A 57,671-nucleotide genomic window follows, 5' to 3' on the forward strand; every position below is an offset into this window, starting at 1 on the left:
CCATTAATTGCAGCATCTTTTCAAAAAGCTGTTGTAAATGCTCTAACAAAAAATGTTGAAAAAGCATTGCATAATTTCAATGTAAATTCAATTTCTCTTGTTGGCGGTGTAGCGGCAAATAAATTATTAAGAAATGAATTAGAAAAACTTTCTATTCGTTACAATAAAAAAATTGTAATACCATCACTTGAATTTTGCGGCGACAACGCTGCTATGATTGCATATCGTGGAATGAAACTTTATGAATATGCACAAAACACAAAAGAAAATTTATTCTATTTTTCTAATCATAATGCTTATCCTGACCTCACAGGCAATACATTTATTAGAGATTATCATTGAAATCATTAAATAATTAATCAGGATGGATATTGATTACTGTTATTGAAGACAATGTAAAAAAAATTTTTAGCCGCAATGAAATTTATTTGCTAATTGCTTTTTTTGTATTTGTGCTTTCAATTTTGATATTTACTTTTTATTCACCAAATTATTATGATATGCCTTCGCCAGTTCAAATTGATATTCCAAAAGGGATGACACTCAATCAAATAATTGATTCACTTTATGCTAAAAAAATTATTCCAAGTAAAACAAATATGAAAATTGCAGCTGTAATTTATGGTGCAGAAAGAAAAATTAAAGCAGGAAGATATGTTATACCTAATGGATTAAACTATCTTCAACTTATTGAAGAATTAATAAATCCAACAAAATCATTACAAGTCCTTGTAACAATTCCAGAAGGAATCTGGCAAAATGAATTAGCAAAATTACTCAAAGAAAATTTGGGAATAGATTCTGCTAAAGTGATGGAATTGAGCAGAAGTAAATCATTTATTAATTCTCTTGAACTAAATGTTGATAATCTTGAGGGTTATCTTTTGCCGGAATCATATTATTTTTATTCAAATGCAACTGCAGAAGAAGTTCTCAGAAGATTAAAGAAAGAAATGGATAAATTTTTTGATGACCCAGATATTCAGAAGAGAATGAAAGAGTTGAAGATGAACAAAAATCAAGTTTTAACATTGGCTTCAATTATTGATGCTGAATCAAATTATATTCCTGAATTTAAAAGAATTTCAGGTGTCTATCACAATCGATTAAAAAGAGGAATGCTTTTACAGGCAGACCCGACTGTTCAATATTTAATAAGGGAAAGAGAAAATAAAAGGGTTTACTACAAAGATTTGAACATTGATTCAAGATTTAATACTTATAAATATGCAGGACTTCCACCAGCACCGATTAACAATCCTGGCAAAGATGCTATAATTGCAGCATTATTTCCAGAAAAACACAATTATCTTTTTTTTGTAGCAAATGGAATGGGACAACATAATTTCTCATCAAATCAATTTGAACATCAGGAGAACATAGCACGATACAGGAAATGGTTAAGAAGTCAAAATCAATATTAATATTATGTGCAATTTTTATATGGAGTTGTGCAAATCAAATTCCACCTGGTGGCGGACCAGTTGATGTTGTTCCTCCACAAATAATTGAGGTTTTTCCTCCAAATGGGGCGACAAATTACAATAAAAATTATTTTGAAATTAAATTCAGTGAATATGTTGATAAAAGAACTGTGCGTGATGCAATTTTTATTTCTCCGCCGATGAAATATCCTCTCGAGTTTGATTGGAGTGGAAGAACTTTAAGAATAAATTTTCAGGATACCTTAAAGAAAAATACAACTTACACAATTACAATCGGGGCAGGAATAGAAGACTTAAATAATCACAACAAAATGATTGAACCCTTTTCATTTGCATTTTCAACAGGAGAAAAAATTGATTCAGGAAAAATCTCTGGAAAGATTTATGATAAAAATCCTTCGGGAGTGATGGTATTTGCCTATAAAAAAAATGATAAAAAGATTAATCCATCAGAACAAAAACCAGATTTTGTTTCTGAAGTTGGTAATAATGGGAAATATTATCTGGTCGGATTAGGTGAAGGAGAATATTTTGTTTTTGCCATCCGAGATAAACGGAGAGATTTTTTATATCAAAATAATGAAGATGAATATGGTGTTCAGTTCAAAGAAATTGTTTTATCGAAAGAGATTAATGAAATAAATAATGTTGATTTCTTTTTGTCGAAAGAAGATACAATTGCCCCCAAAATATTAAGTGCATCAATGAAAGATATGAATCATATTCAAATTGAATTTAATGAAAGAATTGACAGCACAAGAATTTCAGTTGATAATTTTTATCTGCTTGATTCAACAACAAATGAAAAAATTATTCCAAAATATTTCTTTAAGGAGAGAGACAAACGAAATAAATATAATTTGTGCATTGCAAATACATTATCGAATAATAATAAAATATTTTTGACAGCAAAAAATATTTATGATGTTTATGGAAATAAAAATCAGGAAGAAGAAATTCTGTTGACTGTTGAAACAAAAAAAGATACTACTCCGCCAAAGATTATAAATGTAGAAAGTCAATACCCGGACAACAAAACAGATTTTGACAATCCGATACTTACAATAAAATTTGATGATGGAATACAAGAAGACAGCTTAAAAGAAGCAGTAAGTGTTTTAGATGCAAAAGAAAACAAATTCCCGGTGGAAATTAAAAAAATTGATGATGCATCATTTGACATAATTGTAAAATCAAAATTAAAGCAGAGAAGTGAATATCAGCTTAATATTAATCTAAGTAATTTATCAGATGCTGCAGGAAATAAAGTGGATTCTGTTTATAAGCATAAATTCATCATAGCAAGTGAACTTGATTTTTCTGGTATATCCGGTAAAGTCTTAATTGAAAGTGATACAAGTGATGTATTTGTTATCCTGCAAAGTTCTGACGAAAGTAAAAATATTTATAAACAAAAAGTCGATAAACAAAAAAATTTCTATATCAATAAAGTTCTGCCCGGCAAATATTTATTATGGGGATTTATTGATAAAGATAAAAATGGTAATTATACTTTTGGGAAAATTAATCCATTTAAGTATGCAGAAGAATTTAAATTTTATCCCGATACATTAAACCTAAGAGCTCGCTGGCCTGTAGGGGATGTGATTTTGAAATAAGTGGGATTAATAGTTGAAGATTTTATTTAAAGTTAACAGTTACCAGTGAATAGTAAACAGTGAATAGAGAATTGTGGACAGTTAATGGATAGAAGAACTATAGATTTATTTATACAAATAATATTTTGATGACAATTTTTTGAACCATTTGATATCTTTATTCAAAAATTCTTTTATATCATCGAACCTGTATCTTTTAGAAAATTGGATACGAATTTTGTCTGTTCCAAGAACTCTATCGAACATTTTTATTCTTGTGGAGTCTGCAATGCTAAAAATTTTTTTATCAGGATAAAGTTTATTAAGGACTTCAAAAAAATAAAATTGAATTTGCATCAAATTAACCTTATCAAAATCGTAAATGTGAATTTGAACGCCATTCAAAATTTTATTCTGCCATTTACCATATAATGGTTTGTAACTAATTGGTCTAAAAATTACACCATTAAGTTTTAGTGAATTCATGTAAACTGCAAGTGTATCAGGATTAATCCACTCGGCAGCAAAAGTTTGAAATGGCAGTGTATAACTAATTCCAATAGAAATTTCATTTAATTCACCAAGAATTCCAGTTGCTACAAGATAAAAAGGAATTTTGCTGTCAGGAACATTTGCCGATGTTGGTACCCAGATTAATTTGGTATCATCGAATTTCATCCAACGATGCCAGCCCTTCATTTTAACTACTTTTAATTTACACTTCAAACCATTTGTAAGCATTTTTTCATTGTTAAGCATTAGAGCTAATTCACCGCATGTTAAACCATATACATAAGGAATTTTATATTTACTTACGAAAGAAGTAAAATTATCTTCAACTACATTACCTTCAATGCGCAGACCGCCGAGTGGATTTGGTCTATCAAGAACAACAAAATCAATATTATTTTCAGCTGCTGCTTCCATTGCAAGTCCAAGTGTAGAAATATATGTGTAAGAACGACATCCAATATCCTGAATATCATAGACCAATACATCAATATCTTTCAGCATTTCTGATGTGGGTTTTTGAGTTTTGCCATATAAAGAATAGTATTTAATTCCTGTTGTGCTGTCAAAAAAATCTTCTACAAATTCACCTGAACCTGCAACACCTTTAATACCATGTTCTGGACTGAAAACAGCAATTAGTTTAAAATTTTTTGCTTTTTTGAATAAATCAACAGTGGACTTTAAATTACTATTTACGCTTGTATGATTTGCAATCAATCCAACACGTTTACCATCGAGCAAAGAAAAATTATCTTTTTCGAGAATATCAATACCGAGTAAAACTTTAGGATTCTGAGAAAATACACTCAGGTTACAGATAAAAAAGTATAATGAAAATGCGAGAATAATTTTTAATGAATTTTTCATTATGATTTTAATAAACTCGTAATAATATTCAAATATAAATCGGTTGTTTTTTGAACTTCATCAAAAATCACCTGAACACTTTTATAAAATTCCGAAGCAATAGTTTGATTGTTTAACGATTTGCAATTTATTAATACATTCAAATATGCTGATTGAGCAGAAGATTTAATTAATGATACTGCAACACCGGCATCCGAAATTGAGTTTTTATTTCCTTTATCAATAATAATTTTTAATAAAGGCAAAATTGAACTGCAGTATTTAATAACTTCAGATGGAATTTCAGCTGCATGTAATGTAGCTTCTTCAATTTTTTTAGAACGAATCTCAATTTGTTCTTCATTTTCTTTTGGAAGTTTCATTGCTTCCATAACTTTGTTGAAAGCTTCGTTGTCTTTTTGAGCCAGCTCAAGAAATTTTTTTTGGTAATCTTCGAGTTTTTCTTTAAGTGAGATTATTTCACTTTCTACATCGGCATATTTTTTCTTTCCTATTGTCAGATTACAAACCATAATGCCAAGACTTGAAGCTAAAGCTCCACAAAATGCAGCAACATTTCCACCGCCTGGAGTAGGAGAACTTGAGGATAATTCTGCTAAGTATTCTAAAATAGTTTTTGATGCATTCATAAAATTTACCTTTATTTAGTTAATCATGTATTCAATAATTTTTTCTTCGGGTTTAAATTTATTCAAAGAATTTAATCCAAGATTTTCAATTGCCGCTTCAATTAATTTTGTTTCATCGGATTCTTTATTATTTGTATAAAATCTACCTGCTTCTAAGATTGCTTTTAATGGAACCAATCCTACAATTTCACTTCCGCAAACTTCTACACCAAGTTTGGCAGCTTCTTTTTTTACTTCTTCGTAAGCTGTATAAATTGGGGTAACAAGATAGTTTGTTAAATTCATTGAAACCTGAGTTATATTATATTTTTCAAGAAAAACTCCCATAGCTTTTACTTCTTTTAATCTTCCAGGAACTCTTACTGTTTTGCCATTAATTTTGATTATGTTCCCAAATTCATCACGCTTGGGATAACCGCTTTCACGCAGCAGTTCACTAATTTCTTTAGCAAATCTTATGTCGTTTGATTTAATATTAACATTATAAGCAATTAAAAAGAATCTTGCACCTGTTACAATTGCACCAAGTTTTGGATTAAAAATTGGTTCACCATAATCTGGTATCCATTCTGGATTTTTTAATTTTTCTTCAAGTCCCTCATATTCTCCCTGTCTGATATTAGAAAGACTTTTTCTTTCAGGTTTGCGAGCCGAATATTCATATAAATAAACTGGAACATTCAACTCACGAGAAATTATTTCAGCAAATTGTTCTGATATTTTTACACACTCTTCCATTGTAACATTTGAAACTGGAACAAATGGTACAACATCAATGGCTCCTATTCGTGGATGTTCTCCTTTATGGTAACGCATGTCTATGTTTTTTGCAGCTGCTTTGCAGACATTTATTGCACCATTAAGAATTCCGTTTTCGTTTCCTGCCATTGTTACAACAACTCGATTATAATCTGCATCAGGTTCAAGATTTAGTAATTTAACATCTGGAGTATCAGCAATTGCATTTCGAATTTCATTAAAAGTATTTTCATTTCTACCTTCGCTGAAATTTGGAACGCACTCAATGATTTTCATTTTGTCCTCAGGTTTTTTGATAAATTATTTCTCCTTTCTTAATAGTCATTAAAGTTAAATTTTGTCCAATATTATAAATAATATCTTTATAATCTTTAACATCAAAAATAGCAAAATCAGCTAGCTTATTAATTTCGATGCTACCTGTAATTTGGTCCATGCTGAGTGCTTTTGCAGCATTAATGGTTACAGAAGAAATAATTTCTTCTGCAGTCATTTTCATATAAATTGCTGCAAGACTCATAATCAAATGTAAATTTATGATATTTGAAGTTCCAGGATTATAATCAGTAGATAATGCTACAATTGCATTTTTATCAATTAAACTTCTTGCAGGGGCATAATTTGTGTTTGAGAAAAAAGATGCACCTGGCAATAAAACAGCAACAGTTTCACTTTCAGCTAAATCATTTATTTCATTTTCATTAATTACTTCAAGATGGTCTACAGATAATACTTTATGTTTAATTGCAAGTTGAATGCCTCCAATACTATTAAATTGATTTGTGTGAATTCTAATTTTGTAATTAAGCTTTTTTGCTTTTGAAATTATTAATTCAGTTTCTTTTAGATTGAAAGCCGAGCTTTCACAATAAATGTCAACAAATTCAGATAAATTATTTTTGATTATGTAGGGAAGTAACTCATCAGTTAACAAATTCAGGTAACCTTCGTGGTCGTTTTTATACTCTAAAGGAAATACATGAGCACCTAAAAATGTTGGGATAATATCAATCTTATAGAACTTTTTAAAATGATTAATTACCTGAAGTAATTTAATTTCATCATAATAACTTAATCCATAGCCGCTTTTAATTTCCAGAGTAGTAATACCTTGTGAAATAAAGTTATCAATTTTTGGCTGAAGCAAATTTATCAATTCATCATAAGATGAATTTCTAACTGACTGAACTGTAGAAATTATACCACCGCCATTTTGCAGAATTTCTTCATAGCTTGCACCTTTTAATCTTTGAAAAAATTCAATTGAACGAGAACCGGCAAATGCTGCATGTGTATGACATTCAACTAAACCTGGCAGAACAATTTTATCTTTTACATCAATTACTTCATCTGCAGAAATTTTATTAAGCGATGAGTTTGGAACTAAATCTTTAATAATTCCATTTTCAATTAGAATAGAATGGTTCGTTAAGACCGAGATGTTACTTAGTTCTTTTCCGCGCTTAAAATTTTTGCCATTTGTATCAACAGTTATAATTAGAGCAGGATTTTTTATTAATTTTCTCATAACATAATTTTTTCTTATTAGCATATTAAAAATAGACAATTCGAAACCTTAATTTCTAATCTTTTTGTTAAGACATTATTAATTTCGTATTTTTCGATACTAAAAATGCAAGGATTATCTAAAAATGCCATCAAAGTATAGAATTCTCTTTGCCACATCTGAAGTTGTTCCATTCATCAAAACTGGCGGTTTGGCGGATGTTTCTTCGGCACTACCTCAAAAATTACAGGAATTAGGTCATGATGTCAGACTTATTGTTCCTAAATATGGAGCAATTGATGAAAGAAAGTACAAAATTCATGAAGTAGTAAGATTAAAAGATATCAAGATTAATATTGGTGAAAAAGAAGTAATATTTTCTTTGAGGTCTTCATTTTTAATTGGTCCTAAAGTTAGAGTTCAGATTTATTTTCTTGATAATCCTGAATATTTTGGAAGTCGTCATAGTTTGTATTCAGACCCGCTTACAGGCGAAGATTATTCGGATAACGACGAAAGATTTATTTTATTTGCAAGAGCAGCTTTTGAACTTATTACAAAATTAGGCTGGACACCTGACATTATTCATTGTAACGACTGGCAATGTGGATTAATTCCTGCATATTTGAAAACAATGTACAAAAATGACCCGCAGTATGCTTCGGTTAAAACCCTATTCACAATTCATAACATGTCTTATCAAGGAATTTTTCCAAAAGAAGCTTTTGCAAAAACTTCCTTACCTGAAGAGCTTGCAAGTGAAAAGGGAGTATTTCATGAAGGGAAATTAAATTTTTTGAAAACGGGCTTGATGTTTGCAGATATGATAAATACGGTAAGTGAAACTTATGCAAAAGAATTATGCACAGAAAAAGAATTCAGTGCTGGATTACACGAAATTCTTGCTAAAAGAAAAAAAGATGTATACGGAATAATCAATGGAATTGATACTTCATTGTGGAATCCGCAGGTTGATAAAAAAATTCCCAAACAATATTCATTAAGAAATATTGACAGCAAAAAAGAAAATAAAAAAGCTTTGGCGGAGAATTTTAATTTTAAGTATGATGAAAATCTCCCAGTAATTGGCTTGATATCAAGATTAACAGAAGATAAGGGAATGGATTTACTTGAAGATGCTTTTACTCAATTAATGAATCTTGATATTCATCTCGTTTTGCTTGGAACTGGTGATAAAAAGTATAATAAATTTTTTATGAATATGGCTTCAAAATATTCTGATAAATTTTCATGTTTTATAGGATTTGATGAAGACCTTGCACATTTAATTGAAGCAGGCAGTGATATGTTTTTAATTCCTTCGAGATATGAACCATGCGGTTTGAATCAAATGTATAGTCTTGTTTATGGAACAGTTCCTATAGTTCATAAAACCGGAGGTCTTGCAGATACAATTCAACCATATAATGAAAAAAATGGTTCAGGTAATGGATTTGTCTTTGAAAAATATACTGCAGGTGCGATGATATCTGAAATTAAAAAAGCAATAAAAATATTTACCAATGATAAAGAAGCCTGGAAAACTTTGATGAAGAATGGAATGAAATCTGATTTTTCATGGTTAAATTCAGCTAAAAAATACATTGAACTTTACAAAAAACTCACCGAAAAAAACTAATGCTAAAGCCAGCTTTATTTTTAGATAGAGATGGAACAATAAATCACGATTCAGGATACATTAAAAATCCTGATGATGTTATATTGTTAAAGGGAGTAGCAGAGAATTTAAGGAAACTAAAAGAGCACTTTGGCTTTAAGATAATCGTAGTTTCAAATCAAGCCGGAGTATCAAAAGGATTAATGACAATTGAAGATGTTGAAGCTGTTAATAAGAAAATAAAAGAACTTCTTCAAAAAGAAGGTGTAACAATTGATGCAATTTATTATTGTCCATATCATCCAGAATATGATCCTCCAGAAAAAGCCAACTGCAGAAAACCATCCCCAGCTATGATTCTAAAAGCAGCCGAAGAACATGATATTGATTTAACTAAATCATTTATGATTGGCGACAGAGGTTCTGATGTCGAAGCAGGCATTAATGCAAATGTGAAAACAATTTTATTACGCACAACATTAAATGATGAAGAAATATCTAACTTGATTAATCAAGGTAAAAAGCCCAATTTTGTAGCCAACGATTTTTATGAAGTTAGCAATTATATATTTCAATCTTTTGCGGAGGAAAATTAATTGAAAAATTTTTTAGTAATATATAAACAAATTTCTCTTTTTATAATCCTGACAATATTATTAGCTGCCTGCAATAACGACCCTACCTCTGTTGGCTCTGAACTTTTACAGGATGTAAATAAAATCAAATTAAATGAATTCGATACACAAAAAGAAAATGTAAAATTAAGTTCAAATACATTTAGAAAAAAAATTACTCTTGGAGTTTCTGATATATTAATTCTTGGAAAAAACTCATATATAGAATCTTATATATTATTGAGTTTTCAAATTTATCTTGCTGATTCTCTTGTAACTAAAATCAAAGACAATAAACTTCAAATAGCAGAAACATGGATGGATATGAAAGTTAAATATTCTTTAGGAGAAAAAAATTTGCCATTTGATTTTACTGTCCATCAAGTAAGAAAACAGTGGGGCTCAGATGCATTTAATTATGACAGTTTGAAAATATTAGATTATGATGCTAATGATGTTTCTTACTCACGCAGCATTACTGATACACTGGTAAAATTTAATTTAGTCCCTAATGCTGTTTTTGAATGGCTTAAATATTCTGTTGACTCAACTATAGCTCCTAAAAATTATGGTTTACTTTTCAAACCAACATCCGCCACTCAAAGACTATTAGGATTTAAGGGTTATCAGCTTACAAATGATCCTGATGTGCCAACTTTATATATTGTTTTAGAACAGCCTTCTGTTTTCAAAGATACTATACTTGTTTCGCCATACATGGATATTCATGTTATAAATGGAACAGAAATTTATTCTCCTGATGATATTGTGCTCGAAGGAGGAATGGGGTATAAAGGTTATTTGTTTTTCGATTTATCAATGCTCCCTTCCAATATTGTAATTAGTAAAGCAACTTTAGAACTTAGTGTGGATTCATTAAAGAGTATTGATGGAAATCCCTCTTCAGATTCGATTGTTGTAAAGGTATTAAAAGACAGCGTAAGTAAAAGTTATACCTCAGATAGTTCTTATTATGCAATATTAAGTCGAAGCGGGAATGTATTTAGCGGCGATATTTCATGGATGGTTCAAAAATGGGTAAGCGGGAAGGAAGAAAATCATGGTCTGGAATTATCACTTGCAGATGAAAAATCTTCAGTAGCAAGAATCTGGATATCTGGTAGTAAACAATCAGAACTATTGCGTCCTAGATTAAAAATTTATTACTTAAAAAATAATTGAACACAATGAAAAAATTTAGAAAATATATTCTTCTAATTATCATCTTGCCTGATATAATTTTTGCTTCAGGTGGGTCAATTTATTCGAGATTTGGTCTTGGAGATTTTTATTATTCATATTCAGCTCGAAGAATGGGAATGGGAGAATTAGGGATAGCATCTATTGATTATGATTATCTTAACTTCCTGAACCCTGCAAGCTGGTCTAAATTAAGATTAACACGAGTAGAAACCGGAATAATTTATCACGGCAATAATATATCATCTAATTCCAATTCTGTTTTCTATTCACAAACAATTTTTACAGGTTTTTTGATTGGATTTCCAATAGACCATCAGTATGGAGTGAGCTTAACTGCAGGATTATTACCGTTCTCTAATGTTGATTATGATGTAACAACAGAAGAAAACAATGATTTGACAGGTTCATATAAACTTACTTACAGTGGGAAAGGTGGATTATCAAAAGCATTTATTGGTTTATCTTATAAACTTCCATTTGATTTTGCTTTAGGGGCTTCTTTCGATTATTATCTTGGAAAAATTACACATAAATCTTCGATTGAATTTAACAGTAGTTCAACTTATCGAGATGGTTCATTTTCTGATGAATATAGTTACAGTGGAATTGGTTTTACAGTTGGATTAATATCGAGCAACTTAGCACAATTAATTAAATTGAATGACACGAAGGATTTAAGAATCGGAATTACTTTCTCAAGCAAATCTACAATTGATGCTGATACAGTAAATAATTCAACAACAATTATTGGAACTCTGAGCAATTCCTCAGGAAAAATTACAACAAAACTGCCTTATAGATTTGGAGCTGGATTATCTTTGCAATTATCTGATTATCTTATCGTAGCTGATTATCTTTATCAACCATTTAATCAACTAACAAAAGACAATAAACATATAAATGAACTTAAGAATTTGCAGAAATTAAGTTTGGGTGTAGAATATCGCAAATCAGAACTCAGGTCACACTCATACTGGGAACAGGTAAAGTTAAGAGGAGGTTTAAGTTACGAAAAAACACAGTATCATATTAACAATAAGAGTATTGATATGATTGCTGTTTACACAGGTTTTTCATTACCACTTGGTTTAGAAAGCACAATTGATATCGCTTTTCAATTTGGAAAAAGAGGAACTACAGCAAATAATTTACTAAAAGAAAACATTTATAAATTTTCTATTACATTAAGTCTTGGCGAAATTTGGTTTATTAGACAAGAAAGATGAAAAAATATAGGAGATTCAAAATTGAAAAAAGTAAAATATTTAGCAGCACTTTTATTAATTAATGTTACTTCAATGTTTGCCCAGAATGATGTAATGGCAAACTTCTCATTATTTTATGAGTATCATAAAAATAAAGATTATGTTAGTGCAGAACCATATGGGTGGAAAGTAATTAATAGCGACCCAACAAATTTTATTAAGTTCAAGTTATTTCCAAAAATGGAAGAGACATTATGGTATCTGCATGACAGTGCAAAAGTATCTGATGAACAGAAAAAAAAGCTAAATGACACGATTCTTTATTTTTATGATAAGGCAATTCAATATGAACCTCAGCTTGAAGGTTATTATTTAGCTCGTAAAGCTTATGTAAAAGAAGTGTGGATAAATGATAAAGCAGAAAATATTATTCCATTATATGAGCAAGCAATTGAAAAAGACCCGAATCTCCCTGCATTTTATAAAGATAGATTAGGACTTTTATACTTAGCTAATGCTTCTGAGTCAAACGATTATAAGCTAAAAGCACTGGATTTATATTCAAAATTATCTGAGGCTGAACCTGATAATCCAATCTGGATTCAAAAGCTTGAATCAATTGCAGAAAATATTAATGAACTTGTAGAAATAACAAAGAAGTCATGGGACTTAGATAAAGATAATCTTGAAAAAGCCTGGAAATATGCAGCTACATGTATACGTGCACAGGAGTATGAAAAAGCAATAGAACCATTGGAATTTTTAACTACAAAGGCTCCTGATGTCATTAATTACTGGAAACAATTAGCAAGTGTGTATGATAAATTAGAACAAAATGATAAAGCAATAAAAGCTTACAGAAAATTAATTGACCTTCAGCCTGATGGAAAAGAAAATTATGTGAATCTTGCTCTTATTTACAAGAAAATGGATCAACTTTCTGTATCAAGATCATTCTTACAAAAAGCAATGAGTATTGACCCCAATTGGGATTATCCTGTATTAATCGAAGCTCAGTTATATGAACAGGCAGCTCGTGGTTGTGAATTTGATTTCATGGCCAAATGTGTTTATTTACTTGCAGTAAATACTTACAGAAAAGCTGCATCTATGAATGGACAATATTCAACTATAGCAGCTGAAAGAGTAAAAGCACTTCAAAATTCAATTCCTACAAAAGAAGATTATTTCTTCAGGAAATTAAAATCAGGTGACACAATAAAAATAGAAGGCGACTGCTATTCCTGGATAGGGAAAAGCGTACAGGTTCCATAATTATTCAAAGGAAATTTTATGTTACAATATTTGAATCAGGACCCACAAATACTTGAGATAGTAAAATTAGAAATTAATCGTCAAGCATATAATCTTGAATTAATAGCCTCTGAAAATTTTGTGAGTCTGGCAGTATTAAGTGCAGCTGGTTCCGTTCTAACAAATAAATATGCAGAAGGTTATCCAGGCAAAAGATATTACGGCGGATGCGAATTCGTTGACATGGCAGAAAACCTTGCTCGTGAGAGACTGAAAAAATTGTTCGGTGCTGAATATGTGAATGTTCAGCCTCATAGCGGTTCACAAGCAAATATGGCTGTTTATATGGCATTACTCAAACCTGGTGATAAAATTTTAGGCTTAAGTCTTGACCACGGTGGACACTTAACGCATGGTTCACTAGTTAATTTTTCAGGACAAATTTACCATTCAATTCCATACACCCTAAGCAAGGAAACCAAACTGCTAGATTATAATTTAATTGAAGATATAGCCAAAAAAGAAAAACCCAAATTAATTATAACCGGTGCAAGCGCATATTCAAGGGATTGGGATTATGCTAAGTTTAGAGAAATTGCTGATAAGGTTGGAGCATTTTTAATGTGCGATATGGCACACCCAGCTGGTTTAATCGCAAAAGGTTTATTAAATAATCCATTGCCATATTGTGACATTGTAACATCAACAACTCATAAAACATTACGCGGTCCTCGTGGTGGAGTAATTTTAATTGGAAAGGATAAAGAAAATCCTCTCGGTATAAAAACGCCAAAAGGTGACAGATTAAAAATGATGTCAGAAGTAATTGATGGAATTGTTATGCCCGGGATTCAGGGTGGACCTTTAATGCACATTATTATGGCAAAAGCTGTAGCATTTGGAGAAGCTCTGCAGGATTCTTTTACTGATTATGCAAAACAAATAATTAAAAATGCAAAAACACTTGCAGAAGAATTAACTAATCTTGGGTACAATGTGGTTTCTGGTGGAACAGATAATCATTTGATGTTAATTGACCTTTCAAACAAAGATATAAGCGGTAAGAAAGCAGAAACTGCATTGGGTCTCGCAGGAATTACAGTCAATAAAAATATGATTCCATTTGACACAAAGAGTCCTTTTGTTACAAGTGGAATTAGAATTGGCACTCCAGCTGTTACAACAAGAGGAATGAAAGAAAGTGAAATGAAATTAATTGCATCTTTTATTGATAGAGCAATTAAAAATGTTGATAACGAACAACAATTAAATTCTATTAAAAAAGAAGTAGCAGAATTGTGTTCAAAATTTCCATTGTATCCAGAGTTACAAATAAATTAAGTGTTGTGTGAGTAAAGAAGAAAAATTACTTACCGAAGAAAACCAATCTGAAGAAGTTGAAATGACTTTCCTCGAGCATCTCGAGGAATTAAGATGGAGAATTATTAATTCTTTAATTGGCATTGTTGTAGGAACTATTGTTGCTTGGATTTTCATTGATTTTTTTGTTGACAAAGTTTTACTTCTTCCTGCAAAAGAAGCAAATATTAAACTTCAGAATCTGAAACCTTTTGGACAAATTTTCCTTTATTTTGAAGTTGCAATTATTATAGGTTTAATCCTGAGCTTCCCAAATGTTGTTTATCAAATCTGGAAGTTTATTTCTCCTGCATTAAAAGAAAAAGAAAAAAAATATATTACTTCAATAGTAATATTTACAACATTCTGTTTTATCTGCGGTGTAATTTTTGCTTACTTTGTAATGCTTCCACTCGCATTAAAGTTTGCTGCACAATTTGGTTCACCATCAATCGAAAACAATTTTGCAATTAATGAATACTTCTCAATTGTGCTGAGTGTGATTTTAGGCGCAGGATTGGTCTTTGAATTACCAATGCTTTCATTTTTCTTAACAAAGATTGGAATTCTAAATCCAGGTTTTATGAAAAAATATCGACGTCATGCAATTGTAGCAATTATGATTCTTGCTGCAATATTAACACCAGGAACTGACCCGGTTTCTCAGGTAATACTTGCCATACCATTGGTTTTCTTATATGAAATAAGTATTTTAGTTTCAAAAATTTTCCAGAAAAAAAATTGAATCTAAATTCGCTTTCAAAAATTACACAAGTCATCGAACCTGAATTAGAAGAATTTAATAAGCTATTTCGAAATTCAATTAAATCAAAAATTGGAATTGTTGATTTAATTACCCGCTATTTGCTTAAACAAAAGGGGAAAAAGATAAGACCAATTCTTGTGCTTTTATCCAGTAAAATTTCAGGTGGTATAAATGAAAGAAGTTATAGAGGGGCAGGATTAGTTGAGCTTCTTCATACTGCAACTCTTGTTCATGATGATGTGGTGGATAATGCAGAAACAAGAAGATATTTCCCATCAATTAATGCAATTTGGAAAAATAAAATCGCAGTTTTGATGGGAGATTACTTACTGGCTAAAGGTTTGATGCTTGCAATTGATTCAAAAGATTTTGACTTTCTTGAAGTAATTACACAAACTGTGAGAAGAATGTCTGAAGGAGAACTTCTTCAAATAAGTAAAACAAGAAAACTTGACAACGATGAAGAAACATATTTTAAGATAATTTCAGACAAAACTGCTTCACTTATATCAACATGCTGTGAAATTGGGGCACGTGCAGCAACTGAAGATAAATTAAAAATTGAAGCACTAAAACAATTTGGTGAAAATCTTGGTATAGCATTTCAAATTCGTGATGATATTCTTGATTATGTTGGTAAGTCAAAATTAATTGGTAAACCTCTCGGCGGAGACATTCGAGAAAAAAAACTAACATTACCTTTGATTCATGCATTGAGTAAATCTAATAATTTTGAATCAGATAAAATTTTAAAGATAATAAAGAAAGGCGGAAAAAAATTAGATATACATGATGTTATCGAATTTGTTAAAAAATACGATGGAATCGATTATTCTGAAAAAGTTTCAAAAGAATATGCTCAGAAAGCAATTAACTCACTTGAAATATTTGAATCCTCCGAGGCAAAAGAATCTTTAATTAATCTTGTAGAGTTTGTAGTTAATAGAAAAAATTAGTTTTCATCCCTGTCGAAAAAAAATTTTTTATATTAATTGAACTTTGTGAGATAAAATATCATTTGTTATCTTTAGATACTTAAATTAGATAATTATACTGCGTATCCAATTAAATAATATGGTTAAATGAAAAGAGCAATTCTCGATTATACTCTAAAAATCAGGTTACCAATAACATTATTTATTATTGTACTAAGTTTCATTTTAACTTACTACATATCAAGACCAGAGCGAGATGGACTTGGATATTCACCTGAACAGCCAATTAAATTTTCTCATAAACTTCATGCAGGTGATATGGCAATTGACTGTGAATATTGTCACATCGGCGTTGAAAAATCACGCAATGCATTAATACCTTCTGTAAATGTGTGCATGAACTGTCATACAGTAGCAAGAAAAGATAGGCCAGAGATTATTAAGCTGACGAATTATTATAATAACGGTAAATTAATTCCCTGGAGAAGAATACATAAAGTTCCTGACTATGCATACTTTAACCATAGTGTTCATGTGAATAAAGGAATAAAATGCGAAAGCTGTCACGGTGATGTAAAAAATATGGAAGTAATTTCTCAGGTGAGACAATTTACAATGGCTGCATGTCTTGATTGTCATAGAAATCCTCACGATAATTTGCCTTATCTTAAAAACGTTCAAAAAGGTCCAGAAAATTGTTTTGCATGTCATAGATAATTTAGAGGAATTATGGCTAATAAATATTCAAGAAAAAAGTTTTTTATAATCACTGGTATAGCAACAATTGGAGTTATGTTAAGCCAGATTATTCCATTAAAAAACCATAATAAAAAAAACAATAAAAAACTTAGTATTAAAATTAATCCTCTCGCAATTAAAAGAAATAATAAGGTTTAATTATGGATGACCACTTATTGAATTTTAATAGCAACATGTCAAAAAATAATAATGAAAGGATGAAAGAAAAATTAGTTAGTGGTTCGGATGAATTTCCTGAAAGTGTAAAAGAAGATTTTGATTTATTTAAACTTTCTAAAGTATCTCGTAGAAAATTTTTAGCATTATTGTCTGCATCAACTGCTTTTGCAACTGCTGCCTGCTCTGATTATCGAGACAAAGGTGAAATAGTTCCATACAATAAACGTCCAGAAGAAATTTTACCAGGAATACCAAATTATTATGCTTCTACTTGTTCATATTGCTCTAATGCATGTGGAATATTAATTAAAACAAGAGAAGGAAGACCAATCAAAATTGATGGGAATCCAGATCATCCGATAAATAAAGGAAAAATTTGTGCAAAAGGCCAGGCAAGCATATTGAATTTATATGACCCGGAAAGATTGAGAGAGCCATTAAAGAAAAATAAAAAACTAAACTGGGAATCCATTGACAAAGAAATCATAGGTGTTCTAAAAAATTCTATCAGGAATAACAAAAAAGTTGCAATTATAACAAATACAATAATTTCACCAACTGCTAAAAAAGTTCTTGAAGAGTTTAAGAAAAAATACATCAACACAATAATAATTTCATATGATTTATTTAATGATAATCAAAGAAGAAACGCGTGGCTTAAAAGTTACGGCACACATGAATACCCCTCTATAAAATGGAATGAAGCTGAAGTAGTATTAAGTATAGACTCTGACTTTTTAGGCAATGAAGGAAATTTTATTGAAAACACAATTAAGTTTACTTCAAAACGCGATGTCATTAAAAGCCTTAATTACAATAGACTATATGCAGCTGAAAGCCGAATGACAATTACAGGTATGATGGCTGATTACAGATTGCGAATCTCACCTCATCGACAATTTGAATTTGTGATGAGCTTGATAAATGAATTAATTAAATATGGTTCAGCCATTAATTTAGATAAAACTGCTATAAAAAAATTTCAAAATTACTCGATTAATAATTTCAACATTCACCAAGAAAAATTAAACAATCTCATAAATGATTTGAATAATAATAGAGGTAAATCAATTGTTTATGCAGGAGAAACTTTACCAGAAGATGTTCATATTGCTGTTAATTTATTAAATGAAATTCTGGGTAATAATAAACTTTATGATTATTCCATATCATTTAAAAAACAATATGAAAATTCTACTCAGGAAGAAATTCTTCAGTTAATTGATTTAATGAATAGCGGTGAAGTTGATGTAGTAATTCATTTTGATTCAAATCCTGTATTTCATTTCCCAAAAGATTTTGGTTATGACGAATCAATAAAAAAAGTTAAAACAGTTATTTCGTTAACAGAAAGTCATAACGAAACTTCTTCTTTAAGTAATTACATTTTGCCAATAAATAATCAATTAGAAAGCTGGGGAGATGCAAATGCAAGAAACGGAATTTATAGTTTAATGCAGCCAGTTATTTCACCAATTTTTAATACAAGACAAAAAGAAGCTGTTCTTCTTAACTGGATTTATGAAAATGAAATTTACGATGATAAAATTTATCATAATTATTTAATGAAAAATTTTGAAGCTGAAATTTATAGTAAACTAAAAACATCAGTTGATTTTAAAACATTCTGGTATTCTGCTTTGCATGATGGTGTTGTATTAATTAGCGAAGAAAATAAAATACCTCAATTTAAAACAGAATCAATTAATTATATAAAGAATGAAGTTATAAAAAGTGATTATGTGGTTCATCTTACTCAAAATTATTTTATAGGCGATGGTAAATTTTCGAACAATGGCTGGCTTCAGGAATTACCTCACCCTGTCACAAAAGTAACATGGGATAATTACGCAGCCATATCTAAAAAGACAGCTAGTAAATTAAATCTTGAAATGAATGATTTAGTAGAAATAGAAGTTGAAAATAGAAAATTAGTTTTGCCTGTATTTATTCAGCCTGGAATGAACGACGATACAATTCATATTGAATTAGGATACGGAAGAAAAGTAGTTGGAGAAGTAGGTAAAGATGTTGGATTTAATGCAGTTAATTTAATGTCAAAAAACTTTACTGGTTCACCATTTATTTATACTAATGCTAAAATAAAAAAATCAAATGGTAAACATATCTTAGCAGCCACACAGGAACACCATTCTTTAGATGATAAATTTGTTAAAGATTTTCATAGAATTAGAAAAATAATTCAGGAAGGAACGATAGTTAAGTATCAAAAAGAACCTCATTTCTTACATAAAGAAAAACATGACTTATTCAGCATTACAAGGGAACACAAATTTTCTGGTGTTAAGTGGGCAATGGCTATTGATTTAAATAAATGTACTGCATGTAATGCATGTGTAGCTTCATGTAATGTTGAAAATAATATTCCAGTAGTTGGTAAAGATCAGGTTGAAAGAAGCAGAGAAATGCAATGGATTAGAATTGATCGGTATTATTCAGGAACAGAAGAAGAACCAATTGTAAGCAATCAACCGATGTTGTGTCAGCATTGTGACAATGCACCTTGTGAAAATGTTTGTCCAGTAAGTGCAACAAATCATAGTCCTGATGGATTAAATCAAATGGTCTATAATAGATGTGTCGGAACGAGGTATTGTTCAAATAACTGTCCATACAAAGTAAGAAGATTTAATTTCTATAATTTTAGAGACCATTTTCAAAACGCATATTACGAAAATGAATTAACATCACTTGTTAATAATCCAGAAGTTACAGTGCGTTCAAGAGGAGTGATGGAAAAATGTACTTTTTGTATTCAAAGAATTATGGAAGCTCGTTCTAATGCAATTAAAGAAGGAAGAGAAATTAAAGGGAATGATGTTGTTACAGCGTGTCAACAGGCATGTCCTTCTAATGCAATCATTTTTGGTGATATGAATGACCCTGATTCTGAAATATCTAAACTTCGAAATCATAATTTATCCTACTATGTACTGGAAGAATTAAATATCAAACCTAATGTTACTTACATAGCAAAATTAAGAAACATCCATTCGGAGGAAATTGAGTGAGTGCATTTGATTATACACAGGAATTATCAGTAATTGAAGGTAAACCAGCTTTGCGAGAGCTGGATGATTTAATATCAAAACCTCTTGAGACTAAACCTGACAGAAAATTTTATATTGCTCTCTCAATTACTTTATCAATGCTTGCTTTATTTGTTGTTGGATTGGGATTAACATTTTATTATGGTATTGGAACATGGGGAAACAATACACCTGTGGGCTGGGGATTTGGAATTGTAAATTTTGTTTTTTGGGTTGGTATTGGGCACGCAGGGACTTTAATATCTGCAATATTATTTTTATTTAGGCAGAAATGGAGAACTGGAATAGCACGATTTGCAGAAGGCATGACAATATTCGCAGTTATGACAGCTGCAATATTCCCACTAATTCATACAGGTCGTCCATGGTTGGCTGGATACTTGTTCCCATATCCTAATCAACATTCAATCTGGGTAAATTTTATGTCACCACTTTTGTGGGATGTTTTTGCGGTTTCAACCTATTTTACAGTTTCTTTAATTTTCTGGTATGTTGGATTGATACCGGATTTTGCGACACTTCGAGAAAGAACATCGAATAAAATTAAAAAAATTATTTACTCTATTTTTAGTTTGGGTTGGCGTTTTTCTAATAGACATTGGCAGCACTATGAAATGGTTTATTTGATTCTTGCTGGTTTTGCTACTCCGCTGGTTCTATCTGTTCATACAATTGTTAGTTTTGATTTTGCAGTTTCAATTATGCCAGGATGGCATACGACAATATTCCCTCCATACTTTGTTGCTGGAGCTGTATTTTCTGGTTTTGCAATGGTTCAAAATGTATTGATTTTTATAAGAAAAATATTCAACTATGAAAAAATTATAACTATTGATACACTTGAAAAAATGAATAAGATAATTCTTGTTACTGGTTCAATGGTTGGCTATGCTTATTCAATGGAATTTTTTATTGCTTGGTATAGTGGAATTCAAGCTGAACAATTTACTTTTATAAATAGAGCTTTCGGTCCTTATGCATGGGCTTACTGGATAATGGTAACATGCAATGTCTTATCACCACAATTATTCTGGTTCAAAAAAATTAGAAGGTCTATCCCTGTAATGTTTATTATTGCAGTTCTTGTTAATGTTGGAATGTGGTTTGAAAGATTCGTAATTGTTGTTACTTCACTATCACGTGATTATTTACAATCAAGCTGGGGACATTTTACTCCAACAATTGTCGATTTTATGATTTTAATTGGAAGCTTTGGATTTTTCTTTACATGGATACTTTTATTTACTAAAGCGTTGCCAGTTGTATCAATTGCAGAAGTCAAAGCAGTTGTAGAAGGTTCTCAACCATCTCATCATAATATTGAGTAATTAAGGATTTTATAAATGAAAGAGAAGATTTTATATGGATATGCAGGAATATTTAATACTGCTGATGATGTAATCATTGCAGCAAAAAAAGTAAAAGCAAATGGATATGAAAAATTTGATGTCCATACTCCATATCCAATCCATGGTATGCCTAAAGCAATGAATTTGAAGCCTTCAAAGCTTGGTTATTTTGCACTAATATTTGGTCTTACAGGAGCTTTATCAGCATTGTTGTTAACTTATTGGATATCAGCTTATGACTATCCGCTGATAATTGGTGGCAAACCATTTTTTTCATTTCCAGCTTATATTCCTGTAATATTTGAAGTTACAGTACTATCTGCATCAATTGCTACAGTTATTACAATGCTTTTTATTTTCTTTAAATTCCCTTATAATGCACATCCACTTAATGATACTAATTATATGAAAAAAGTTTCTTCGGATAAATATGGAATTGTAATCTTATCTGAAGATGAGAAATTTGAAGAAAATTCTGTAGAAAAATTTTTCAAAGAAGCCGGTGCTATTGAAATATTTCCTATCTATTTTGACATTGAAGAATTAAAAGCTAATCCTAAAATTCTTGAACCGAAATTTCTATTATTTCTTTTACTTTCAGGAATTATTACCTCAGGAGTAACATATTTTACATTGAATAAATTATTGTATATGGTTCCATTTAACTGGATGATGGAACAACATAAATTAAATCCACAGCAGAAGTCATCATTTTTTGGTGATGGATTTGGAATGCGAATGCCAGTTGAAGGAACTGTTGCAAGAAATTATTTACCATATGCTTATAAAAATCAACCGGAAGAAGCAGGAAAATATCTTGTTAATCCTTTGCCAGTTACTAAATCAATCTTAGAATTAGGGCAAAAAAAGTATGATACATTTTGCAGCCCGTGTCATGGTTATCATGGAGAGGGGGATAGCAGATTAAGAGGACAATTTCCAAATCCACCATCTTTACATTCTGAAAAAGTTCGAACATGGTCAGATGGAAGAATTTTTCATGTAATTACTGAAGGACAAAATATTATGCCGCCTTATTCATCTCAATTAACTGTTGATGAAAGGTGGGCAGTGATCCATTATATCAGAGTATTACAAAGGTCATTAAATGCTAAGGAGACAGATTTGCAATGAGTTCAAATACCGAATTGCAATATCAAAAAAAGAAATTACCATCTAAAGTTTTCAATATTGGAATATTCTTAATGGCTATTGGCTTATTGGGAATAATTTTGAGCTATTACGAAAATCCACTGAGAAGTTCTTATAATAATATTATCTTATTTCTATTTTTAGCAAGTATTGGAGTTGGTTCTTTATTTTTAATTAGCATAGAATATCTTTCGGGAGCTGTATGGAGTGTTCCATTTAGAAGAATACCAGAATTTCTTTCAAGCATATTAATCTTTTTGCCAATTATTGTATTGCCACTTCTATTTAATATGAATAATATTTTTCATTGGTTGCATCCAGAAGTTCTCAAAGTTGATGAATTATTAAAAAGTAAAGCTCCATATCTCAATGTTCAATTTTTTATTATCCGTGTAATTATTTTTTTGTTAATCTGGATTCTCTTTTATTTAATATTATTTAAAAATTCTATTAAGCAAGATTATACAAAAGAACAAATATTAACTAAAAATAATATAAAATTCTCTGCAGCTTTTATGCCTTTTTTTGCTATTACAATAACATTTACAGCTATTGATTGGTTAATGAGTCTAGAACCTCACTGGTATTCTACAATATTTGGAGTTTATTATTTTGCAGGAACTGTTCTTGCGGCACTTTCAGCAGGCACTATTGCTATAGTTTTATTAAATGAAAATGGATATTTGATTGAAGGATTAAAAGAAGACCATTATTATAGTTTAGGTGCATTGTTATTTGCATTTGTAAACTTCTGGGCATACATAGCATTTTCTCAATATTTACTAATCTGGTATGCAAATCTGCCCGAAGAAACAATCTGGTTTTTGAATAGATGGGAAGGCAACTGGAAATTTATTAGCATCGGGTTAATTTTTGTTCACTTTATTGTTCCATATTTTGGATTACTATCTCAACCGTCAAAAATGAATCCTAAGAGATTGTTGTTTATGGCAGGCTGGATTTTATTTGCTCATTATTATGATTTGTATTGGTTATCAATTCCAAATTATAGTAAAGTTAGTTTTGTATTTAGCTGGAATGAAATTGCATTTATATTATTTGCAATTGGAATTTTAATTACAGTAATCTATAAACTATCAAATAAATATAATTTAATACCAGTAGGTGACCCCAAACTTAAACGAGGAATAGATTTCAGATTATAGCTATGGAAAAAAAATATAAAATTGAAGAAGAAATAAATTTCAAAGAATTATTAAAATCACCAATTAGATTATTTGGTTGGATATTTCCAATTTATTTATTGTTGATATTAATCCTTGGGATTTATTTTGCTCTACATTTAAATAGAATCTCATTTAATGAAAAAACTATTGGCATAACTGATACAACTAACATCAAAAAGGATATAGTTGAAAAGAAGGGAATGATAATTACTCCTGTAGATTTTGAATCAATAAAAAATCCAACAAAAGAAATGTTATCAAAAGGGAAAGAATTGTATGATATAAATTGTAAATCGTGTCATGGTGAACAAGGAATGGGGGATGGACCTGCTGGATTATCAATGAATCCGAAACCCAGAAATTTACATTCAAAGGAAGGCTGGACAAATGGAAGAACTATTGATGCAATGTATAAAACACTTCACGAAGGTATTATAAAAAATGGTATGCCGGCATTTGAATATATAAATCCAAATGACAGATTTAATATTATTCTTTACATAAGAACTCTTGCTGATTTTCCAGAAATTACAAACAATCAACTTAATGAACTAAAATTAACTTATAAATTAGACCAGAACTTAATTTTACCTAATCAAATTCCTGTTGAGAAAGCTGAGATGTTAATTGCAAATGAAAATAAAATTTTCATTGATAAGTTAAGTAAAATGAAGGGATTGTTGATAACTTCGGATGAATTAGGAGCAAGGCTTATAAAAGATAACTCTTATGACATCGAAAAAGTTTTATATACCTTCATAACATTAAAAGAAAGAACTTTTGATTTATATATTAAAATAGTTACACAGGAACCACTTTTAATTGGGTACAAACCATCTATTGTGAGATTAGACAGGGAAAAATTACAGCTGATTTATGATTATTTAAATAAAATTAACTCTTAAATAGATATATGATAATAATTAGAAAAAAATATTTAATTGCTTTATTTGCAATAAGTTATTTAATCTGTTTAAATTATTCTATAGCGCAAAGAAATAAGGAAGTAGGAATTGATGAAAAATTAGGAAGAATATTGCCACCTAATTTGACTTTTGTAACCTCAGATAATGATACAGTTTCTATAGGAGAAATTATTGATAAGCCAGTATTACTTGCTCCCGTTTATTATGAATGCCCAGGAATATGTAATCCACTTCAAAACGAATTAGCATGGATAATTGATAAATTAGATTTAATTCCAGGTGAAGATTATAAAGTTATTTCATTGAGTTTTGATTATCGTGAAAGTCCTTCTCTTGCTGCAAAGTGGAAAAAGAATTTCTTGCTGTCAATGAAAAGAAAAATTAATGAAAATGACTGGATATTTTTGACAGGAGACAGCATTAATGTTTATTCATTTACAGATACAATTGGATTTTATTTCAAAAAAAATAGTGCTAATCAGCTTATTCATCCAAGTGTATTAATTGCAATTTCACCTGATAGAAAGATAACAAGATATATTTTAGGACCAACATTTAATCCTTTTGACATTAAAATGGCATTAATTGAAGCTAAAGCAAATAAAACGGCACCAACAGTTACAAAAGTACTCGAGTTTTGTTACAGTTATGATCCGGAGAGTAAGAAATATACTTTTAACATATTAAAAATAATTGGCTCAATAATGCTCTTTGGAATAGGAATTTTTATAATATTTTTATTGTTAAGAAGTAAACCGAAGAAAATGGAGTAATTCAAATGGCAAATGGAACAATTGCTCTGAATGAGAAAAATTTTTATGAAGTAAGCACAAATAAATATACTGGAATTTTGTCGTGGTTATTAACCACAGACCATAAAAGAATTGGGTTGATGTATCTTGTTTCGATAATGTTTTTCTTTTTAGTTGGTGTCATCCTTGGTGTTTTAATGCGACTTGAATTATTAACCCCAGGAAGAACAATCATGAGTGCGCAGGAATATAATTCATTATTTACACTTCACGGAGTAATAATGATTTTTTTATTTATTATCCCAGGTATTCCTGCAGCATTTGGGAATTTTTTTCTTCCCATTCAAATTGGAGCAAGAGATGTTGCATTCCCAAGACTAAATTTATTGTCATATTACTTTTATGTTGCTGGTGCAATTTTAGCTTTAATTTCACTTTTTCTTCCCGGTGGACCAATTGATACTGGATGGACATTTTATATTCCATACAGTGTAAGAACAACATCTAATGTTTCTTTAGCAATCTTTGCTGCATTTGTTCTTGGATTTTCATCAATATTAACAGGAATTAATTTTGTTACAACAGTTCATCGTCTAAGAGCTCCTGGGATGACATTTTTTAAGATGCCTTTGTTTGTCTGGGCAACTTATGCAACAGCCTGGATTCAAATTATTGCAACTCCTGTTGTGGGTATAACTATTTTACTGGTAATTATTGAAAGAGCATTTGGTGTTGGAATTTTTGACCCTGCACTTGGAGGAGATCCAATTTTATATCAACATCTTTTCTGGATTTATTCTCATCCTGCTGTTTACATTATGATATTGCCAGCTATGGGCGTTGTATCAGAAATTATTCCCACTTTTGCAAGAAGAACTATATTTGGCTACAAAGCTATTGCAATGTCAAGTCTTGCTATTGCATTTATTGGTTATCTTGTTTGGGCTCATCATATGTTTACAAGTGGAATGAGCGATACAGCAAGATGGATATTTTCTTTATTGACTTTTTTGGTCGCTATCCCCAGTGGTGTTAAAGTATTTAATTGGGTTGCTACTTTATACAAAGGTTCAATTGACCTGCAACCACCATTACTTTGGGTTATGACATTTATTTTTCTTTTTTCAATTGGTGGATTAACTGGATTAGTTTTGGGTTCTTTAGCTACGGATGTTCATCTACATGATACTTATTTTGTTGTAGCACATTTTCACTATGTAATGTTTGGTGGAACCGGAACAATTTTCTTTGCAGCAATTCACTATTGGTTCCCTAAAATGTTTGGGAGAATGTATAATAAAAAACTTTCAAAGATTACAATTATATTTTTCTTTGTCGGCTTTAATATGTTGTATTTTACAAAATTTATCATGGGTTATATGGGAATGCCAAGGAGATACTATGATTATCTTCCACAATTTGCAGGATTACAGGAAATATCAACTATTGGTTCATGGATTTTAGCAAGTTCTATATTCTTTATGTTTGGTTATTTGATTTATGCATTATTTAAAGGTCCAAAAGCTTCTGCTAATCCTTGGGGCGGTGTTACATTAGAATGGCAAATTCCTTCTCCACCTCCAGTTGAAAATTTTAAAGAGATTCCAGTAATTACTCATGAACCGTATGATTTCAGTCAATTGAAGGAGATTAATAATGAACCATGATGAAAATGCAATGGCAATTTCTCAACATCATGTGCATGTGGATAAAGTTGGTGCCAAAATGGGAATGTGGCTTTTTCTGTTTACTGAGGTTTTGCTTTTTGGTGGAATGTTTTTAGCTTATGCAGTTTATCGTTACCAATACTCTGAGCAATTTCATATTGCAGCGATGGAACTTAATACAACAATTGGAACAATTAATACAATTATTCTTCTTACAAGCAGCTTAACTATGGCTCTTTCAATTGCATTTATTGAAAGAAATCAAAAATCTTTATCAATAATTTTTCTTTCATTAACAATTTTTTTGGCATTAGTCTTTTTAGTTAATAAATATTTTGAGTGGTCTGCAAAATTTGAACACGGTATTTATCCACGTTCTGAAGAATTGCTAAATCGTCCAAGTGGACAGATATTATTTTTTGGTCTTTATTATGTTATGACTGGATTGCATGCGTTGCATGTTATTATTGGGATTATAGTTCTTTCTTTTATGCTAATATTTTTATTGAAAAATAAAATAACATCAGAAAATTATAACAAATTGGAAAACTCAGGTTTATATTGGCACCTGGTAGATTTAATATGGATTTTTCTTTTCCCATTATTTTATTTAATTCAGTGAGGTTTAATTCAAAATGGATAAACAGCATCATAAAATTGAAATAAGTACTTATATAATTGTATGGCTTTCATTACTTGCTTTTACATCAATAACTGTTACTATAGCAGGCATTAGTTTGGGTAAATATACTTTATTTATTGCTTTATTAATTGCTGCCATAAAATCTGCTCTTGTCATAAATATTTTTATGCATATCAAATTTGATGAACCAATATTCAAAGCATTCTTGGCACTTAGTAGTGCTACTTTAATTATAATATTTGTGTTGACATTTTTTGATATTATATATCGTTGAGGTAAAGATATGTCATCTGCACCAACAATACATACCGAAACTGTTGATTTTGTAATGTTATATATTGTAGGAATTGCAGTTGTTTTACTGTTGGGTGTCACAATTACAATGATTTATTTTGTGATAAAGTATAACAGAAAAAAAGGTCATAAGCCTGTTGATATTCATGGTAATTTATGGCTTGAAATTATATGGATTGTTATTCCTACAATTCTGGTTTTATCTATGTTTTATTTTGGTTACACAGGATTCATAGAAATTCGTAGAGTACCTAAAGATGCATTTGTGGTAAATGTTACTGCAAGAATGTGGCAATGGGAATTTAAATATGGAAATGGAAAAGTTACAGATACACTTTACGTTCCTGTGAATAAACCAATAAAACTTGAAATGGAATCAGCTGATGTAAATCATTCTTTTTATATACCCGCATTTCGCATTAAAGAAGATGCAATTGTTGGACGTAAGACTTATCTGTATTTTACTCCCCAAAAAATCGGGGATTATGATGTAGCTTGTGCAGAATATTGCGGCTTAGGTCATTCAATGATGTATACAAAAGTGAAAGTAATTTCAGAAGAACAATTTAATGAATGGTACAAAAAATAATTTATTATGTATAAATTTTTTGAAAATATTAAAATCATAATGGAATTAAGTAAGATAAGAATTACTTCATTTGTTGGACTCTCTACTTTTGTTGGGTATGTTCTTTACTCAAAAAGTTTATCGACAAAAATGATTTTACCAATAATTGGTGTTTTTATTTTGTCTTGTGGTTCTTCTGCTCTTAATCATTATCAGGAAAGATATACAGATTCTTTAATGGATAGAACAAAAGGCAGACCAATACCTTCAGGCAGAATAAGTGAAAAAAATGCATTTATAATTTCATTGCTGATGATAAGCATAGCATTACCTTTAATTTATTTTTCTTCAAATTTCATTTCATTATTATTAAGCATTCTTGCATTAATATGGTATAATTTTGTTTATACACCGTTAAAAAAGAAATTTGCAATGGCTGTTGTTCCTGGTTCTTTAATTGGGGCACTGCCACCTATGATAGGTTATACAGCTGCAGGAGGTTCTCCTTTTGATTATCAAATTTTATTGTTGTCAATGTTTTTCTTTATATGGCAAATTCCACATTTCTGGCTGCTGCTTTTAATATTTAATAATGATTATGAAAAAGCAAATTATCCAACACTTACAAAAATATTTTCTAACCAACAGTTGAGCAGAATTACATTTATATGGATTACTTCACTTTCACTTTGCTCATTTCTATTTTTTGGATTTGACAATTCTTACAATATTTATTCCATAATTGCCATTATAATTTTTTCACTCTGGCTAATTTTTGAATCAAGAAAAATAATTACAAAGTACATCGAAAAGAGTATTATTAGAAAAGCATTTATAGATGTTAATTTATATGTCCTTGCAATTATTATTATTATATCAATTGACAAATTATTTCTATCAGAAATTTAATTGGTAATAAATATGGAACTAATTGATAAAATTGTTTTACCTCAATCTGCTAACCATTTAATATTATTGAAGTATATTCTTGTGCTAACATTTTTAATTTTTATACCATATGCCAGTTTGTTATTTGGTGCTCTATCATTGTCAATATTTTTCAAAATTAAAGGCGAAAAACTTAATGATGATAATCATCAGAAATTTTCAAGTTACTTAATTGATTTAATAACTTTTAATAAAGGAATTGCTTTTTCGCTTGGCATAGTTCCATTATTAAGCTTTATTTTTTGCTATGCACAACTTCTGCATCTAAGTAATTTGAATGTTCCTTTGTATATATTTGCATCAACCATAATATTTATTATATCCCTCATTTTAATTTATACATATAAGCATTCAATTCACTTAAATCAAATTTTTCATCTAAAGTCTTTTGAACATGAAAATTATATAACATTGCAGGACTATAAATATAAAATTGAAAGGTTGGTAAATAAAAGTGCATACTTTGGTTTAATTTTTCTTACAATGTCATTATATCTTTTTATTGCATCTGTTGAGTTTACTCAAAATCCTGAGCGATGGGAAAATTACAATAATTTATGGGGGATATTATTTTCATTTAATGCATTGTTAAGTTTTATTCAATTTGGTGTTTTTGCTTTTGGTTTTACATCAGTTTTTATTTTAGTAAAGTTGAAAGAGTTACATTCACTTCAAATTGAACAGTCATACAATAACTTTGTCAAAAATTTTTCATTAAAACTTGCTTTAATATCTTCATTACTTCTTCCTTTTATTATTGTATTTTCTGTGTTAGCTAAATCAGTTTATTCATTATCATACAATGTTTTTAGTTTTGCTTTACTTTCATTACTTATTGTTCTGATTATATCAGTTCTCATATATGTAATGATAAAGCAGCAGGAAATAAAATATGGCTTTTTAACAATAAGTTTATTTATTATTACTATTGCATTCATTGTAATTAAAGACCAGTATGCTTTTGAAATGTCAAACAAAAAACATTTTGCTATTTTAGCAGCTAACTATGAAGAACATAAAAAAAAGTTACTTGAAGAATCAGGATTATTGAAAGAAACAATAAATGGAGCTGATATATTCAACAGCAAATGTATCGCCTGTCATCAATTTGATAGAAAAGTAGTTGGCCCACCTTACAATGATGTTCTACCTAAATATGAAAATAATCGTCAGGCACTGATAAACTTTATTCTGAATCCGACAAAAATAAATCCTGATTATCCACCAATGCCAAATCAAGGGTTAAAACCAAAAGAAGCTGAAGCTGTAGCAGAATTTTTAATGAATAATTATAAAAAATAATTTTTACTTCTTTTTCTATTTAATTAAAAATATTGATGATTCATTAAAAATTATTTATTGTTTTTTTATTTTTATTATGACTTTTAAGAACAAATTTTGCAATAATGCTTACTGTACTGGAATCATTAAAATTATCTGCTGAATACTTAGAGAAAAAAGGAATTGAATCACCAAGGTTGAATGCAGAATTATTATTAGCAGATGTTCTTAATTGTAAAAGGTTGGATTTATATCTAAAATATGACCAGCCACTAAGCGAAGATGAAATAAATAAATACAGGGAATATTTATCACGCCGTTCGAAAAACGAACCACTTCAATATATAGTTGGGAAAGCAGAATTTTATGGACTTGAGTTTAAAGTAAATCCATCAGTATTAATTCCAAGACCTGAGACAGAGCTGCTTGTTGAAACAATTATTAATCTTGAAAAAGATAAATCAAAAACATTAATTCTTGACATCGGAACAGGAAGCGGAAATATTGCAATCACATTAGCTAAATATTTACCTTATGCAAAAATAATTGCGATGGATATTTCAAGTGAAGCATTGAATGTTGCAAAAGAAAATTCTGAGTTTTATAACACATCTAATCAAATCGAGTTTATTAGAAAAAATATTTTTGATGATTTTTCACTTTATGACTTGAAATTTGATGTTGTTGTTTCAAATCCACCTTATGTTAGTATTGAAGATTATAATTTTTTACAGAAAGAAATTATTAATTATGAACCTAAAATTGCTGTGACTGATAATGAAGATGGAATGAAATTTTATAAAAGGATTACTCAGATATCGAAGCAATGTTTAAAAAGCAATGGTAAACTTTTCTATGAGATTGGGAAAGGACAATCAGAAATAATTTCAAAAATGATGGCTGAAGAAAATTTTTATGATATTCATATTCTAAAAGATTATCAACAAATAGATAGAGTTATTTACGGGACAAAAAAATGAGAGCATTAATTCAAAGAGTAACTGAAGGTTCTGTAGAGATTAGAGAAGCAAATTATTCCGCATCAATTGGCAAAGGCATGGTAATATTGCTCGGCGTAAAAGAAGGAGATACTGAAGAAGATATGATTTTTGTTGCAGATAAATGTTCAAATCTTAGAATATTCGAAGATGAAAATGGCAAAATGAATTTATCTTTGAAAGATATTGATGGGGAAGTTCTAATTATCTCACAATTTACACTTTATGGAGATGCACGGAGAGGTAATCGTCCAAGTTTTACTGATGCTGCAAAACCAGAATTAGCAGAAGAACTTTACAATAAATTTGTAAATCGTATGAAAAATAATCTTGGGGAAGATAAAGTTAAAACCGGAATATTTGCTGCTATGATGCTCGTGAAAATTTTTAATGATGGGCCTGTTACAATTTTAGTAGAATCAAAATAAAGGATTTTCTATTGCATTCAACATTAATGATATTTATTGATGGTGTTGGTATTGGTAAAAGAGATTTCGAGTTTAATCCATTCTTTAAATATCAATTCAAAATGTTTACAGAAATATTCGGTGAAATACCTCATCTTAACAAAAAAAGAATATCAGTAAATAATGCCCATATTTTTCCAATTGATGCAATTCTTGGTGTGCCTGATATTCCACTAAGTGGAACTGGTCAAACTTCAATTTTTTGTGGAGTTAATGCACAAAAAATTATTGGTAGACATTTTGGTCCGTATCCTTATTCAACTTTGATCCCAATAATTGAACAAAAAAATATATTCAAAGAATTATTAAGGAGAAGAAAAAAAGTTACTTTTGCCAATGCTTATCCAAAAATATTTTTTGATTATGTTAAAACTGGCAGAAGAATATTAAGCGTTACAACACTAAGCTGTATTTTAAGCAATGTACGTTTAAATAGAATAGGAGATATCCATAAAGGTAAAGCACTCAGTGCCGATGTTGATAATTATCGATTGATTTATAAAATGAATTATAAACTTCCTTTAATTACTCCTGAAAAAGCAGCAAATAGATTATTGAATATTGCTGATAGTCATCATTTCACATTGTTTGAATATTTTTATACTGACCATCTCGGTCATGGCAGGAATTTGGATTTATTTGAAAGAACTATAAATGTATTTGATAATTTTATTTATCATGTAATAAAAAATCTTCCATCAAATATGACATTAATAATTTGTTCAGACCATGGTAACTTTGAAGATTTATCAACAAAATCTCATACATTAAACCCTGCTCTTGGAATTACAGCTGGTAAATACTCAGATGTATTAGCAAAAAAAATTAAAAAACTATATCACATTAAACCAGCAATAATGGAGCTTTATGAGTGAATAACTATCCGCTGATAAAATTTGTTTTGATTTTTATTTGCGGTTATCTGTTTCAGGCAATTATTAATTTAACTGAGTTTTTACTTCTTTGTTTGTCTTCTTTATTAATTATTATTCTATTAATTCTTTACTTCACAAGAAATCAAAGACTAAGTTTATTGAATCAATATATACTTATCCTCACAATATTTTTTGTAAGCGGATTTTATTATTCTTCATTTCACATATCAAAAGTTTCTTATCCATTTCAACAATTTTCTTATCGTAATATAAAAGTAGTTGGAAAGGTTAGAAATGTTGACTTAATAAAAGAAAATAGACTTGTGTTTTATTTAACTTCTGATTCAATTGTTTTTCAGAATTTTGTTGAAAAAAGAAAGATTAATTTTCAGTGTGTGTTAAATGATTCTCAAAAAAGAATAAATGAAAAATATGATTCATTGAAAATAGGAAGTTCAGTAGAGATAACAGGAAATATTTTAAGACCGCGCAATAAAAGAAATCCCGGTGAATTTGATTATGAAAATTATTTGAATCATAAACAAATACATGCATTAATAAGTATTAAAAATGCTTCTAATATTAAAATAATTTCAAGTTCATATCTGAGTGTACCCAATATAACATTTGAAATAAGAAAGAAAATTGATGATGTTTTTACAAAGTATCACAATAAGAATACTGCTGCATTACTCAGGGGTTTATTACTTGCAGACCGCAGCATGATTGATTATGAAATTAAAACTGAATTTATTAATTCTGGGGTGGTTCATGTTTTAGCGGTATCAGGGTTGCATGTTGGATTTATCTCACTCATATTTATTTTTTTATTTCAACGACTGAATATTTTCTTAAAATATTCATTTACAATAATAGGTTTAATTTTATTTATGATTTTAACAAATGCTCCGCCATCTGTTGTTCGTGCCACAATTATGGGCATTATAATTATATTAAGCTTAATGTCAGGTAGAAGATATAACAGTTTTAATGCAATTGCACTTGCTGCTTTTGCTATATTATTAATAAATCCTGACGAACTTTTCAATTCAGGTTTTCAGCTTTCTTTTGCAGCTGTAATATCTATTTTGATTTTTTATCCTGTATTAAGAAATTCAATTCAGCAACTAAAGATTAAATCTAATATTCTTAATAATACATTATTGTTCATAGCTTTATCATTAGCTGCACAGATAGGGACCATTCCTTTTGTTCTAATTTATTTTAATAAGTTGTCATTAATTTCATTAATTGCAAACTTGATTGTAATTCCTTTAGTTGGGATAATTATTGGTCTGGGAATTTTTACAATCATAATTTCTTTTATATCACCAGTATTATGTTCATACTATGCTTGTTCTAATGAATTGTTAACATACATTATATTTTTTGTTACTAATAAATTCGGAAACCTTAATGCTGCATATTTACCTGTTACTAATTTTTCAGTAATTGATATAATTGCTTATTACACAAGTATTGCATCAATAATTTTTTTGTGGAAAAAATTTCAATCGATAAAAGCAAAAATTATAATCGTAATTTTTATTACATGTAATTTTATTATATGGTCAAAATTAGATGATGTTAATTATTTGCCAGATAATTTGTTCTCAATAATGGCAATTGATGTCGGACAGGGGGATTCATATTTAATTAAATTTCCTAATGGGAAAACTGCTCTAATAGATGCTGGCAATGCAAATAAATTTTTTGATAATGGGAAACGAATTATTATGCCTTTGATTGAATATTTGGGAATTAAGAAAATTGATTATGCTTTAATTTCTCATGTCGATTCTGACCACTATCGTGGATTATTGTCTTTAATTAAAAATCATAAGATAAAATTTATTTATAAACCTCCTTTAGATTCTCTGAATAAAGAAGACAAAAGTTTTGAAGCTTTTTTAAATTACTTTTCAATTCCATATAAATACTATTCAAAAAATATTTTGAATATTGGCAATGTGAGAATTTATATTCTATCCGATTCATTCAATTACAAAAATTCTAATGATAGAAGCGGAGTATTAAAAATAAAATATGGGAATACATCATTTTTATTTACTGGAGATATTAGCAAAAAAGCTGAGATTGACTATGTAAAAAAATACAATAAATTTCTTAAATCAGATTTATTAAAAGTCAGTCATCATGGAAGTAAAACTGGAACCAGTAATATTTTTCTGAATTATGTCGAACCGAAATATGCTGTTATTTCAGCTGGGATATCTAATATGTTTAATCATCCAGATAAAGATGTTATTGAAAGATTAACAAAAAGAGATATTAAAATTTTTAGGACGGATAAAGAAGGAGCAATTCTTTTTCAATCAAATGGGAATAATATTCAAAATATTAATTGGAAAAAACTCGATAACAACTTTATATTTTGAATAGGAATAAAATATAATTTGTTCAGAGATAACCAAAAATGTTAAATGCAAGATTAATAAATCCTCCACGGAAATATCATTCCTTATTTCATACAAGGTAAATTCATGAATCTATATGAAAATTATTCATTAAAGCATCTCAATACTTTTAATATTGATGTTAAAGCAAAATATTTTTTAGAAGTTTTTAATGAACATGAATTGACTGAATTAATAAATGAAATTCAAGGTCAAAAGAATGTTCTAATTTTAGGAGCTGGCAGCAATATTTTATTCACAAAAGATTATGATGGATTTATAATTAAATATATAAGCAGTGAAATAAAAGTACTTTTTGAAAATGAGAATCATGTTATAATTAAAGCTGACGCCGGAGTTGTTTGGGATGATTTAGTAAGCTATACAGTTAAAAAAAATTATTATGGAATTGAAAATTTATCATTAATACCTGGAACAGCTGGAGCAGCACCTGTTCAAAATATTGGGGCCTATGGTGCTGAAATTAGTAATGTTATAGATTATGTTGAGGGTTACATTCTTGATAAAAATGAAAAGAAAATATTATACCGGGATGAATGTTTATTCAATTACAGAGATAGTATTTTTAAGAATGAGTTGAAAAATAAATTTATTATCACTTCAGTTGTATTAAGATTAAAAAAAGAAAAAGTACTGAACATAAGTTATAGAGATATTCAAAATTATTTTCAGGGAAGAGATTATCATACAATTAGTATTCAAGATGTTCGTGATGCTATAATAAACATTAGAAAAAGTAAATTGCCGGATTACACAAAACTTGGCAATGCAGGAAGTTTTTTTAAAAATCCAGAAATCGACTTTACACTTTTAGAATTAATTAAAAAAGAATATCCTGACATACCTTATCATCAAATCAATGATAAATACAAAATTCCAGCTGCTTGGCTAATTGAGAAATGTGGATACAAAGGAAAACGCCAAGGCAATACAGGCACCTATGAAAAACAGGCACTTGTAATAATTAATTATGGAAATGCAACAGGTGAAGAAATAAAAAATTTTGCTGATGAAATTAAACAGGCAGTAAAAAACAAGTTTAATATTGATTTAGGATATGAAGTTAATATTATATGAAAACAAAATGTTAGTAAATAAACATTATCCTAAAAATCATTTATATGGGTGTAAATATGGAAAGCTATAATTCGGAAAATATTCTTAAAAAGACATTTCAAGAAATTACTCAGCCTTTTAAAGATTTGCTTCATACTTCAAGAGCATTATTTGGATTAAATCTTTCATATGTTATTGAAGGAATTACATATTTCGGAATAGTGGGTTTGTTAGCAATTTATTTTAATGAATACATCAAGCTAAATGATATACATGCCGGAAATATGGTAGGAGTATTAACAGCAGGTATAACATTGAGCATGCTTTTTTTAGGTGCTACGGTTGATTGGATTGGGTTGAGGAAATCATTATTAATTGCTTTATCATTTATGCTTGCAGGCAGAATTTTATTAACAATTGCACCAAATTTTGGAGTGCCTGGATTGTGGAATTCTGCTCATATAATTGCTATGCTTGGAATTTTAGGAATTATTTTAGGTTATGGTATTTATCAGCCCGCATGTTATGCAGGTGTAAAAAAATTAACAAATGAAAAAACTGCTGCTATGGGATATGCAATGCTTTATGCATTGATGAATCTTGGTGGATTTTTGCCGGGAATAATATCGCCACCTGTTCGTAAAGCATATACAATTCTTGGTGTGTTCTGGTTATATGTAGCTTTAACAGTAGTTGGAATTCTAGTTGTTTATTTCGTTATTACGAAAAAAGCTTATGAAGAAGCAGTGGTAGAAGTAAGTAAAGATAAGTTAAACGAAGAAAAAGATGATGATACTTTAAGCAATATGACATTAAAAGAAAAAGTTAGATTTTATGTTAAAAACTTTCCTCTCAAGGATAAAAGATTTTTATACTTTATTTTCATTTTAATTCCAGTTCAAACATTGTTTGCACATAACTGGTTAACACTCCCTCTTTATACAAGCAGAGCATTTGAAGGATTTGTTCAGGATAATTTTGAATTTTTTGTAAATCTAAATCCAATTTTAATTTTCATATTAACTCCAATTGTTGCTGCATTAACCTCACAAAAAAATACTTACAATATGATGATAATAGGAACATTTGTAATGGCATCGCCAACTTTTATACTTGCATTAGGTCCAACAATAAATACTCTGATGGCATATTTAATTATTATGACAATTGGTGAAGCAATGTGGCAGCCAAGATTTTTGCAGTGGGTTGCAGAGATAGCTCCAAAAAATATGACAGGTATTTATATGGGAATTGGACAATTTCCATGGTTTCTTACAAAAATAATTACAAGTTTATATTCAGGCTGGTTTTTAATGAAGTATTGTCCAGCCAATACTCCTCCTTCACAAATGAATACAGAGTTTATGTGGTTTGTTTATGGATGTATTGCAATAATAAGTCCACTTGGTTTATTACTTGCTAAAAAATGGATGATGAAGGGATTCAAAACAAAATATGAAGAATAAATGACCAATTATTACATACACTTATTTTTAATTCTGCTAACATTGTATGGTATTGCTGTTGGAAGTTTTCCTCAATTTAGAATGAATAGAGCAACTATTGCACTTGTTGGAGCTTCGACACTTATTTTTTCTGGTGCAATTTCTCTCCAACACGCCTATGATGCAATTGATATGAATACCATACTTTTACTTTTTGCAATGATGATTATTAATGGAAATTTACGAATAGCTGGTTTCTTTAAATTAATCACAATTCATATAATCAAATTTGCAAAAACACCAAAGCAGCTTTTATGGTTAATTACATTTTCAGCTGGTTTATTATCAGCTATTTTCTTAAATGATACAATTGTGATTGTCTTTACTCCTTTAATTATAGAAGTAACAATTTCATTAAAACGAAATCCAGTTCCTTATTTAGTTGCTTTAGCTGTATCTGCAAATATTGGCTCAGCAGCAACAATCATAGGCAATCCGCAAAATATGATTATTGGAATAGCATCTGGAATTCCATTTGCAAAATATGCATTATATCAAATTGTACCATCATTAATTGGTCTTCTTATAGTAATTGTGATTATATCCATTATTTACAAAAAAGAATTTTACAAAACTATTTTTGATAAGATAGAAATTGAGGAAGTTAAACCTTATAAGCCTTTATTTATAAAAAGTATTGTAGCATCTACATTGATGATTATTGCTTTTTTTGCTGGTGTTTCAATCCCTCTTGCATCACTTGGAGGTGCAAGTATTTTATTAATTACAAGAAGACTTAAACCAGAACGTGTTTTCAAAGAAATTGATTGGTCACTACTTGTATTTTTTTCTGCACTTTTTATAGTAACAAAATCTATAGATACCTCTGGAATAGGTAAATACTTATCAATGACAATTCAACCATATTTAACTAAATCTATTTTTTCATTAGCAATTACTTCATCAATACTCAGCAATATAGTTTCTAATGTCCCAGCTGTTTTATTATTGAAACCTGTTATTCAACATATGCCAAATCCAGAACATGCCTGGTTAGTGCTTGGAATGGCAACAACTTATGCAGGTAATCTTACTCTAATAGGTTCTGTAGCAAATTTGATTGTAGCAGAATCTGCAAGAAGGCATTTTATTCATATTTCTTTTATTGAATATTTAAAATCAGGTTTCATTATAACTATTTTATCTCTAACGGCAGGTATTTTCTGGTTTAATTTAATCTTTTAACAGAATTTTTTGTGAATAAAATATTTTAAAAGCTACTTAAAAACATTTAAAATTTTTCGAATATAATATTGGAAATGTTTCAATTAGGGAATAAATATGTCAAAATTAATATCTGTTGATGAAATCCAAGACGGGATGGTACTTGCAGAACCAATTCAAAACCGTTTTGGACATACATTATTAGGTGCAAATATAAAATTGGAAGCAAAGCATGTTAAATTTCTTAAGTCATGTGGCATACAGACAATATATATTGTAGATGAAAATGAAAACAGTTCTAATAAACAATATGACAACGAAACATTGGAAAAAGCTAAAACATTATTAAGTCAAAGAGTTACATGGAGACCTAAAAATGATTATGAAAATGAATTAATTGAAATTGCTGCTCAACAAATTCTTGAAAAAATATAAATTTGTAAGAGGGTGCAATGGATGTAATTAAAAAAATTATTGATGGTGTAAATAACTTACCAACTTTACCTACTGTTTATACTCATCTTTCGCAGGCAATGGAAAATCCAAACACTACTAAAGAAGAAATAGCAAGGATTATTTCTGCTGATCAGGCAGCTACTTTTAAGATTTTAAAAGTTGCTAATTCTCCATTTTATGGATTAAGAGGAAGAATTGATACAATTACTCAGGCTTTATTATATCTTGGTTTTAATGAAGTTAAGAATATTGTATTTGCGTTGTCAATTATAAATGCATTTTCAAAGAATAAGATTTTCAAAAAATTCAAACCATTAGATTTATGGGCTCATGCAATCGGAGTTGGAGTTGCAACAAGATTAATTGGTGCGGCTGTAGGAGAAAAAAATTTAGAAAATTATTTTCTGGCAGGTATCTTTCATGATATTGGTAAGCTTGTATTTTTTGAATATGCCCCCAATGAATATGCAAAAGTTATTGAACTAGTTGAATCAAAAAAAATTCCAATTAAAGATGCAGAACTTGAAATACTTGGTTTAAATCATGCACGTGCAGGACAGTTAATTGCAGAAAAATGGAAGTTACCTCAAAGTGTTGTCAATATTGTTAGTTCTCATCATACAGGATTAATAGGGAATAATGTTAATACATTATTGGCTTCTGTTCATCTTGGCGATATTGTTGCAAGAGCTCTCGATTTAGGTTATGGTGGTGATAATTTTATTCCAGAACCAAACATTAAAGTATGGGAAATTCTTAAACTTCCAAAAGGATTTTTTTCTTCTGCAAGAAAAAAAATGAAAGATGATTATGAACGTTTAACTAAAATTATGCTTTCTGAATAATTAAAAATTTTAGAAGAATTTTTCTTCGTAATTTTATTGATATAAGTTGTAATATATCTTTTCAAAGTATATCTGTTTATCAAAGAAATACTATTTACCACTTCATTTTTTCTGCATATTTTTAAAATGTTATAATAATTTAAAATGGTTACATTTACTTAGAATTTATAAAGTTTTTGGTAAAAGGTTGGACTTTGTCAAACAATACATAATTCAATGTATTATTCATGCATCAAATAATTTGAGATTAAGTTCAGAAAAAATTGAAACTGTTGCTATCTTACGCGAAAGATTAAATAAAACTGATAATCTTGAAGAAGAAATTAAAAATTTCAAAAAGATTACAGAACTTTCTAAACTCGGAATTAAGCTAAGTGAAATATTAAATTTTCTGGAAAATAGTAAAATTGATTTCTTAAAACTTTCTGAAAAATTTAAAGAACACAGTTATTATCTTGTAAAAGAAATAAATTACTTACTTGATGTTGTCACTCCTCAAACAATGAGAAATATATTTAATCGAATTGATAATCAATCGGTAGATGTCGATTTAACAAAAAGAGAAGAGAAAAAAAATATAGAAACAGAACCTATTAAAATTCCACAAAGGTCACGTGCAGATGAATTAAAAGAAGCTTTAATTTTTGCAGAACTTTCAAAGGACAATGATTTTAGCTTTGAACGCTATGAAGAAAAAGTATTAAGACCAATTAAAGAATTAGATGCATTTTTAACGAGAGTTGCTAAGTATGATTATACTGAAAGTGAAATTAATTCATATATTAAATTAATGAATGAAAACAGTGAACTGTCGCAAAAAGTTGGATTTGAAATTATATCTAATATGCACAAAATATTTGCTCAAGGGCTCGAGGCTATTAATCAAAAGAAGATTGCACCAAGTACTTTAGTAATTGAATCATTAAGAGCTTGTTTAATTGTTATAGTTGCAGTCGTAAGAGGCAAAGAAGTCGATATAACAAATTATTTAAACAGAGCAGAAAATTTTGGTAAAATGATTTCCCAAACAAAAAGGGTAGTATAATGGAACTATTTGTTGTAATAATGGCTGGAGGAGTAGGTTCCCGCTTCTGGCCAAGAAGTAAAGAAAAAAAACCAAAACAATTAATTCGTATCTTTGGCGAAAATACAATGATACAGGATACTGTTAAACGTCTTGATGGTCTTGTTGATAAAAAAAACATTTATGTGATTACTAACAGAATTCAAAAATTAAGAGTAAAGGAACAACTACCAGATATACCTCAGCAAAATATCATTGATGAACCATTTGGAAAAAATACTGCAGCATGTATTGGATTGGCTTCAGTTTTAATTAAACAAAAAAATCCGGAAGCTGTTACTATTGTTCTTCCATCAGACCATTTAATTAAAAACGATGTAGAATTCCAAAAATGTTTATTAAAAGCAGCAGACTTCGCATATAATTCAAAAGGATTGGTTACAATTGGAATTCAACCTACAAGACCAGAAACAGGTTATGGATACATTCAATTTGATGATACTGAAATTGAAAAAAATATTCATAAAGTATTAACTTTTGCTGAAAAGCCAAATTTAGCTACTGCAATAAGATTTATTGAAAGTGGTGAATTCCTCTGGAATTCAGGTATGTTTATATGGAGAGTAGATACCATTCTTAATGAAATTAAAAAATATCTTCCTGACCTTTATGAGGGTTTAGAAAAAATTGAATCCTTTATCAATTCTGATGATTTTGATACACAATTAACTCAAGTTTATGGCCAATTAAAAAGTATTTCAATTGATTATGGAGTTATGGAAAAAGCAAATAATGTTTATGTAATCAAAGCTGATTTTTACTGGAACGATGTTGGAAGCTGGGAGGCAGTTTATGAAATATCAGATAAAAATGAAGATGGTAATGTTATTATTGGCGATGTTTATTCCCAAAAGACTTATAATTCATACATCTTTTCACCAAGAAAATTTACAGCTGTAATTGGAGTAGAAAATTTAATTATTATCAATACAAACGAAGCACTATTAATTTGCAATCGTAATTATGCACAAGATGTAAGGCAGGTTGTTGATTATCTAAAAATGAATAATAGAACAGACCTTGTATGAAAAAAGCTATAACAGAGAATGATATTCTTCTGTTAATTAAAAATGGATTAACAGAAATTCATCTTAAAAAAAATGAAATTCTTACTCCTTCTGCAATTGATAGAATTAAACAGGCAAGATTAAAAATTATTTTTGATGGTGATGAAAAAAAACATACAAAAATTTTCAGAAAAATTGTTATTGGTTCTGACCATACAGGAGTAAAAATAAAAAAGATCCTTGTAGAATATCTTAAGAATAAAAATTACGATGTACTCGATGTTGGAACTCATACAGAAGATTCTGTTGACTATCCTGATATAGCATTAAATGTTGCACAAAGAGTAGCATCAAAGGAATTTGACTGTGGTATTTTAATAGATGCAACAGGAATTCCATCTGCTATTGCAGCAAATAAAATTCCCGGAATACGAGCAGCAACTTGTTATAATGAATTTTCTGCTAAAAGTTCTCGAGAACATAATGATGCTAATATAATTTCATTAGGTGCAAAAGCCTTAGGTGAAGAATCAATAAAATCTATTGTAGAAGTGTGGTTAAATTCGAATTTCTTAGGTGAAAGACATCAAAGGAGACTGGATAAAGTTAAATCAATTGAAGAAAAATTCATGAAATGTTGAATAAAATTTTGTCATTTGTTTCTTCATCATTAAATTTGCTCACAAAAAATTCGAGATTATTTCTTGATTATTGAAAAAGCTCGCGTTATTTCTTTAAGTAAAATTTCCAGCAATTATCATTTAATAAAAGTTAATTCGCCCGTAATTGCCAGAGAAATTAAACCGGGTCAATTTTGTAATATCAAAGTTTCTGATACCGATTTCCCTTTGCTTAGAAGACCATTTAGCATTTGCGATGTTGAAAATGACAACCTAATTTTTGTTTTCGATGTTCATGGCGAAGGAACAAAAATTTTAGCTTCTAAAAAACCCGGAGACATAATTGATATTTTGGGACCGCTTGGAAACGGTTTTAATATTCAAGGCAATTACGAACTTGCAATTATAATTGGTGGTGGAATAGGAACTGCTCCTTTCCCTTATCTTATTAAAAATTTGCCAGCTAATGTTGAAATTAAAAGCTTCGTTGGCGGAAGAACAAAAGAGCATTTAATAAAATACAATCTCCAGAATATTTATATAGCAACTGATGACGGCTCAGAAGGATTTCATGGAAATGTAGTTGATTTATTTATTGAAGAATTAAAAAATTTTTTAACAGCAAATTTGAGAATATTTGCATGTGGACCAAATCCGATGTTAAAATCACTGCAAAAAATTGCAATTGAAAAAAAATATGATTGCCAGCTTTCTGTTGAATGTGCAATGGCTTGTGGATTTGGTATTTGTCAGGGTTGTCCAATAGAAAAATCAAATGGGGATGGTTATTATCTGGTTTGTAAAGATGGTCCTATTTTTAATGCTGATATGATTATACTTTAATTTATAATTTTATCTCAAACAAATTTTTAATTAAATGGAATTAGATTTAACAGTTCAAATAGGTAATCTTAAATTAAAAAATCCGATTTTACTAGCATCAGGAACTGTAGGTTATGGAAATGAAATTTCTCAATTTATTGATTTAAGTAAAATAGGTGGGATAGTAACAAAATCAATATCTCTCAAACCACGGAAGGGAAATCCGCCACAAAGAATTTGTGAAACTCCGTCAGGTATGTTGAATGCTATTGGTCTTGCTAATGTTGGACTTGAAGCATTTATAAAAGAGAAAATTCCTTTTCTAAAAAAATTAAATACAACGATTATCTGTAATATTGCTGCAGGTTCAATTGAAGAATATGTTGAATGCACAAAAATATTAAATGAAGAAGAATCAATTGCTGCATTTGAAATTAATGTTTCATGTCCTAATGTAAAAGAAGGTGGATTGGAATTTGGAAATAATCTTGATGCAGTTGCTAGAATTACAGAAAAAGTTAAATCTGTTACAAATAAAACAGTTATCATAAAATTATCTCCTAATGTTTCAAGAATTTCTGATTTTGCAAAAGTTGTTAAAGAAAATGGAGGTGATGCAGTTTCGGCAATAAATACACTTGTCGGTACTGCATTCAATATATGGACACGAAAACCAAAAATTAAAAACATTACTGGAGGCTTGTCCGGTCCTGCAATAAAACCTATAGCACTTGCAAAAGTTTTAGAAATAAGTCGTAATGTTGACATCCCAATCATAGGTATAGGCGGAATAATGAACTGGAAAGATGCTGTAGAATTTATGATTGTTGGCGCTTCGGCTGTTCAGCTTGGAACAGTTAATTTTATAAATCCTTATGCAGCTTTAGAAATCTTAGATGGTATAAAAAATTACTGTGAGAAAATGTCAATTAATAAAATAACAGAACTAACTGCTTCCTATATTTTATAAAATGAGAATTGAGTCTATTCTTCAAAAACTTTTTTCAATGCGTCAATTTCATGTTAAACTTGGTTTAGAACGTATTGAGAAATTACTAGATTATATTGGGAATCCACATAAGAAATTACAATGTTTTCATATTGCTGGTTCAAATGGTAAAGGAAGCACAGCATCTTTTCTATCAAGTATTTTGAAAGAATATGGATATAAAGTTGGTCTTTATACTTCGCCGCATTTTGTAAGATTTAATGAGAGAATTAGGATTAATGGAAAGGAAATAGATGATGATTTTATTTGCTCATTTTATAATTCAATCGAAAACATTATTGAAAGAGAAGAACCTACTTTTTTTGAAATTACTACAGCAATGGCATTTAAATATTTTTATGATAATAATGTAGATTATGCGGTAATTGAAACTGGACTTGGAGGCAGGCTTGATGCAACAAATGTTATAACTCCTTTAGCTTCTATTATTACTTCAATAAGTTTGGAACATACAAATATTCTTGGAGATACATTAGAAAAAATTGCATTTGAAAAGGCAGGAATAATTAAACCAGAGACGGTTGTAATTAGTGGTTATATGCCAAAAGAAGCAGAAAATGTTATCCGTTCCAGAGCATTGGAATTAAAATGTGAATATTATCCATTCGATAATTTTGTAATTAAAGAAAAAGATTTTGTTGAGGTTATATTAAAAGAAAAAAAATATAATCTCTACAATACACCATTAAAAGGTTATCATCAATTATTAAATTGTTCGTTAGCAGTAAAGACTTTAGATGTAGTTCTAAATTTAGAAGATTATTTGAAAATTAATTCAGGCATTAATAATGTTGTGATAAATTCAGGAATTCAGGGCAGATATGAAATATTTAGCGATAAACCAAGAATAATTTTTGACTCTGCTCATAATCCGGAAAGTATAAAAATATTTCTAGAAGAATTTGTTAAAGAATATTATTCATACTCAAAAAGGGAATTGATATTTGGAGCAATGAAGGATAAAGATATTGAAGAAATGTTGAAATTGTTAGTGCCTTTTTTCGATAATATTTATGTAACTGCTGTTGAAAATGAACGAGCAGCTTCGATTGATGAAATTAAAATGATAGCAAATAAAATAAATGTAAATGTAATACCTATGGATAAACCGGAGGATTATGTAAAAAATTTTCTTAATGAAGTAAAAGATAATTGCCTTGTTGTTCTTGGGAGTATGTATTTATTAGGAAAAATAAAATCAAAAATAAATAAGGAAAAGCTTGACAATGAGAATTAAGAAATATAATTTTCCAGTGAACCTCAGAAAAACTTCAGCGTTATTTAATAATTAATCCATAAGATCAAGTGTCAATTGATCCCCGTTTTAAAAAATAAATATCGAGGTATTTAATCACAATTTGTAGGAAGAGTTAATCATGCCAATGGATATTTCAGAATTACAATCAAAAAAAATTGTTGATCTTTACAAAATAGCAAAAGAATTTGGGCTTACAGGTTACAGTGATCTGAGAAAACAAGAACTAATCTTCAAAATCTTAGAAGCCCAATCTCAAAAAGATGGTTTAACATTTTCAAAAGGTGTTCTTGAAGTTCTGCCTGACGGCTATGGATTTTTGCGGTCGGCAGATTATAATTATTTACCTTCGCCGGATGATATTTATGTTTCACCTTCACAAATAAAAAGATTTAGCTTAAGAACTGGAGATTTCGTAAGTGGACAGGTGCGTCCTCCAAAAGAAGGTGAACGTTTCTTTGCTTTATTAAGAGTAGAAGCTGTAAATGGAAAAGACCCTGAAGCTATACGAGAAAGAACATTATTTGATAACCTGACACCAATTTATCCTACAAAAAGATTAAAATTAGAATCTGCCCCTGGCGAGTATTCAATGCGTATAGTTGATTTGATAGCACCAATTGGGAAAGGTCAAAGAGGTTTGATTGTATCACCCCCAAAAGCTGGGAAAACAATTCTGCTTCAAAAAATAGCAAACTCAATTACAAGAAACCACCCTGAAGTAAAAATTATAATGTTATTAATAGATGAAAGGCCTGAAGAAGTTACTGATATGCAAAGGTCTGTTCAAGCAGAAGTTATAAGCTCTACATTTGATGAGCCTGCCGAACGACATGTTCAGGTTGCAAATATGGTTATTGAAAAAGCAAAAAGAATGGTTGAAGCCGGCGATGATGTTGTTATTCTTCTTGATAGTATTACAAGATTAGCTCGTGCACACAATACTGTAATTCCTCATAGTGGCCGTATACTTTCCGGTGGAGTTGATGCAAATGCACTTCATAAACCCAAAAGATTTTTTGGTTCTGCAAGAAATACAGAGGACGGCGGCAGCTTGACTATAATTGCTACTGCTTTAATTGATACTGGAAGCAGAATGGATGAAGTTATATTCGAAGAGTTTAAAGGTACTGGAAATATGGAATTAGTACTCGATAGAAATCTTGCAGATAAAAGAATATTCCCGGCTATTGATATAAATAAATCAGGTACAAGAAAAGAAGAACTACTCCTCAAAGAAGAAGAATTGAACAAAGTATGGATACTTAGAAAAATTCTTTCAGACATGGATCCTACCGAAGCAATGGAATTTATTCTTGATAAGATGAAGGGAACAAAAAATAATAAAGAATTTCTGCAGAGCATGAATAGTTAATCCAATCATGAATTTCTTTATAAAGTTCATATCTCTTTTTTTATTAACATTATTTTTTGCATTCGATTCACAGGTTCTATCACAAAGCATAGAACCTGTGAATAAAAAAATTATTCATATTGAGAAAAATATTTTGCCCGCAAAAAATAATTATCTGCTTTTTATATCATATAAAATCCCATTTTCAAATCTTGTTTTTATAAAGAAAGAAGAAAAATTTTTTTCTGGTTTAGAAATTGAATTTAATTTATTTGACGGGGACAAAATTATAAATCGAAAAACCATTTCGAAAAATGTGTTTGTTGATAATTATAATGATACAAAATCAAATAATAATTTCTTAGAAGGATTTACATTTTTCGATATTGATAAAAACGATTACACAATTTTACCAATCTTACATCTTCACAATACAAATAATGAAATCATTTTCGATTCTATAAAAATTAATTTGAATAATTTTATAAAAGACAATATTTATGCACCAATAATTATTGAAGATTCGAATCAGAAATGTTTTGACTCACATTTATTTAAGCTGACAAACTATGGCAATATAATTCCTTTTGCAAGCTATGATTATTTGATGTTAATCCCGGTTCAAGATACTTCATTGAAATACCTGAATATTAAAATAGAACAGAAAGGAAAAATTTTATTTGAAAGAGAAGTAACAAAATATTATGAAAATAATTTATCTATGACTGAATGCGATAATATTATTGGCTTTCTTGAATCATACAGTAATTTCCCAATTCGATATTTTGTTATTGATAATTTTAATCATAAATTACATGAGGGTTCAGCAAAATTAATTATTACAGGGTCAAATAAAAAAGCTGAATTTGATTTACGTGTTGTATGGATAAATAAACCAAAGTCACTTATTAATCTTGAATTTGCTATTGATATATTAAATGTAATTGAAGATAAGAATGTTGTAGCAAAAATATTACAAAACTCTAAAAGTAATTTATATGATGCACTTACAAATTATTGGGATAAAAAATTTCCGGATAGAAAATATCAGTTCAATGAACTTATGAATGAATTTTATAGAAGAGTTGATTATGCAAATGAAAATTTCAGTACATTAGTTTATAAATCTGGAGCTAAAACAGACAGAGGTAAAATTTATATTAAGTATGGACAGCCAGATGAAATATTAAGAAATTATTCTGATGGTAAAGTTATTGAGATATGGATTTACAATAACATTAACAAACAATTTACGTTTGTTGATAATAGCGGATTAGGAAATTATATGCTGGAAGAATAATATGATTAGACTTGCCTTTACATGTGGAGATATTAATGGTATAGGACCAGAAATTATAATAAAAACAATAAATACAATTACATCATTGTCAGAAAAAAAAATAATTGTTTTTATTCCAAAGAAAGTTTTTGAAAATACAATAGAAATAATAAAACCCGAATTTGAATTTGAGATTACCAACAAAGAAATTACAAATGAAAATAAAAAAGTAATAATTTTTGATATTGGTAATTTCAAACAATCTATTGGAGAACCAACTTCTCAATCTGGCAAAGCTGCTTTTAAATCTATTACCGAAGCATTTAATTTTGCAAAAAATGGAAAAGTTGATGGCATAATAACAGCTCCCATTTCCAAATTCTCATTTAATCTTGCAAAGATAAATTTTTCGGGGCATACAGAATTACTTGCAGAATTAACAAGAACAAAAAATTATATGATGATGTTCTTATCAGACAAAATGATTTGCGGTCTTGTAACAATTCACCTTCCGTTAAAAAAAGTTTCAAAATTGATAACACAAAAAAAGTTAAGACACTCAATTGAGATTTTATACAACACACTAAAAAATGATTTGGGAAAAGAAAATCCAAAGATTGCAGTTCTTGGATTAAATCCTCATGCAGGTGAAGATGGTTTAATTGGAATAGAAGAAAAAGAAGTTATCAAACCTGTTATTAAAAGTTATCGTAAAAAAAATGTTGATGGTCCATTTGTGCCAGATGCATTTTTTGGCTTACACAAATATGAAAATTATGATGCTGTTCTTGGTATGTATCACGACCAGGTTCTTATTCCATTTAAAATGATGAATTTTAATCTTGGAGTAAATTATACTGCAGGATTACCAATTGTTAGAACTTCACCAGACCATGGAACTGCTTTTGATATTGCGGGATATGGAGTTGCAAATCCCTCGAGTATGATTGAAGCAGTTAAATGGGCTGAATTAATTATTCGAAAAAGAATGAAAAAATGAGCAATAAAATTTATTCTCATCTCGCATTGATTTATTCTCATCTAATGCGCTCTATCGATTATGATAGCTGGGCTGATTATTTAATAAAAATTTCCAATGAATTAAAAATAAAAAAAATAAAAGCTCTTGAAATTGCAAGCGGAACAGGCAGCCTTGCAAAAAGACTCAAAAATATTTTTGACTTTTATGTTGCTACAGATTCTTCTATCACAATGTTATTACAATTTGAAGATGAAAATATTCTGCGAGTAGTTTGTGATATGACTTCACTTCCATTCAAAAAGAAATTCAATTTTGTTTTTTCAACTTTTGATAGTATTAATTATCTTACATCAAAAGAAAAAATATTAAGATTGCTAAAATCAGTAGATGCATGTTTAACTGATGACGGAATTTTTACATTCGATGTTAGTCTGGAAAATAACAGCATCAGGTATCAGCGATATCTTAACAGAAAAGGTAACTTTGATGGAATTCATTACAAGCAAATTAGTAAATATGATAAAGAAAAAAGAATTCATTATAATATTTTTGATATTACACTAAAAGATGGAAAAAAGGTAAGAGAGATTCATAGACAAAAAATTTATGAGTTTGATGAATATTTTAAGATAATAGAAAAATCAAATTTTTATGTGATGAAATGTTATGAAGCATTTACATTCAAAAATGCAAATTCTGATTCAGAAAGAGCACAATTTATATTAAAGAAGAAAAAATAAATGTTGATAATTAATCATGTTCAGTTCAGTTATAATAATCAACCTGTATTTTATGATTTGAATCTTGAAGTTCAGCAGGGAGAATTTGTTTTTCTTATTGGTAAAAGCGGAGTAGGGAAAACAACATTACTGAAAATGATTTATATGGATTGCTTCCCTCAATCTGGTTATGTGCAGGTTGGGGAATATTCATCTGAATCAATTAAACCAAAAGAAATTCCATTGTTGAGAAGAAAGATAGGAATTATATTTCAGGATTTTCAATTGTTAACTGATAGAAATGTTTATGATAATTTAGCTTTTGTTCTGCAGGTCATTGGGACACCGAAAAGAGAAATTAAGAAAAGAATTTTTTACGCACTTTCTGAAGTTGGTTTAGCTCATAAACAAACAAATATGCCGCATGAACTTTCGGGTGGTGAAAAACAGAGAGTCGCTATTGCCCGTGCCATTATTAATGAGCCATTTTTAATATTAGCTGATGAACCCACGGGCAATCTGGACCCTGAAACTGCAGATGAAATTTTATCAATTCTCAAAAAAATAAATTCACGAGGAACAACAGTAATATTTGCTACACACAACTACGAACTTATTCGTTCTTTTGATACTAAAATTATCAAACTCGAAGATGGCAAAGCAGTAAAGGTTATTCTAAAGAAAAAAGATTAATTAGCATTTAATTTTTTTAGAATATCATTAGTAACATTTTCAATTGACTGTGTTCCATCTACCTCGATAATGTAAGCTTTGTCTTTGTAGTAATCAAAAACCGGTGATGTTGTTTCGTGATATACCTGCAGTCTTTTTTTAATTACCTCTTCATCATCATCTTTTCTTTTGATATAACTATTAATTGCTCCGCAGGTTGGACATTTAAAATATTCTGTTACTTCATCTTTATTGAGAATATTTCCGCATTGACTGCATACAAGACGGTTACTTAATCTGCTGATGATTACATTATCATCTGCATCTAACTTGATTAAATAAAGTTTTTCATTGTTTAATTCTGATAAGATTTTACTAAGAATTTCTGCTTGATTAAGGGTTCTTGGAAAACCATCAAGTATAAAACCATTTTTGCATCTTTCTTCTTTTAATGTTTCTTTTACAATTCCACCAACTATTTCATCTGGAACAAGTCCACCGCTTTGTACAATTTCTTTAGCTTTAAGACCCATTTCAGTTTCATTTTTAATTGCATCACGAAGAATATCACCAGTAGAGATATGAGCTAAATTTAATTTTGAAGCTAAGATTTTTGCTTGTGTCCCTTTTCCCACACCGGGAGCGCCAAATATTATTATCTGCATAACCTTTCTATATTTGTTTTAAAATTTTGAGTGCAAAAATAAATAGAATTGCTTTGATAGACAAAAATAGAGAATTAATTATTTGATGCTCTTTTTTGCAAAAAAAATTTTTCTAACAATGCTTTTGATTCTTCCGCATAAATTCCTGAAAATACATTTGGTTTATGATTGTATTTATTGTTTTCGATAATATTATACAAAGAACCACATGCACCAAATTTTGGTTCGTATGTTCCAAAATAAACATTTTTTATTCTTGAAAGTAGTATTGCACCTGTGCACATTATACAAGGTTCAGCAGTTACATATAAATCACATTCATTTAATCTCCAGTTCTGGAGATAGTTTGCAGCTGCTGTAATAGCAATCATTTCTGCATGAGCTGTGGGGTCTTTTAATTTTTCTGTTTGATTGTAACCGCGTGCAATAATTTTATCCTGATATACTATAACTGCGCCAATAGGAACTTCATTTTCTTCAAAAGCTCTTTGAGCTTCTTGTAATGCTGAGTACATAAATTTATAAACATATTCAGGAAATAACATAAAATTTTTTAGTTAAGTTATAGATGAATTCTCACGAAAATTAATTGAAAGAACCCTCAAAATTTTCAACTCAATTTTGTACGCCCGGAAGGACTCGAACCCTCAACCCGCAGATCCGAAGTCTGCTGCTCTATCCAGTTGAGCTACGGGCGCATAATTTTGTTACTCAAAAATATCTTTGTTTATGATTTTTTCCAAAATTTATCTGCAACATTATTTATTATTATTTAACTTTGCTTAAAAATTATATACAAATTAATGAAAGAATCCTATCACAAGTGGCACTCGCAATATTTGAATCGTGATTTAGAAATGCTTGTTTTTGGCTCTTCAGGATATCCTATAATTTTATTCCCACCAGAAAAAGGAAAATATTTTGACTGTAAGGATGCAGGTTTAATTTCTTCTGTTGAAAATTTTCTTGATAACGACAAAATAAAAATTTACTGTCCTGATACTATTGATTTAGAAAGCTGGTATAATTTTAATGTTAATCCATCAGAGCGTGTAAAAAAACATATCATTTATGAAAAAATAATTTTGAATGAAGTAATTGAATTTGCAAAATATGAGACAGAAAGAAAAGTGGTTGGTGTAGCAGGTTGCAGTTTTGGTGGTTATCATGCTTTGAATTTAGCATTTCGTCATCCTGATGTTATTAATTCAGTAATTTCAATGGGGGGATTTTATGATATTAAGCAATTTATTTTTGGTCATTATGATGATAATTGTTATTTCAATAATCCATTTGATTACATGCCTAATCTTGAAGATAATTGGTATCTCGATAAAATTAAATCAATGAAAATATTTTTAGGGGTAGGAGAATGGGATTTGGCAATTCATGAAAATAAAAGAATGAGTGAAATTTTATCTTTAAAAAATATTAATCATCAATTTGATGTTTATTCGGCTAGTGGTCATGATTGGCAGGTCTGGAAAAATATGTTTCCCATTTATATTTCAAAGATAATTGAGTAAAAAACATACAGGATTATAATGCAATCACTTGAAAACTTCCTAAATCAATTAAATAACTTAGTCTGGGGTGTTCCATTATTAATTTTACTTTTTGGCACTCACATATTTTTAACAATTAAATTAAAGTTTATTCAAAAATATTTAGTAACAGCAATTAAAATATCGTTTTCAAAAAATCAAGAAGGCAAAGGAGATATAACTCAATTTGGGGCTGTTACTACTGCTCTTGCAGCAACTATTGGAACTGGTAATATTGTTGGAGTATCAACTGCTATTGCTTCGGGTGGACCGGGTGCAGTATTGTGGATGTGGCTTACAGGAGTTTTCGGAATTGCAACAAAATATTCAGAAGCTCTTTTATCTGTTAAATACAGAATTACAACAGAAAACGGATTGATGGCTGGTGGTCCAATGTATGTTCTTGAAAAAGGAATGAACAATAAATCTCTTGCAATTTTATTTGCTGCTTTTACTTCAATTACAGCTTTTGGCATTGGTAATATGGTGCAGGCTAATTCTATTTCACATTTACTTAATGATACATTTAGTGTTCCTTCATTTATAACAGGAATTATTTTAGCTTTTTTAACAGCAGTTGTTATAATTGGCGGTATTAAATCAATTGCAAAAGTTTGTGAAAGATTAGTCCCATTTATGGCGTTCTTTTATATTATTGGATGTATGATTTTGTTAATAATAAATTATGATACAATTCCACAATCAATTTACTTAATCATAAAAAGTGCATTTACAGGTCATGCTGTCATTGGAGGATTTATTGGGGCTGGTGTTAAAGAAGCAATAAGATTTGGAATTGCAAGAGGATTATTCTCTAATGAATCAGGACTTGGCAGTGCTCCAATTGTTGCAGCAGCTGCACAAACAAAAAATCCTGTTAGGCAGGCTCTGGTTTCTTCGACTGGTACTTTCTGGGATACAGTTGTAGTTTGTGCATTTACAGGTCTCGTAATTGTTAATTCTTATGAATGGACTAAAGGTTATGACGGAGCAATTCTTACAAAACAAGCATTCTCTGATATACCTTTTATTGGTCCAATATTATTAACTGTTGGTCTATTAACTTTTGTTTTTTCTACGATTCTTGGTTGGTCATATTATGGTGAAAAAGCAATTGAATATCTCTTTGGTCAAAAATTTATTAAAACTTACCGATGGTTATGGGTAATATTTGTTTTTATTGGAAGTGTTATGACTTTGAATATAGTCTGGTCATTTGCTGATATTGCAAATGCTCTAATGGCATTGCCAAACTTGGTTTCACTAATTTTTCTAAATAAAATTATTGTAAATGAAACAAAGAAATATTTATGGGACGGAAATATTGATATGGAAGAATATTAAATAAATAAAATGAGGTTTTAACCATGAATAAAAAATTATTGTTTTTCAGATTAGGTATTATTCTGTTTTTATTATTTATTAACTTAACAGCTGAACAAAATGAAGCTCGTTTACTTCGTTTTCCAACAATTCATGGAGACAAAATTGTTTTTACTTATGCAGGTGATTTGTATTCTGTCGATTCCAAAGGAGGGGTAGCACGTAAGTTAACAAATGATATTGGTTATGAAATGTTTCCAAGATTTTCACCTGATGGCAAATATTTAGCTTTTACAGGTCAATATGACGGCAATACAGAAGTTTATTTAATGCCTTCTGATGGTGGAATTCCTAAAAGATTAACAATTACTGCTACATTAAACAGAGATGATGTTTCTGACAGAATGGGACCAAACAATATTGTTATGTGCTGGAAAGACAACGAAACAATTATTTATCGTTCAAGATGGAAAGAGTTTAATGATTTTAAAGGCCAGCTTTATGAAGTTTCAATCAATGGTGGAATGTCGATACAATTACCACTTCCAAGAGGTGGCTTTTGTTCATTTTCTCCTGACAAATCTGAATTAGCTTATAATCGAGTATTTAGAGAATTCAGAACATGGAAAAGATATCGCGGAGGTCAATCAGATGATATATGGATTTATAATTTTCAAACCAAGAAAACAATTAATATCACCAATAATCCCGCTCAAGATATTATACCAATGTGGAAGGGTGACTTAATTTATTTTATTTCTGATAGAGATAACAGATTTAATTTGTATTCATATAATGTCAAAACAAAAGAAACAAAAAAATTAACAAACTTTACCCAATATGATATTAAATTTCCTTCGCTTGGTGATAATGCTATTGTATTTGAAAATGGAGGTTACATTTATAAATTCGATTTGAAAACTCAGAAAGCAGAAAAGGTAACGATTTATTTAAATGAAGATTTTGATTCTGGAAGAGGCGGATTAATTGATGTAAGTAAAAATGTTACAAATTATGAAATCTCACCTGATGGCAAACGTGCATTATTTGGCGCAAGAGGAGAAATATTTACTGTTCCTGCAAAAAATGGTGCTACAAGAAATTTAACAAATACTTCAGGAATTCATGAAAGAAATTCAAAATGGTCTCCTGATGGGAAATGGATTGCATTCATATCTGATAAAACTGGTGAAGATGAAATTTATATTATACCTCAAGATGGCAAAGGTGAAACTATTCAGCTTACATTCAACAGCAATAATTATAAGTATGAAATCAGGTGGTCGCCAGATAGTAAGAAAATTTTATGGAATGATAGATTACAAAGATTATTCTTTGTTGATATTGAAACAAAGAAAGTAACACTTGTTGACAAATCAGATGTATGGGAAATTACAAGTTTTGCATGGTCTCCAGATAGCAGGTGGATTGCTTATGCAAAACCAGAAGATAGAGCTTTTACAAAAATTTATATTTATTCTGTTGATGAAAAAAAATATTACGAAGTAACAGACGGTTGGTATGATTCATATGGACCGGAATTTAGTGATGACGGAAAATTTTTGTATTTCATTTCTGAAAGAACATTTAATCCCAAATATGGCAGCACAGAATTTAATCATATTTATACAGATATGGCAAAAATTTATTTGATAACTTTATCGAAAGATACAAAATCACCATTTGAGCCTCAGAGTGATGAAGTAACAATTAAATCAGAAACTCAGAACAAAAAAGAAAGTGATAAAGAAAAAAAAGAAAGTAAACCTACAGAAATTAAAATTGATTTTGATGGAATAAAAGATAGAATTGCAGAAGTAACACCTGATGGTTCAACATATTTTGGATTGACCTCGGCAAATAATAAAATTTATTATATGAAAAGAGGCTCTTCAGACCGTAAAGCAAAACTTGTTATGTATGACTTTGAAAAGAAATCCGAAACAGAGCTTGGTGAGGCAGATGGTTTTGAAATTTCTGCTGACAGAAAAAAGATGATTGTAAGCAGTCAAAATTCATTTTACATAATTGACCTTCCAAATAACAAACTCGAGTTGAAAGAAAAATTATCACTTGAAGATTTAAAAATGAATCTCGATAAATATGCTGAGTGGCATCAAATATTTAATGAATGCTGGAGACAAATGCGTGATTTCTTTTTTGACCCAAATATGCATGGAGTTGACTGGGAAAAAGTAAAGAAAAATTATGAACCACTTGTTGATCATGTTAATCATCGCGCAGATTTAACTTACATCATTGGAGAAATGATAGGAGAATTGAATATTGGTCATACTTATGTAGGAGGCGGAGATTATCCTAAACCTGAAAGAATTAAATTAGGTTTGCTGGGTGCAGTGCTAATCAGAGATGAAACAACAAAATTTTATCAAATAAAAAAAATATTGAAGGGACAAAATTGGGATAAAAATCTTCGTTCACCATTGACCGAAATTGGTGTTGATGTTAAAGAAGGTGATTATATAATTGCAGTGAATGGAAAA

At 29.5% G+C, this 57,671-nt stretch carries 54 protein-coding genes and 1 tRNA gene (2 of these 55 cut by a window edge); 48 read left to right on the top strand and 7 right to left on the bottom strand.

Annotated features, from left to right (window positions below):
• The 3 genes in view from tsaD to VJY32_RS00255 are tightly spaced (at most 29 nt apart) and all read left to right on the top strand, a layout consistent with a single transcriptional unit that may run on beyond the window.
• A protein-coding gene (gene tsaD, locus VJY32_RS00245) for a tRNA (adenosine(37)-N6)-threonylcarbamoyltransferase complex transferase subunit TsaD (RefSeq protein ID WP_353675864.1) crosses the window boundary here: on the top strand, positions 1-342 show its 3' end. It extends 702 nt beyond the left edge of the window; only the last 342 of its 1,044 coding nucleotides appear in the window; its start codon lies beyond the left edge, outside the window; it ends in the stop codon at positions 340-342.
• A 29-nt stretch (positions 343-371) separates the two neighbouring features.
• The gene (gene mltG, locus VJY32_RS00250; protein WP_353675865.1) at positions 372-1,424 is read left to right on the top strand and encodes an endolytic transglycosylase MltG; all 1,053 of its coding nucleotides are present in this window, start codon (positions 372-374) and stop codon (positions 1,422-1,424) included.
• Positions 1,397-3,064 (top strand): Ig-like domain-containing domain, encoded by a 1,668-nt coding sequence (locus VJY32_RS00255; protein ID WP_353675866.1) that lies wholly within the window; start codon positions 1,397-1,399, stop codon positions 3,062-3,064. Before mltG ends, VJY32_RS00255 begins: the two co-directional genes overlap by 28 nt.
• A gap of 105 nt (positions 3,065-3,169) precedes the next feature.
• On the opposite strand, the gene VJY32_RS00260 is transcribed toward VJY32_RS00255, so the two are convergent.
• From VJY32_RS00260 to hutI, 4 genes are read right to left on the bottom strand one after another with little or no spacing between them, the layout of a single operon-like run.
• Positions 3,170-4,423 carry an exo-beta-N-acetylmuramidase NamZ family protein gene (locus tag VJY32_RS00260; protein WP_353675867.1) on the bottom strand — a complete coding sequence of 418 codons (1,254 nt, stop codon included), beginning with the start codon at positions 4,421-4,423 and terminating at the stop codon, positions 3,170-3,172.
• Entirely contained in the window at positions 4,423-5,052 is a 630-nt protein-coding gene (locus VJY32_RS00265) for a cyclodeaminase/cyclohydrolase family protein (protein ID WP_353675868.1), read from the bottom strand. The genes VJY32_RS00260 and VJY32_RS00265 overlap by 1 nt, the downstream gene beginning before the upstream one ends.
• Positions 5,053-5,067: 15 nt before the next feature.
• Positions 5,068-6,087 (bottom strand): glutamate formimidoyltransferase, encoded by a 1,020-nt coding sequence (gene ftcD, locus VJY32_RS00270; protein WP_353675869.1) that lies wholly within the window; start codon positions 6,085-6,087, stop codon positions 5,068-5,070.
• A gap of 7 nt (positions 6,088-6,094) precedes the next feature.
• Positions 6,095-7,339 carry an imidazolonepropionase gene (hutI, locus tag VJY32_RS00275; protein WP_353675870.1) on the bottom strand — a complete coding sequence of 415 codons (1,245 nt, stop codon included), beginning with the start codon at positions 7,337-7,339 and terminating at the stop codon, positions 6,095-6,097.
• A 124-nt stretch (positions 7,340-7,463) separates the two neighbouring features.
• On the opposite strand from hutI, the gene glgA reads away from it, so the two are divergent.
• The 42 genes from glgA to ftsE all read left to right on the top strand — a co-directional run bounded on the left by glgA (position 7,464) and on the right by ftsE (position 51,656).
• A complete protein-coding gene (gene glgA, locus VJY32_RS00280) occupies positions 7,464-8,957 on the top strand; it encodes a glycogen synthase GlgA (RefSeq protein ID WP_353675871.1) in 1,494 nt (497 codons plus the stop codon).
• A complete protein-coding gene (locus tag VJY32_RS00285; protein WP_353675872.1) occupies positions 8,957-9,532 on the top strand; it encodes a D-glycero-alpha-D-manno-heptose-1,7-bisphosphate 7-phosphatase in 576 nt (191 codons plus the stop codon). The genes glgA and VJY32_RS00285 overlap by 1 nt, the downstream gene beginning before the upstream one ends.
• Entirely contained in the window at positions 9,533-10,732 is a 1,200-nt protein-coding gene (locus VJY32_RS00290; RefSeq protein ID WP_353675873.1) for a DNRLRE domain-containing protein, read from the top strand.
• Between the two features lie 5 nt (positions 10,733-10,737).
• Positions 10,738-11,979: a BamG family beta-barrel-assembly machinery protein gene (bamG, locus tag VJY32_RS00295; protein WP_353675874.1), complete on the top strand. Its 1,242-nt coding sequence runs from the start codon at positions 10,738-10,740 to the stop codon at positions 11,977-11,979.
• Between the two features lie 21 nt (positions 11,980-12,000).
• Positions 12,001-13,233, top strand: coding sequence for a tetratricopeptide repeat protein (locus VJY32_RS00300; protein WP_353675875.1), 1,233 nt, complete (start codon positions 12,001-12,003; stop codon positions 13,231-13,233).
• 18 nt (positions 13,234-13,251) lie between these two features.
• Positions 13,252-14,553 carry a serine hydroxymethyltransferase gene (gene glyA / locus VJY32_RS00305; RefSeq protein WP_353675876.1) on the top strand — a complete coding sequence of 434 codons (1,302 nt, stop codon included), beginning with the start codon at positions 13,252-13,254 and terminating at the stop codon, positions 14,551-14,553.
• A 7-nt stretch (positions 14,554-14,560) separates the two neighbouring features.
• Complete coding sequence (gene tatC, locus VJY32_RS00310; protein WP_353675877.1) at positions 14,561-15,316, top strand: twin-arginine translocase subunit TatC; 756 nt, start codon at positions 14,561-14,563, stop codon at positions 15,314-15,316.
• Entirely contained in the window at positions 15,313-16,293 is a 981-nt protein-coding gene (locus VJY32_RS00315) for a polyprenyl synthetase family protein (RefSeq protein ID WP_353675878.1), read from the top strand. Before tatC ends, VJY32_RS00315 begins: the two co-directional genes overlap by 4 nt.
• A gap of 126 nt (positions 16,294-16,419) precedes the next feature.
• Complete coding sequence (locus tag VJY32_RS00320; protein ID WP_353675879.1) at positions 16,420-16,989, top strand: cytochrome c3 family protein; 570 nt, start codon at positions 16,420-16,422, stop codon at positions 16,987-16,989.
• 12 nt (positions 16,990-17,001) lie between these two features.
• A complete protein-coding gene (locus tag VJY32_RS00325) occupies positions 17,002-17,169 on the top strand; it encodes a hypothetical protein (protein ID WP_353675880.1) in 168 nt (55 codons plus the stop codon).
• Between the two features lie 2 nt (positions 17,170-17,171).
• The gene (locus VJY32_RS00330; protein ID WP_353675881.1) at positions 17,172-20,222 is read left to right on the top strand and encodes a 4Fe-4S dicluster domain-containing protein; all 3,051 of its coding nucleotides are present in this window, start codon (positions 17,172-17,174) and stop codon (positions 20,220-20,222) included.
• Positions 20,219-21,589 (top strand): NrfD/PsrC family molybdoenzyme membrane anchor subunit, encoded by a 1,371-nt coding sequence (gene nrfD / locus VJY32_RS00335; protein WP_353675882.1) that lies wholly within the window; start codon positions 20,219-20,221, stop codon positions 21,587-21,589. The genes VJY32_RS00330 and nrfD overlap by 4 nt, the downstream gene beginning before the upstream one ends.
• A 15-nt stretch (positions 21,590-21,604) precedes the next feature.
• A complete protein-coding gene (locus VJY32_RS00340; protein WP_353675883.1) occupies positions 21,605-22,744 on the top strand; it encodes a quinol:electron acceptor oxidoreductase subunit ActD in 1,140 nt (379 codons plus the stop codon).
• Complete coding sequence (locus VJY32_RS00345) at positions 22,741-23,928, top strand: quinol:cytochrome C oxidoreductase (RefSeq protein WP_353675884.1); 1,188 nt, start codon at positions 22,741-22,743, stop codon at positions 23,926-23,928. The genes VJY32_RS00340 and VJY32_RS00345 overlap by 4 nt, the downstream gene beginning before the upstream one ends.
• Positions 23,929-23,930: 2 nt before the next feature.
• Positions 23,931-24,854 (top strand): c-type cytochrome, encoded by a 924-nt coding sequence (locus VJY32_RS00350; protein ID WP_353675885.1) that lies wholly within the window; start codon positions 23,931-23,933, stop codon positions 24,852-24,854.
• 8 nt (positions 24,855-24,862) lie between these two features.
• The gene (locus tag VJY32_RS00355) at positions 24,863-25,648 is read left to right on the top strand and encodes an SCO family protein (RefSeq protein ID WP_353675886.1); all 786 of its coding nucleotides are present in this window, start codon (positions 24,863-24,865) and stop codon (positions 25,646-25,648) included.
• A gap of 5 nt (positions 25,649-25,653) precedes the next feature.
• The gene (gene ctaD / locus VJY32_RS00360) at positions 25,654-27,294 is read left to right on the top strand and encodes a cytochrome c oxidase subunit I (protein WP_353675887.1); all 1,641 of its coding nucleotides are present in this window, start codon (positions 25,654-25,656) and stop codon (positions 27,292-27,294) included.
• Positions 27,284-27,916: a cytochrome c oxidase subunit 3 family protein gene (locus tag VJY32_RS00365; RefSeq protein ID WP_353675888.1), complete on the top strand. Its 633-nt coding sequence runs from the start codon at positions 27,284-27,286 to the stop codon at positions 27,914-27,916. Before ctaD ends, VJY32_RS00365 begins: the two co-directional genes overlap by 11 nt.
• Before the next feature lie 13 nt (positions 27,917-27,929).
• Positions 27,930-28,211 carry a cytochrome C oxidase subunit IV family protein gene (locus VJY32_RS00370; protein WP_353675889.1) on the top strand — a complete coding sequence of 94 codons (282 nt, stop codon included), beginning with the start codon at positions 27,930-27,932 and terminating at the stop codon, positions 28,209-28,211.
• Positions 28,212-28,220: 9 nt separating this feature from the next.
• Positions 28,221-28,820, top strand: a complete 600-nt coding sequence (gene coxB / locus VJY32_RS00375; RefSeq protein ID WP_353675890.1) for a cytochrome c oxidase subunit II — start codon at positions 28,221-28,223, stop codon at positions 28,818-28,820.
• 6 nt (positions 28,821-28,826) lie between these two features.
• Positions 28,827-29,708: a protoheme IX farnesyltransferase gene (locus VJY32_RS00380; protein WP_353675891.1), complete on the top strand. Its 882-nt coding sequence runs from the start codon at positions 28,827-28,829 to the stop codon at positions 29,706-29,708.
• A 12-nt stretch (positions 29,709-29,720) separates the two neighbouring features.
• Entirely contained in the window at positions 29,721-31,049 is a 1,329-nt protein-coding gene (locus tag VJY32_RS00385; protein ID WP_353675892.1) for a c-type cytochrome, read from the top strand.
• Between the two features lie 104 nt (positions 31,050-31,153).
• Positions 31,154-32,008, top strand: coding sequence for a peptide chain release factor N(5)-glutamine methyltransferase (gene prmC / locus VJY32_RS00390; protein ID WP_353675893.1), 855 nt, complete (start codon positions 31,154-31,156; stop codon positions 32,006-32,008).
• Positions 32,005-32,454 carry a D-aminoacyl-tRNA deacylase gene (gene dtd / locus VJY32_RS00395; protein WP_353675894.1) on the top strand — a complete coding sequence of 150 codons (450 nt, stop codon included), beginning with the start codon at positions 32,005-32,007 and terminating at the stop codon, positions 32,452-32,454. Before prmC ends, dtd begins: the two co-directional genes overlap by 4 nt.
• Before the next feature lie 11 nt (positions 32,455-32,465).
• Positions 32,466-33,368 carry an alkaline phosphatase family protein gene (locus VJY32_RS00400; protein ID WP_353675895.1) on the top strand — a complete coding sequence of 301 codons (903 nt, stop codon included), beginning with the start codon at positions 32,466-32,468 and terminating at the stop codon, positions 33,366-33,368.
• Positions 33,365-35,767, top strand: coding sequence for a DNA internalization-related competence protein ComEC/Rec2 (locus VJY32_RS00405; protein ID WP_353675896.1), 2,403 nt, complete (start codon positions 33,365-33,367; stop codon positions 35,765-35,767). Before VJY32_RS00400 ends, VJY32_RS00405 begins: the two co-directional genes overlap by 4 nt.
• A 105-nt stretch (positions 35,768-35,872) precedes the next feature.
• Complete coding sequence (gene murB / locus VJY32_RS00410; RefSeq protein WP_353675897.1) at positions 35,873-36,883, top strand: UDP-N-acetylmuramate dehydrogenase; 1,011 nt, start codon at positions 35,873-35,875, stop codon at positions 36,881-36,883.
• 56 nt (positions 36,884-36,939) lie between these two features.
• Entirely contained in the window at positions 36,940-38,328 is a 1,389-nt protein-coding gene (locus VJY32_RS00415) for an MFS transporter (protein ID WP_353675898.1), read from the top strand.
• Positions 38,329-39,552: an ArsB/NhaD family transporter gene (locus VJY32_RS00420; protein ID WP_353675899.1), complete on the top strand. Its 1,224-nt coding sequence runs from the start codon at positions 38,329-38,331 to the stop codon at positions 39,550-39,552.
• Between the two features lie 96 nt (positions 39,553-39,648).
• The gene (locus VJY32_RS00425; RefSeq protein ID WP_353675900.1) at positions 39,649-39,966 is read left to right on the top strand and encodes a hypothetical protein; all 318 of its coding nucleotides are present in this window, start codon (positions 39,649-39,651) and stop codon (positions 39,964-39,966) included.
• Positions 39,967-39,983: 17 nt separating this feature from the next.
• On the top strand, positions 39,984-40,832 hold the full coding sequence (locus VJY32_RS00430) for an HDOD domain-containing protein (RefSeq protein ID WP_353675901.1): 849 nt from the start codon (positions 39,984-39,986) through the stop codon (positions 40,830-40,832).
• A gap of 187 nt (positions 40,833-41,019) precedes the next feature.
• Positions 41,020-41,877, top strand: coding sequence for a hypothetical protein (locus tag VJY32_RS00435; RefSeq protein WP_353675902.1), 858 nt, complete (start codon positions 41,020-41,022; stop codon positions 41,875-41,877).
• A complete protein-coding gene (locus tag VJY32_RS00440; protein ID WP_353675903.1) occupies positions 41,877-42,944 on the top strand; it encodes a mannose-1-phosphate guanylyltransferase in 1,068 nt (355 codons plus the stop codon). Before VJY32_RS00435 ends, VJY32_RS00440 begins: the two co-directional genes overlap by 1 nt.
• Positions 42,941-43,564, top strand: coding sequence for a ribose 5-phosphate isomerase B (rpiB, locus tag VJY32_RS00445; protein WP_353675904.1), 624 nt, complete (start codon positions 42,941-42,943; stop codon positions 43,562-43,564). Before VJY32_RS00440 ends, rpiB begins: the two co-directional genes overlap by 4 nt.
• A gap of 63 nt (positions 43,565-43,627) precedes the next feature.
• The gene (locus VJY32_RS00450) at positions 43,628-44,386 is read left to right on the top strand and encodes a dihydroorotate dehydrogenase electron transfer subunit (protein WP_353675905.1); all 759 of its coding nucleotides are present in this window, start codon (positions 43,628-43,630) and stop codon (positions 44,384-44,386) included.
• 34 nt (positions 44,387-44,420) lie between these two features.
• A complete protein-coding gene (locus VJY32_RS00455) occupies positions 44,421-45,335 on the top strand; it encodes a dihydroorotate dehydrogenase (RefSeq protein ID WP_353675906.1) in 915 nt (304 codons plus the stop codon).
• Position 45,336: 1 nt separating this feature from the next.
• Entirely contained in the window at positions 45,337-46,611 is a 1,275-nt protein-coding gene (locus VJY32_RS00460) for a bifunctional folylpolyglutamate synthase/dihydrofolate synthase (RefSeq protein ID WP_353675907.1), read from the top strand.
• A gap of 145 nt (positions 46,612-46,756) precedes the next feature.
• Positions 46,757-48,004, top strand: a complete 1,248-nt coding sequence (gene rho, locus VJY32_RS00465; RefSeq protein ID WP_353676404.1) for a transcription termination factor Rho — start codon at positions 46,757-46,759, stop codon at positions 48,002-48,004.
• A 97-nt stretch (positions 48,005-48,101) separates the two neighbouring features.
• On the top strand, positions 48,102-49,283 hold the full coding sequence (locus VJY32_RS00470) for a GWxTD domain-containing protein (RefSeq protein ID WP_353675908.1): 1,182 nt from the start codon (positions 48,102-48,104) through the stop codon (positions 49,281-49,283).
• A 1-nt stretch (position 49,284) separates the two neighbouring features.
• On the top strand, positions 49,285-50,262 hold the full coding sequence (gene pdxA / locus VJY32_RS00475) for a 4-hydroxythreonine-4-phosphate dehydrogenase PdxA (RefSeq protein ID WP_353675909.1): 978 nt from the start codon (positions 49,285-49,287) through the stop codon (positions 50,260-50,262).
• Complete coding sequence (locus VJY32_RS00480) at positions 50,259-50,984, top strand: class I SAM-dependent DNA methyltransferase (RefSeq protein ID WP_353675910.1); 726 nt, start codon at positions 50,259-50,261, stop codon at positions 50,982-50,984. The genes pdxA and VJY32_RS00480 overlap by 4 nt, the downstream gene beginning before the upstream one ends.
• Positions 50,985-51,656 carry a cell division ATP-binding protein FtsE gene (gene ftsE / locus VJY32_RS00485; protein ID WP_353675911.1) on the top strand — a complete coding sequence of 224 codons (672 nt, stop codon included), beginning with the start codon at positions 50,985-50,987 and terminating at the stop codon, positions 51,654-51,656. It abuts the gene before it with no gap.
• Here the strand turns inward: ftsE and VJY32_RS00490 are convergent.
• The 3 genes from VJY32_RS00490 to VJY32_RS00500 all read right to left on the bottom strand — a co-directional run bounded on the left by VJY32_RS00490 (position 51,653) and on the right by VJY32_RS00500 (position 52,998).
• Entirely contained in the window at positions 51,653-52,300 is a 648-nt protein-coding gene (locus VJY32_RS00490; protein ID WP_353675912.1) for an adenylate kinase, read from the bottom strand. The two genes, ftsE and VJY32_RS00490, sit on opposite strands and share 4 nt — an antisense overlap.
• Positions 52,301-52,374: 74 nt before the next feature.
• Positions 52,375-52,815 (bottom strand): tRNA adenosine(34) deaminase TadA, encoded by a 441-nt coding sequence (gene tadA, locus VJY32_RS00495; protein WP_353675913.1) that lies wholly within the window; start codon positions 52,813-52,815, stop codon positions 52,375-52,377.
• Positions 52,816-52,924: 109 nt separating this feature from the next.
• Positions 52,925-52,998 (bottom strand) — tRNA-Arg (locus tag VJY32_RS00500).
• Between the two features lie 159 nt (positions 52,999-53,157).
• Here VJY32_RS00500 and VJY32_RS00505 point away from each other — a divergent pair.
• The 3 genes in view from VJY32_RS00505 to VJY32_RS00515 are tightly spaced (at most 23 nt apart) and all read left to right on the top strand, a layout consistent with a single transcriptional unit that may run on beyond the window.
• Positions 53,158-53,826, top strand: a complete 669-nt coding sequence (locus tag VJY32_RS00505; protein WP_353675914.1) for an esterase family protein — start codon at positions 53,158-53,160, stop codon at positions 53,824-53,826.
• An 18-nt stretch (positions 53,827-53,844) separates the two neighbouring features.
• Entirely contained in the window at positions 53,845-55,188 is a 1,344-nt protein-coding gene (locus VJY32_RS00510; RefSeq protein WP_353675915.1) for an alanine/glycine:cation symporter family protein, read from the top strand.
• Between the two features lie 23 nt (positions 55,189-55,211).
• Positions 55,212-57,671, top strand: partial view of a S41 family peptidase gene (locus tag VJY32_RS00515; protein WP_353675916.1) — the 5' portion only. The gene runs 804 nt beyond the window's last position; 2,460 of the gene's 3,264 nt are visible here — the first part of the coding sequence; it begins with the start codon at positions 55,212-55,214; its stop codon lies beyond the right edge, outside the window.

This window comes from Rosettibacter primus (assembly GCF_036860675.1).
Lineage (GTDB): Bacteria > Bacteroidota > Ignavibacteria > Ignavibacteriales > Melioribacteraceae > Rosettibacter > Rosettibacter primus.

What these genes read in the sequence shown, in the direction of transcription:
- VJY32_RS00455 (WP_353675906.1), top strand. Translation starts at nt 44,421, where the DNA reads ATGGAATTAGATTTAACAGTTCAAATAGGTAATCTTAAATTAAAAAAT.
- VJY32_RS00460 (WP_353675907.1), top strand. Translation starts at nt 45,337, where the DNA reads ATGAGAATTGAGTCTATTCTTCAAAAACTTTTTTCAATGCGTCAATTT.
- VJY32_RS00480 (WP_353675910.1), top strand. Translation starts at nt 50,259, where the DNA reads ATGAGCAATAAAATTTATTCTCATCTCGCATTGATTTATTCTCATCTA.
- coxB (WP_353675890.1), top strand. Translation starts at nt 28,221, where the DNA reads ATGTCATCTGCACCAACAATACATACCGAAACTGTTGATTTTGTAATG.
- VJY32_RS00420 (WP_353675899.1), top strand. Translation starts at nt 38,329, where the DNA reads ATGACCAATTATTACATACACTTATTTTTAATTCTGCTAACATTGTAT.
- ftsE (WP_353675911.1), top strand. Translation starts at nt 50,985, where the DNA reads ATGTTGATAATTAATCATGTTCAGTTCAGTTATAATAATCAACCTGTA.
- VJY32_RS00365 (WP_353675888.1), top strand. Translation starts at nt 27,284, where the DNA reads ATGAACCATGATGAAAATGCAATGGCAATTTCTCAACATCATGTGCAT.
- dtd (WP_353675894.1), top strand. Translation starts at nt 32,005, where the DNA reads ATGAGAGCATTAATTCAAAGAGTAACTGAAGGTTCTGTAGAGATTAGA.
- VJY32_RS00355 (WP_353675886.1), top strand. Translation starts at nt 24,863, where the DNA reads ATGATAATAATTAGAAAAAAATATTTAATTGCTTTATTTGCAATAAGT.
- pdxA (WP_353675909.1), top strand. Translation starts at nt 49,285, where the DNA reads ATGATTAGACTTGCCTTTACATGTGGAGATATTAATGGTATAGGACCA.
- VJY32_RS00285 (WP_353675872.1), top strand. Translation starts at nt 8,957, where the DNA reads ATGCTAAAGCCAGCTTTATTTTTAGATAGAGATGGAACAATAAATCAC.
- VJY32_RS00265 (WP_353675868.1), bottom strand. Translation starts at nt 5,052, where the DNA reads ATGAATGCATCAAAAACTATTTTAGAATACTTAGCAGAATTATCCTCA.
- VJY32_RS00440 (WP_353675903.1), top strand. Translation starts at nt 41,877, where the DNA reads ATGGAACTATTTGTTGTAATAATGGCTGGAGGAGTAGGTTCCCGCTTC.
- VJY32_RS00380 (WP_353675891.1), top strand. Translation starts at nt 28,827, where the DNA reads ATGTATAAATTTTTTGAAAATATTAAAATCATAATGGAATTAAGTAAG.
- VJY32_RS00345 (WP_353675884.1), top strand. Translation starts at nt 22,741, where the DNA reads ATGAGTTCAAATACCGAATTGCAATATCAAAAAAAGAAATTACCATCT.
- VJY32_RS00415 (WP_353675898.1), top strand. Translation starts at nt 36,940, where the DNA reads ATGGAAAGCTATAATTCGGAAAATATTCTTAAAAAGACATTTCAAGAA.
- VJY32_RS00350 (WP_353675885.1), top strand. Translation starts at nt 23,931, where the DNA reads ATGGAAAAAAAATATAAAATTGAAGAAGAAATAAATTTCAAAGAATTA.
- ftcD (WP_353675869.1), bottom strand. Translation starts at nt 6,087, where the DNA reads ATGAAAATCATTGAGTGCGTTCCAAATTTCAGCGAAGGTAGAAATGAA.
- rho (WP_353676404.1), top strand. Translation starts at nt 46,757, where the DNA reads ATGGATATTTCAGAATTACAATCAAAAAAAATTGTTGATCTTTACAAA.
- VJY32_RS00370 (WP_353675889.1), top strand. Translation starts at nt 27,930, where the DNA reads ATGGATAAACAGCATCATAAAATTGAAATAAGTACTTATATAATTGTA.
- murB (WP_353675897.1), top strand. Translation starts at nt 35,873, where the DNA reads ATGAATCTATATGAAAATTATTCATTAAAGCATCTCAATACTTTTAAT.
- ctaD (WP_353675887.1), top strand. Translation starts at nt 25,654, where the DNA reads ATGGCAAATGGAACAATTGCTCTGAATGAGAAAAATTTTTATGAAGTA.
- glyA (WP_353675876.1), top strand. Translation starts at nt 13,252, where the DNA reads ATGTTACAATATTTGAATCAGGACCCACAAATACTTGAGATAGTAAAA.
- VJY32_RS00330 (WP_353675881.1), top strand. Translation starts at nt 17,172, where the DNA reads ATGGATGACCACTTATTGAATTTTAATAGCAACATGTCAAAAAATAAT.
- prmC (WP_353675893.1), top strand. Translation starts at nt 31,154, where the DNA reads ATGCTTACTGTACTGGAATCATTAAAATTATCTGCTGAATACTTAGAG.
- VJY32_RS00430 (WP_353675901.1), top strand. Translation starts at nt 39,984, where the DNA reads ATGGATGTAATTAAAAAAATTATTGATGGTGTAAATAACTTACCAACT.
- VJY32_RS00260 (WP_353675867.1), bottom strand. Translation starts at nt 4,423, where the DNA reads ATGAAAAATTCATTAAAAATTATTCTCGCATTTTCATTATACTTTTTT.
- VJY32_RS00325 (WP_353675880.1), top strand. Translation starts at nt 17,002, where the DNA reads ATGGCTAATAAATATTCAAGAAAAAAGTTTTTTATAATCACTGGTATA.
- rpiB (WP_353675904.1), top strand. Translation starts at nt 42,941, where the DNA reads ATGAAAAAAGCTATAACAGAGAATGATATTCTTCTGTTAATTAAAAAT.
- VJY32_RS00505 (WP_353675914.1), top strand. Translation starts at nt 53,158, where the DNA reads ATGCTTGTTTTTGGCTCTTCAGGATATCCTATAATTTTATTCCCACCA.
- VJY32_RS00340 (WP_353675883.1), top strand. Translation starts at nt 21,605, where the DNA reads ATGAAAGAGAAGATTTTATATGGATATGCAGGAATATTTAATACTGCT.
- hutI (WP_353675870.1), bottom strand. Translation starts at nt 7,339, where the DNA reads ATGAGAAAATTAATAAAAAATCCTGCTCTAATTATAACTGTTGATACA.
- glgA (WP_353675871.1), top strand. Translation starts at nt 7,464, where the DNA reads ATGCCATCAAAGTATAGAATTCTCTTTGCCACATCTGAAGTTGTTCCA.
- VJY32_RS00320 (WP_353675879.1), top strand. Translation starts at nt 16,420, where the DNA reads ATGAAAAGAGCAATTCTCGATTATACTCTAAAAATCAGGTTACCAATA.
- tadA (WP_353675913.1), bottom strand. Translation starts at nt 52,815, where the DNA reads ATGTACTCAGCATTACAAGAAGCTCAAAGAGCTTTTGAAGAAAATGAA.
- VJY32_RS00255 (WP_353675866.1), top strand. Translation starts at nt 1,397, where the DNA reads ATGGTTAAGAAGTCAAAATCAATATTAATATTATGTGCAATTTTTATA.
- VJY32_RS00385 (WP_353675892.1), top strand. Translation starts at nt 29,721, where the DNA reads ATGGAACTAATTGATAAAATTGTTTTACCTCAATCTGCTAACCATTTA.
- bamG (WP_353675874.1), top strand. Translation starts at nt 10,738, where the DNA reads ATGAAAAAATTTAGAAAATATATTCTTCTAATTATCATCTTGCCTGAT.
- VJY32_RS00490 (WP_353675912.1), bottom strand. Translation starts at nt 52,300, where the DNA reads ATGCAGATAATAATATTTGGCGCTCCCGGTGTGGGAAAAGGGACACAA.
- VJY32_RS00510 (WP_353675915.1), top strand. Translation starts at nt 53,845, where the DNA reads ATGCAATCACTTGAAAACTTCCTAAATCAATTAAATAACTTAGTCTGG.
- VJY32_RS00425 (WP_353675900.1), top strand. Translation starts at nt 39,649, where the DNA reads ATGTCAAAATTAATATCTGTTGATGAAATCCAAGACGGGATGGTACTT.